Genomic DNA, 56,092 nt, shown 5'->3' with positions numbered 1-56,092 from the left:
GCGGTGCTGGGTGCCGGAGCCGAGGCTAACGCCGGAGCCGTCCGGAAACTCCAATCCATCGTTCCTGGTGCCCGTGTCTCAGGCTTCCCGGGCGAGGGCTGGAATGGGGAGCTCGAAGACAAGGCAGTGGCATGGCTTCACCTGCAGCAGCCGCAGCTGGTTCTCCTTGGGCTGGGCATGCCGCTGCAGGAAAAGGTCCTGGAGCGGCGCCTGGGCGACATGCCGCCGGCCATCTACTGCGCGGTGGGTGGAGCTATCGAGCAGTTGGCCGGCTTCCAGAAGCTCGCACCGCGTTGGCTGGGCCGAATGGGACTTGAGTGGGCCTGGCGCCTGCTGCTTCATCCACGGCGGGTTGCCTACCGGGTGCTCGGCGAGCCCTGGGTCCTGCTGTGGCTCCTGGCAGGCCGCGGGTTGAAGCGGCGGATGCTCAAGCGCCAAAGGTAGAAGCGCCGGAACAGGGAGCTGCAGCCTAGAACTTCTGGTCCTCCAGCGGCGCGAAGCCTTTGCCACGGAGGCCGGTGGTGAAGGACCTGGCCCAGCCCAGGAATCCAGGAAGGTCCCGACGCTGTGCGAAATAGCCCAGGTAGCCGCCGACGTCGGCCACGAAGGACCGGACGCGGAAATAGCGGCGGATCAGGTAGCCGCGGTTCCGGTAGTAGTAGTACCTCTTGAAGGCGGACTCCGGAACAATGACGTGCCAGCGGGCCCCGAATACGTGCTGCGTCTCGGTAAATGCGTGTGGATGCGTGATTGCGGTTGTGGTCACCGTGCCGAAGCGGACGCCTGCCTTGCGGAGTCGGATGGTGAAATCCACCTCATCGCCGCGAATGAACAGGCGCATGTCCGGCAGGCCCACCTTGAAGAAGACGTCAGAACGGATCAGGGCGCCGTTGAAAAAGTGTCCGTCGTTCGGAAGGAAGCCGATCTTCTCCACCTCGGCACGGCTGTGCGTGACTTTGCCGTCCAGGCGGAAGAAGAAGGAAAGCCGGTCCGGCTGGCCGGGCGCTGTCACCAAGGGAACCACCGCCTCCAGGTCGCGCGCCTCAGCCTCCCGGAGCAGCGTGGCGAGGCATTCCGGATCGGCCGGTTCGGCGTCGTCGTCCATCATCCAGATCCATCTGGCGCCGCTGGCGACCGCCTTGAGCGCGGCCAGGGAGAAGCCGCCCGCGCCGCCGAGGTTTGCTTCGGAACGGACGTAGTCAACGTTCGGGTGCTTCGCGGCCACGTCCAGTGCCGGCGTTTTGCCACTGTCAACCAGGCAGATCGTGTCCACCGGTGCCGTCTGGTTGTTGATCGAATCCAGCAGGACAGCAAGTTCTTTCGGCCGGTCGAATGTCACGGCGGCAACTGCTACGCGGGGGGTCATGGGGGTCCTTTCAGCATGGCTGACAGGGATTTCCCCGCTCGCAATGCGCCAGTGTGGCGCGAAGCCATGGTGCTGTTGGCGCTAGTATCTTTGACTAGAGTCCACTGTAATACAGCCCTGTAAGGCACCGCGTACAAGAAAAAACGCACTGCCTGCTGCGCGCTCGGCGACGGAGAAGTTTCATTTATCGAAGAACAGATTCCCGGCCAGTGAGCCCACCGACCTCGGACCATCCACCAATACGGTTGTCCGGCTTAAGTAACACCTTTGAATCGGCCATCGCCCCATGATCATGTACCTGCTGATGGGGCTGACCGCTGCCGTGGTGTCCTATTTTGCCACCTGGGGTGCCCGGATCGTCGGCCACCGGCTGGAGCTGCACCTGCCCATCCGCAGCCGCGACATGCATTCCATTCCCGTGTCCCGGCTGGGCGGCGTGGCCATCTTCCTTGGAATCCTGGTGGCGCTCATCGTGGCCAGCCAGTCCTTCTTTGTTAAGGACATCTACCGGAACAACTTCTCGCCCTGGGGCGTGCTCGCCGGTGCAGCCGTCATCGTCCTGGTGGGCGTCGCGGATGACCTGCTGGACATCCGCTGGTGGGTGAAGCTGATTGGCCAAAGCGCCGCCGGCCTCACAGTGGCCATCTGGGGAGTCCAGATGACCATTGTCCCGTGGGTTCCTGAGCCCATCTACCTGGAAAACGAGACCCTCCGGGTAGTGCTGACCGCCGGTCTGATCGTGACCACCATGAATGCCTTCAACTTCATTGATGGCCTGGACGGGCTGGCGGCCGGAGTGGCGGTCATCGGCGGTACGGCCTTCTTCTTCACGGCGTATTGGGTCCACCGCAACGCGGTGCTGCTGGACTACTCGGATCTCGCCACCTTGATTACCGCTGTCCTGGTGGGCAGCTGCCTGGGCTTCCTGCCCCACAACTGGTTTCCGTCCAAGATCTTTATGGGTGACTCCGGGGCAATGCTGATCGGCCTGCTCATGGCCTCAGCCGGTGTGGTGTCCACAGGTCAAATCACCTCGGGCCTCTACGACCGGGCCAACGGTATCTCCACGGTGATACCCATCCTGCTTCCGTTCGCCGTCCTCTTCCTGCCGCTACTGGACCTTGGCTTAGCGGTGGTCCGGCGCACTGCCCGGGGCCGTTCGCCCTGGTCCGCAGACCGGGGCCACCTGCACCACAAGCTGCTGGACATCGGCTACTCGCACCGCACCGCTGTCATCCTGATGTACCTCTGGACCGGCATCCTGTCCTTCGGGGGACTGGCCTTCGCGATCTTCCCCTGGCAAATCGTGCTGTCCGTGGACATCTTCGCCACGCTGGTGATGGGCCTCATCACCGCCTGGCCGTACCTGGCCCGGCGGGGCGAGGAAACCCGGGCGTAACCCCTGTGCAGAAATATTTCTATCTCATGTAGAATTTAGGGGCAGCCAAAGCTGCCCCTCCAACCTGCCTCCTGGCTAACTGCCTTTTGGTGCCGACGATTGGGATCGAATGACCTCCAACGCCGAGTCCGGACCCGCGTCCGGCAGCTCACCCGTTGGTGCTTCTGGACCCACCAAATCACTCTGGCTCCACCTCTTGCGGGTCAGTGCCTTTGCCGGCGCGGCAGCGTTGGTTGTCTGCTCCGTGATCGCCCTTCCGCTTAACGGCGCTAATGGGGCTCTGTCCAGCGCCTTCGGGGGAGTGCTGGTGATGCTGTTCTTTGGCATCAGCCTCCTGGTAGGCCACTACGTAGGCCGGAACAATCCGTCCGGTGCAATCGGCGTGTTCGTCGCCACCTATTTCATCAAGGTCGTGGGTTTCGCGGCGGTCCTGTTTGTCATAGGCACCCCGGAGTGGCTGCACGAACGCTGGTTCCTGATCGGCGCGGTCAGCGCTGTTGTCCTGTGGCAGGCTGCTGAAATCTACGGTTTCAGCAAAGCCCGCCTCCAGATCTACAACGATCCAGAAACCAAGGAAACCCGCGATGCGTGATCCAGACAAGCCAAGCAAAGGCACCAACGGAACGGGCCAATCATCCGGCTCTGCCCCCGGTGTATCACGCGACGGAACCAGCGGCGGATACAACGCCGGCATGGCCGTATTCAGCTACATCATTGGCGGAATCATCGTCTGGAGTTTGATAGGGTGGGGACTGGATTACGTGTGGGGAACGCGCTGGATCGTGCTCGCAGGCGCTCTGCTTGGAGCCGTCGGAGGTTTCTACCTTTCCCACATGCATGGCCTTACCAGTTCTCGCAAAAATGCTGGGGAGCGCCATGCTGCCAGCGGGCCGTCCCAGGACGGCGACACTAATGCCAAATAATTTCACAGGGGGAACAGCAGGCCGTCAGGCTGCCGGTCCCCGCCCAACGCCCAATGATGGACACTGCAGAGAGGAAACGCGTTGATCGCGCTTGCGCTCCCGGCCCAAGATTCAGGAGAGTTTACTCCTCCTGGAATTAACGAAATGCATTTGCCGGCAATCCTGCCGTGGGGTGCCGCAGAAGGATTCTCCAAGCAGATGCTGCTGGTCCTCCTCTCTGTTGTCTTTATCGCCGTCTTCTTCGTGCTCGCCGCACGCAAGCAGCAGCTGGTACCCGGCAAGCTCCAGTTCGCCGGCGAAGCCGCCTACGGCTTCGTCCGCAACGGAATCGCCAAGGACATCATCGGCGGCAGGGACTTCATCAAGTACGTCCCGCTGTTGTTCAGCCTCTTCTTCTTCATCCTGGTGAACAACATCTACGGCGCCATCCCGTTCTTCCAGCTCCCCACGTTCTCGCACGTCGGCGGCGCGTATGTGCTGGCGGGCATCGTCTACTTCACTTGGATCGCCATCGGCGTCAAGAAGAACGGACTCCGTTACTTCAAGCTGGCCACCGTGCCCTCCGGTGTCCCCTGGTACATCCTCCCGATCGTTATCCCGATCGAGATCATTTCCAACTTCATCGTCCGTCCGGTCACGCACAGCCTCCGTCTGTTCGCGACCATGCTCGCAGGACACCTCATCGTGATGATCGCCGGCTATGGCATCGAGTTCCTTATCATGCAGGAGAACATCCTGCTCAAGGGAACCTCGCTCCTGGTCCTGGCAGGCGCCATCGCCATGTACATGCTTGAAGCCCTGATCATGGTCCTGCAGGCCTACGTCTTTACCCTGCTGACTGCGATCTACATCGAAGGCGCAATCCACGCCGACAGCCACTAGGCACCCTTAAGCTTCCCCTCGCGGGGATGATAGCAACCCAAACAACCTGCCACATGGGTGGCATCTTGAAAGGAAGAAAAATGGAAGGCACCATTAACGGCTCCCTCAACCTCATCGGCTATGGCCTCTCGGCCATCGGCGGTGGTATCGGTGTGGGTCTCGTGTTCGCTGCTTACATCAACGGCGTTGCCCGCCAGCCGGAAGCACAGCGCGTGCTGCAGCCGATCGCATTCCTCGGCCTTGCGCTGACCGAAGCCCTCGCCATCCTGGGTCTCGTCTTCGCCTTCGTTCTTAGCTAGTCCTTCGGAACTTAGCGAACATTCAGAACCGAGTAGATAAGGACGGGTGAAATATGAATCAGCTGATCATCTCAGCCGCCACTGAGGGCGAAGTCAACCCCCTGGTTCCCAATGTCTGGGAAATGGGCGTTGTCCTCGTGGGCTTTGCCATCCTCATGTTCATCGTGGTCAAGTTCGTTGTCCCGATGTTCGAAAAGACCTTCGCCGAGCGTGCCGAGGCTATCGAAGGCGGCATTGCAAAGGCTGAAAAGGCCCAGGCTGAGGCGTCTGCTGCACTCGAAGAGTACAAGCAGCAGCTGACCGACGCCCGCGCCGAAGCCAACCGCATCCGTGAGGAAGCCCGCGCCGAAGGTGCCCAGATCCTCGCGGATCTTAAGGAAAAGGCAGCTGCAGAGTCTGCCCGCATCACGGCCCAGGCCCATGCCCAGATCGAATCCGAGCGCCAGGCGGCCGTTGTGTCGCTGCGTTCGGAGGTCGGCACCCTGGCCACCACCCTCGCCGGCCGCATCGTCGGGGAATCATTGAACGATGACGAGCGTGCAGCACGGGTAGTGGACCGCTTCCTGGCAGATCTGGAGACCCAGAACGCAGGTGCAGCTAAGTAATGGCAGGCGTATCGAGCGAATCGCTGGCAACAGGGCTGGCCGAGCTGGAAGCGAAGCTTCCGACGGCGTCACTGCAGCTGGCAAAGGAACTCTTCGGAATTCTGGGAATGGTGGACAGCTCGGCTGGCTTGCGCCGCGCCCTGACTGACCCGTCCCGCAACGGTGACGAAAAGTCGGCGCTGGTCAGGCAGCTGGTAGGCGGAAAAGTCTCCGCTGATGCTGCAGAGATCGCGGGCGGACTGGCCAGCTCACGCTGGGCAACCGCACGGGATATCGGCGATGCACTCGAGACTCTTGCCGCAACGGTGGTCATTTCCGTTGCTGAAAACAAGTCGGCCGTTTCTGCCTCCGGAATCTCTGGCCTGGAGGAGCTGGAGAACGATCTGTTCTCCTTCAACCAGGCCGTTGCCTCCAACCACGAGGTACAACGTGCTCTGTCCGAACCACAGGCCAGCGCTGCAGCCAAGGCAACCCTGGCCGAGAGGCTGGTGCCCGGCGTGAGCGAGGAAGCAAAGGTCCTCATCACGCAGGCGGTCACCCAGCCCCGCGGCATCAAGCCCACCCGGCTGGTGGAACGGTTCGCCGAACTGGCGGCCAAGCGGCAGCAGCGCTGGATTGCAACGGTCAGCGTGACCCGTCCCCTGACACCCACGCAGCTTGCACGCCTCCAGGCGGGCCTGAATGCAATGTACGGGCGGGAACTGAAGGTCAACGTCAATGTTGACCCGGCACTCATTGGCGGCATCCGCGTCCAGGTTGGTGACGAAGTGCTTGACGCTTCGGTCATCACCCGCCTGGGCGAGCTGCAGCGCCAGCTGGCCGGCTAGCCGGACAAGCACAACAAAACTGATAGAAACCCCGGTCATCGCAACGGTGATCACAAAACAGGAGAGCAGGGACTGCAGATGGCCGAATTGACCATCAACGCCGACGACGTCCGTAATGCGCTGAACGAGTTCGCGGCGTCCTACGAACCCGGAAACGCAGAACGCGTAGAGGTCGGCCGCGTAACCACCGCTAGTGACGGCATCGCCCGTGTTGAGGGCCTTCCCTCGGTCATGGCGAACGAGCTGCTGCGTTTCGAGGACGGCACCCTGGGCCTGGCCCAGAACCTCGACGTCCGCGAAATCGGCGTCATCATCCTCGGCGACTTCACCGGCATCGAAGAAGGCCAGGAAGTCCACCGCACCGGACAGGTTCTGTCCGTTCCCGTGGGCGACGCCTTCCTCGGCCGCGTTGTTGACCCGCTGGGCGTGCCCATCGACGACCTCGGCGAGATCAAGGCCGAGACCACCCGCGCACTGGAGCTCCAGGCTCCCGGCGTGACCCAGCGCAAGTCGGTGCACGAGCCGATGCAGACCGGACTCAAGGCTATCGACGCCATGATCCCGATCGGCCGCGGCCAGCGCCAGCTCATCATTGGCGACCGCCAGACCGGCAAGTCCGCCATTGCGATCGACACCATCATCAACCAGAAGGCCAACTGGGCTTCGGGCGATGTGACCAAGCAGGTCCGCTGCATCTACGTGGCGATCGGCCAGAAGGCGTCAACCATTGCCGCCATCCGCCAGACCCTCGAGGACAACGGCGCACTGGAGTACACCACCATCGTGGCGTCTCCCGCTTCCGACCCCGCAGGCTTCAAGTACTTGGCACCGTACGCCGGCTCGGCCATTGGCCAGCACTGGATGTACGGGGGCAAGCACGTCCTCATCGTGTTTGATGACCTGTCCAAGCAGGCTGAGGCCTACCGTGCAGTGTCGCTGCTGCTCCGCCGTCCGCCGGGACGCGAAGCCTACCCGGGCGACGTGTTCTACTTGCACTCCCGCCTGCTGGAGCGTTGTGCAAAGCTCTCCGACGAGCTGGGCGCAGGTTCCATGACCGGCCTGCCGCTGATCGAGACCAAGGCCAACGACGTGTCGGCCTACATCCCGACCAACGTGATCTCCATCACCGATGGCCAGATCTTCCTCCAGTCGGACCTCTTCAACGCCAACCAGCGCCCCGCTGTTGACGTTGGTGTGTCGGTGTCCCGCGTGGGCGGCGCCGCCCAGGTGAAGTCCATGAAGAAGGTCTCCGGTACCTTGAAGCTGGACCTCGCCCAGTACCGCGACATGCAGGCATTCGCCATGTTCGCCTCGGACCTGGACGCCGCTTCCCGCCAGCAGCTGACCCGCGGCGCACGCCTGATGGAACTGCTCAAGCAGGGCCAGTACTCCCCGTTCCCGGTGGAGAACCAGGTTGTGTCCATCTGGGCAGGCACCAACGGCTACCTCGACGACGTGCCGGTTGAGGATATCAGCCGCTTCGAGTCGGAGTTCCTGGAGCACCTCACGCACAAGTCCTCGATCCTCACCACGCTGGCGCAGACCAACGTACTGGACGATGACACCGCAGCAGCGCTGAAGTCCGCCATCGTGGACTTCAAAAAGGGCTTCTTCGGTGAGGGTGACAACCACTTGGTAGGCGCCGGCCACGAGGAGCACAGCGCTATCTCCGAGGGCGACGTCGACCAGGAAAAAATCGTTAAGCAGAAGCGCTAGTTCCACTGACCGGGTGTGCCGGGCCCACAGGGTCCGGCACACCCGGTCTACGGAATGTTAGGAAAGGATAAGTATGGGAGCCCAGATTCGGGTCTACCGCCAGAAGATCAGCTCGACCACGTCGATGCGCAAGATCTTCAAGGCGATGGAACTGATCGCTACCTCGCGCATCGGCAAGGCCCGTGCGCGCGTAGCAGCTTCACTGCCTTACGCGAACGCGATCACGCGCGCCGTTTCTGCTGTCGCCAGCCAAAGCGAAATCGACCACCCGCTGACCACTGAGCCGGAGCAGATCCGCCGCGCCGCCGTCCTGGTAATCACCTCGGACCGTGGCCTGGCCGGATCCTACTCGGCAAGCGTGCTCAAGCAGGTGGAGGGTCTCAACGAGCTGCTCCACGCTGAAGGCAAGGAAGTCAAGACGTACCTCGTCGGACGCAAGGCGCAGGCCTACTTCGAGTTCCGGAACCGTGAGTATTCACGGGTCTGGACTGGTGGGACCGACGCACCCGAGTTCACAACCGCGCGCGAGGTCGGCGAAGCACTGCTGGCCGATTTCGCAACCGACTTTGAAGAGGGCGGCGTGGACGAAATCCACGTGGTGTACACCCGCTTCAAGTCCATGGTCACCCAGGAGCCCACGGTCATCCGCTTGCTTCCGCTGGAAGTAGTGGAAGAGCAGGCTGCTTCTGAGTCGGACCTGTTGCCGCTGTACGAGTTCGAGCCGGAAACTGAGCGGGTACTTGACGCTCTGCTGCCGCGCTACATCGAGTCACGCATCTTCGCGGCCATGCTGCAGGCAGCGGCTTCCGAGCTTGCTGCGCGCCAGCGTGCCATGAAGTCCGCAGGCGACAATGCCACGGACCTCATCAAGAAGTACACGCGTCTGCGCAACACGGCCCGCCAGGCTGAAATTACGCAGGAGCTTTCCGAGATTGTTGCCGGCGCCGACGCCCTTGCGTCGTAGCCTGCACCGCCTTCGGATTCCGCTGGACCTGCACCACCACAGATAAACTTAAACCCACGCCATCTACTGAGTGAAGTGAGAGAGATGACTGCCACTGCTACCGAACACGTAGCCGCAACGTCCGGTGCTACCGGCCGCATTGCGCGCGTAATCGGCCCGGTTGTCGACGTCGAATTCCCGGCTGACGCAATTCCGTCCATCTACAACGCCCTGACTACCGAGATCACCCTCAACGGAGTCACCAAGACCATCACGTTCGAGACCTCCCAGCACCTGGGCGACAACCTCGTGCGCGCCATCTCCCTCCAGGCTACCGACGGACTTGTCCGCGGAACGTCCGTAGTGGACAGCGGTGCCCCCATTTCCGTACCCGTTGGCGACGGCGTCAAGGGCCACATCTTCAACGTCCTGGGCCAGCCCCTGGACGTTACCGAGGCCGAGCTGCAGATCAGCGAACGCTGGCCTATCCACCGCAAGGCCCCGAGCTTCGCGTCCCTTGAAGGCTCCACCGAGATGCTGGAAACCGGCATCAAGGTCATCGACCTCCTCACCCCGTACATCAAGGGTGGAAAGATCGGCCTGTTCGGCGGCGCCGGCGTGGGCAAGACCGTTCTGATCCAGGAAATGATCACCCGTGTTGCCCGCAACTTCGGTGGCACTTCCGTGTTCGCCGGTGTGGGCGAGCGTACCCGTGAAGGTAACGACCTCTGGGTTGAAATGGAAGAGGCAGGCGTCCTCAAGGACACCGCCCTTGTGTTCGGCCAGATGGACGAGCCGCCGGGAACGCGCCTGCGCGTGGCGCTGTCCGCACTGACCATGGCGGAGTACTTCCGCGATGTGCAGAACCAGGACGTGCTGCTCTTCATCGACAACATCTTCCGCTTCACGCAGGCAGGTTCCGAGGTTTCCACCCTCCTCGGTCGCATGCCTTCGGCTGTGGGCTACCAGCCCAACCTTGCTGATGAGATGGGTCTCCTGCAGGAGCGCATTACCTCCACCAAGGGCCACTCCATCACCTCGATGCAGGCCATCTACGTTCCCGCAGATGACTACACCGACCCGGCACCGGCAACCACCTTCGCGCACCTCGACGCGACCACGGAACTGTCCCGTGAAATCGCCTCCCGTGGTCTGTACCCGGCTGTTGACCCGCTGACGTCGACCTCGCGCATCCTGGATCCCCAGTACATCGGCAAGGACCACTACAACACGGCTGTCCGTGTGAAGCAGATCCTGCAGAAGAACAAGGAACTCCAGGACATCATCGCCATCCTCGGTGTTGACGAACTGTCTGAAGAGGACAAGATTGTTGTGTCGCGTGCGCGCCGCATCCAGCAGTTCCTCTCGCAGAACACCTACACCGCCAAGCAGTTCACGGGCGTCGAGGGCTCCACGGTTTCCATCAAGGACACCGTCGAAGGCTTCACCGCCATCTGCGACGGCGACCTTGACCACATCGCGGAGCAGGCGTTCTTCAACGTCGGTGGCCTCGATGACGTTGAGCGCCAGTGGGCCAAGATCCAGGAACAGACCAAGTAATATGGCTGAGCTTGAGGTTGAGATTGTCGCAGCGGACCGGTTCATCTGGTCCGGAGCGGCCAAGATGGTCAAGGCCCGCACCAGTGATGGTGAAATCGGAATCCTGCCCGGCCACTCGCCCCTGCTGGCGATCCTGGCCGAGGGTGAACTGGCCATCCAGCCGGTGTCCGGTGACCGTATTGCCGTAGATGTTGACGGCGGATTCTTCTCCGTCGACAACAACCGCGTGGTTATTGTTGCTGACAACGCCCACCTGGGCGGCTCGGCTACCGCTGGGATCCGCTAGCACCAAGTTGATGGACGCACCGAGTCTTCCGTTCATCGCCATAGCAATCGCTTTTGGATTGCTGATTTTTGCACTGTGCCTTTCGGGGGTGCGCCGCTTCAATCTGCGGCGTGCCCTCGGCACGGTGGACGCCTCCATTTGCATGGCTGGAAACAGCTGGCAGATGGGGGTTTGTCGTTATCAGGACAACGACCTTGAGTGGTTCCGGCTGCTCTCGCTGAGTGTCCGGCCCAAGCACAAGTTCAAGCGGCACTCGCTCGAACTGCTGGGCCGTCGCAAGCCCACCGAAGCCGAGGCAGTTAAGGTGCAGCCCGACGTCGTGATTGTCGAATTGCGGTATGAGGGGCAGGACCTTCGCCTTGCCATGAAATTTGACGCCTACGCCGGCCTCTCGTCCTGGCTTGAGGCCGGGCCGGTCATCGGCGTGGGTACCTGGCGCTAGCCAACGTGGACTGGCTCTACGACCTCCGGATCACCGACGGCCCGGTGTACTGGCTTTCCTTTGCCCTGGGCGTTGCCGGTGCCGTGTATCTCCTGGCCCCGCCCCCTCATATTCCCGCCCGCCGCTGGATCTTCCGCGCTATCGCCGCTGCCGCCGTGGCCTACGCGCTGGTGGCCACCGTCCACTGGGCACTCATCAACGTCTTTTCCGTATTCCCGGAGAACATTCCGGATCCGGTCCTGCTGTGGGTGGTACCCGGCGTCGCCGCCGTGATCCTGCTCCTGTTCAGGCTGCCCCGGAGCAGTTGGAACCGCCGCGCAGCCGGCCTGGTGGCCGTGCTTCTGGTGGCAGCCCTTTCATCCGTCCAGATCAATGCCTACTTCGGGCTCAACCGCACAGTAAGCGACTTGTTGGGCACGGCGCTGGCCCGGATCCCGGCCCTCGAGGCGGACCTCAAGCGGCAGCCGGGGGAGGCCGACGGCGTTCCCCTCCCTGGGTGGGCACCGCAAGGTGATATGCCGGATGGGGGAGTGCTCCGAAAGGCTGTCATTCCCGCCGTCCTTTCCGGAATGGACACCCGCGAAGCATATATCTATCTTCCGCCCGCCTACTTCGCGGAAAACCGCCCCGCCCTTCCCGTGCTGGTCCTGGTGGCCGGCCAGCCGGGCGGGCCTGCGGACTGGCTCACCGGGGGCACCCTGCAAGCCCACATGGAGGCCTTCGCCGCTTCCCATGGCGGCATTGCCCCGGTGGTGGTGGTGCCGGACCCGAACGGCTCCCAGTCCGCGAACACGATGTGCATGGACAGCCGGATAGCGAAGGCCGATACCTACCTGTCGCGCGATGTGCCCCAGTGGATCAGCTCCACCCTTGCCGTTGACACGAACCACAACCAATGGGCGATCGGCGGATTTTCCTTCGGCGGCACCTGCGCCCTGCAAATGGGAACCCGGCACCCCGGCCTGTTCCCCTCCGTTCTCTCCTTTTCCGGGGAAGCCGAGCCGGCCATCGCCAAGGAGAGGCAGAAGACCATCGACGCCGCCTTCCCGGGGGACCCGGACGCGTTTGAGCGGCAAACGCCCCTTGCCATTATGAAAGAGCACCGCTTCGAGTCCAGCGCGGTGTACCTGACAGCAGGACAGGACGACCCGGAATTCGTGGCGTACCTGCACACCCTGGCCGCAGCCGCCCGGGAGGCCGGCTTCACCGTGCGGGCGCACGAGGTGGAACACACCGGACACTCATGGGACACGTCCTCGAAGCGGATCGCCGACGCGCTGCAGTTCCTTGCCGACAGGTGGGGACTTCAACAGTGACCTCCGTAAAGCCGGTCCGCACAACATCCCTGGCCTGGACAACAGTTGGACGACCGGCACGGGACCGGATCATCGCCGCCCTGAAATCGATGCCGTTCTCCGTGGCTGTGCTTGCGCTGTTCCTGGCAACCGGGGCAATCACCGGCAGCTACCTCGCCGGACCGCCAGAGCAGTTGCTGCACGTGGCAGGAGTGAGCGGACCGGGGCTGCGCGCCGGCAACTGGTGGTCCTTGTTCACCAGCCTCTTCTTCGCCACCAACCCGTTGGCCTACCTTGCCGCGTCCCTGATGATCCTCCTGCTCCTGGGCCTTGCCGAGCGCAGGATGGGAACACCAGCAGCGGTGGGGTTCTTCCTCGGCGGCCAGTTTGCCGCCGTCACGCTTTTCCTGCTGCTGACCCAGCTCGCAGACTACGCGGGTGACGGATGGCTGGACCGCATGGCCGACGACATCCTGATCGGTCCCTATCCCGCAATCCTGACGGCGGCACTCGCGGCCAGCGGCAGGTTGCCTGTCCTGTGGCAGCGACGGTTGCGGACAGGGGTGCTGTCCATCTCGCTCCTGCTGGTTCTCTACGTTGGGCATGCGGAGACGGTGATCGGACTGCTCGGTGCCGTCCTGGGACTCCTGGCGGGCTGGTGGATCCAGGGTGACCACGGCCACCTGCACCGGCACCGGTCCACCGGCCGGGAGGCCCGGAACCTCCTCGCACTCACCGTCGCCGTCTTCGCGGTGGGTCCGATCCTCACGGGAATAGCGCGGGCGCCCACCGGCCCGCTGGCCCTTCTGCGCGACGTTGTCCTGAACCCCATGCCCACGCTCAGCCAACTGGCTTTCAACTGCGGCGCCACGGTGGAAGCATCCTGCCTCGAAGCCGGCAGGGCAGGGTTTGCCGGGCCATTCGGACTTGCGCTTGCTGTGGTTCCGGTGGTCCTGCTGCTGATCTGTGCCGACGGAATGCGCCGCGGCCGGCGGCTTGCGCTGAACATCGCGCTCGCCATCCAGCTCGCCGTCACGGCGCTGGCCGCCGTCTACCTGGCACTGTTCGCCCTGGTGCCGTCCCGGCTGCAGGGCCCGTCCGCCCCGCCGATGGGAACTGCTTTTGCCCACGTGCTTCCGCTGGTTGGCGTACCCCTGCTGCTGGCAGCGCTCCTGTGGTTCAACCGGCGGCAGTTCCGCGTGCAGACGCTACCTTCAGCGCGGCGGACGCTGGCTCTGGTGGTGGGAGGAACCTGGCTTGTCCTTGCCGGAACGTACGCGGCCGCCTGGTTCTGGTCGGGCGGATTAACGCGCGACGGCGGCCTGCTGGGCCTGTTCGCGGAGCTGGCCCGGCAGTACGTACCGGTTCCCATCCCGCAGCACTACCACCGCGTCTTCGCTGACAGAAACAGTGTGGAGGCTGTCCTTTTTGCCTACTCAGGACCGGTGTTCTGGGTGGTTGCGCTGGCGGCCGTATGGTGGGCGCTGCTGGGCGGACACCATGGCAACGATTCCGGACGGCAGGACAGGATCCAGGCACGCAACCTGCTTCACCAGGGCGGCGGACCGCTGTCCTGGATGGCGCTCTGGGAACCCAATAGCTACTGGTTCAGTCCAGACGGCAAGGGTGCGGTGGCTTTCCAGCGGCACGGCAGCGTGGCGCTGACACTTGGTGGAGCCTTCGGTCCAATGCAGGGCCAGAAGGACGTTACCGCCGGGTTTTTGGCCCACTGCAGCCGCCAGGCAATGATTCCAGCCCTCTACTCCTGCGACGACACGCTCTGGCCTGTGCTCGAGGAGCGCGGATTTTCCCGCGTGGCGGTGGCGCAGGAGACACGGCTGGCAATTCGCGAACTCGAATTCAAGGGCAAGGAATGGCAGAACGTGCGCACGGCGTTGAACCGTGCTGCAAAGCTGGGCGTCAGGGCCGTCTGGGGATCTTACGAGTCGCTGCCCGCGGCGCTGCGCTCCCGGCTGAGTGAAGTTTCCGAGGAATGGGCGGCAGGAAAAACGGTCCCCGAAATGGGCTTCACCCTCGGCGGCATCGATGAACTCGATGACCCGGAGGTCCTGTGCTGCCTCGCCGTTGACGAACACGGCACCGTCCATGGAGTGACCAGCTGGCTGCCCGTGTACGACGGCGGGACCCTGGTCAGCCGGACCCTTGACGTCATGCGCCGGGGTGCCGAGGGATTCCCGGGGGTGATGGAGTTCCTCATCGCCTCTGCGGTACTCGAGCTGCGTACGTCCGTGGAGGTCATCTCCCTCTCCGGCTCTCCGCTGGCAAGCGTACCCGGAACCGGAGATGATTCCAGCGGGGAGGCCCGGGCGGATAACCTGGTCCGCATCCTCGACCTCGTGGGGCATGCCCTGGAACCGGTGTATGGATTCCGGTCCCTGGCGGCATTCAAGTCGCGCTTCAAGCCGGAGTATCGTGCCCTTTACCTGTATTACCAGGACCCCCTGCACTTGCCAGCTATCGGTCGGGCATTAACACGTGCCTACCTGCCCGGGCTTTCCCTTCCGCAAGGCGCGCGCCTGGTACGCAAATTGGTGAAGTGAACTCTTCCAATTAGCCCCAACAATGTGGGCCCCGGCCGAACAAGGCGGCGTGGTGATGCCCAGGGACGGAAGCTGGAATTCAACAAAAATGATCCCCGGCATAATTGCCGGGGATCATTGTTTCGCTGCCGGCGGCCGCATTTTATGCGGCCGGGCGGCGGGGACTAGACCAGCGTGACGCCGGTTGCCTGCGGGCCCTTGGCGCCCTGACCGATTTCGAACTGAACACGCTGGTTCTCGTCGAGGGTCTTGAAGCCACCGGTCTGGATCTCCGAGTAGTGCACGAAGACATCACCATCGGAGTCATCCGGGGTAATGAAGCCGAAGCCCTTTTCAGCGTTGAACCACTTGACGGTTCCCTGTGCCATTTATTTCTCCTCATTGTGGAACTTGTTTAAGATCGACACACCTCGTGCCGGCCTTGGTCACTCCGCGAGAAGAATCCTGGATTGCCCGTCCCGAAAGGGACCAGCGCTGCAGGAGCTTCGCGCTCGCAACATGTCTTGCGAGCATGAAAAACACCTACACAAAGACTGAGATAAGAATTTCACGCTGCCCCGCGGAGGTCAACGGTTTGCGTGGAGAAACGGTTAAAATTTGGGTAAAAAGAAGGTTAAATGCCTTGTCAGAGGCTAATTGGGGCATATTCAAGGCTCAGTGGCACGGTTCGGGAGCGGCCGGGACAGCCTCCGTTAGAAGAGCCGGGACTCGCTGTCGTCCACGCCGCGCATCGCGTCGTAGTCAAGGGTGACGCAATCGATCCCGCGGTCGTTCGCCAGGACCTTGGCCTGCGGCTTGATCTGCTGCGCGGCGAAGATGCCCCGGACGGGGGCCAGCAGTGGATCGCGGTTCAGCAGTTCAAGGTACCGGGTGAGCTGCTCCACGCCGTCGATGTCGCCACGGCGCTTTAGCTCAATGGCCACGGTGGCGCCGCCCGCGTCGCGGGCCAGGATGTCCACCGGTCCGATGGCGGTGAAGTACTCGCGGCGGATGAGGGAGTAGCCCTCACCGAGCGTTTCAATCTGCTCCGCGAGGAGCCGCTGGAGGTCCGCCTCAACACCGTCCTTAATCAGGCCAGGATCCACGCCGAGGTCATGGGAGGACTCACTGAGCTTCTCGTGAATGTTGATGATGAGCCGGTCGTCCGTCTTGGCCGATTGCACTGTCCACTGCTCGATGACGCCGAGTTCCAGGTCCACGTCCTCGGGGGAGGAGACCCGCAGCGTTGCCGGCGGGCTCATCCAGTTGAGCGGTTTGTAGGAGCCGCCGTCGGAGTGGACCAGGACAGAGCCGTCCGCCTTGACCAGGAGGAGCCTGGTGGCAAGGGGAAGATGGGCTTTGAGCCGGCCAACGTAATCAACAGAGCATCGGGCTATGACAAGTCGCACGCCGTACAGACTACCGCCTGGTGCCGCACGCCTCTGCCCCGGGCAGGGCCGCAAGGCGGAGATGTTCCCGTCCGGCAGCACCGGCGGAGGCTGGTGCTGGGGCAGAATGGATGCATGCCGCGTTCCAACCGTCCCCGCCGTCCCGTGTCCGGAAAAGCCGGGGCCGGTTCGGGCAGGGCGGCCGGAAAGAAGGGAAGCGGCGAGGTCCCTGAGCTTGACCTGGAACGTGCACGGGCGGGCATCGCCCGGCGGGAAAGCGCTCCCGACGGCGAGTGGATGGTCCGCACCATGACGGCCAGGAACGCCGAAAAGACCTACATCTGCCCGGAGTGTTCCACTGCGGTGCTGCCAGGGGTTGCGCACCTGGTGGTCTGGAAGGACGACCACCTCTTCGGCGCTGCTGCGGCGCTGGCGGAACGGCGCCACTGGCACACCAATTGCTGGATGACCCGCAGTTACCGCTACCGGTAGGGGGCCGGCCGCAGCTGTCGCTAAGCTGGCAGGCATGACTTTTGATCCGGCGTCGTACGAATTCAGCCAGTCCACCGGTCCCGCTCCCATCCGTGCCGCCACTGTCCTGCCGGCCCGGCGCGAAAACGTGGAGCTGCAGACGGAGGACGGCCATACCCTGGTGGGCGAACTGGCACTGCCGGAGTCCGGGCCGGTGAAGGCCACGCTGATCACCCTTCATCCGCTGCCCACCCACGGCGGCTTTATGGATTCGCACGTCTACCGCAAGGCCTCCTACAGGCTGCCCGCGCTCGCCGGCATCGCGGTGCTCCGGTTCAACACCCGCGGTACCGAGTCGCCGCGGGGTACCAGTACGGGGGCCTTCGAGGAAGGTGTTGGTGAGCGGCACGACGTGGAGGCGGCGGTCCGCTTCGCCGTCGAACGCGGCCTGCCCAACCGGTGGCTGGTGGGCTGGTCCTTCGGCACCGAACTGGCCCTGATGTACGGGGCAACGGAGCCCGTCGCCTCGCAGATCGAGGGCGCCGTGCTGCTGTCCCCGCCGCTGCACCGGGCCAAGGATGCACACCTGCTGCAGTGGGCGCAGTCCGGAAAACCGCTGAAGGTGCTGGTGCCGGAGCACGATGACTATCTGCAGCCGGACGCCGCCGCAGGGCGTTTCAGCCTGGTGCCCCAGGCCCGCGTGGTGGGCGTCAAGGGCGCGAAGCACCTGTGGGTGGGGGAGAAGTACGCCGGGCGCGTGCTGAACGAGATTGTGGAAGAGGTCACTGGTGCAGACGCCGGGGGTACCGGCCTGCCGCAGGAATGGGACGGGCCGGTGGCCACGGCCCCGGCTTAGGCCGGAATGACCAGGTAAGGAACAACAGGCCCTCGGGTCAGTGCTTGTCCTGCCGCACGATGTAGATTTCCCGGATCAGCAGCAGGACAGCGGCCGCCGTGGGAATGGCGATCAGCGCGCCGAGGACACCCAGCAGGCTGCCGCCGGCGATGACTGAAATGACTGCCACCGCTCCCGGCACCGCCACGGCCTTCTGCATAATGCGCGGGGAGATGAAGTAGGCCTCGAACTGCAGGTACGCGAAGTAGCACACGGCGTACACAGCGGCGGTCTGCCAGCCTTCGGTCAGCGCGATGAGGACAACCAGCACTCCGGCAATCAGACCGCCGACCAGGGGTATAAAGGCGAGCAGCGCCACCACAAACGCCAGCAAAAGGGCGAAGGGGATCCCCACGATGGACATCACGATAAAGGCAAAGGTGGCATTAAGCAGGGCCACGCAGGCCTGCCCAATCACATAATTGCCCACGGAACGGGTGATCTCGTCGGACAAAGCCTCCACCCGGGCCCGGCGGGAACGCGGCGCCAGCCGGTAGCCCCACTTTTTCATTGCCGGCAGGGCGGCCAGGAAGTACAGGCTCAGCACCAGGACAATCAGTGTGCCGAACAGGCCGTTGGCCACTGTTGACCCGAAGCTCACCACGCCGCCGAAGATTCCGCCCACAGCAGCGGGATCATTGACGAACTTGTCCAGTTCCTCGGTGAGCCGGTCACGGACGCCGAACTGGTCATCAAGGCTGCGAAAGAACTCGGAATCAATGAAGTCCCGCACCCAGATGGGCGCCTGCTGGACAATCTCCGTTACCTGCTCAACGATCGTGGGGATCAGGGTGGCGAAAAATCCGACGACGGCACTTACCAGCACGGTAACGGACACCAGGATTCCTGCCGGGCGGGGGATCTTCCGGCTCTCGAGCCAGCCCACAACAGGCTCGAGCCCAAGGGCAATGAACAATGCCGCAACAATCCACAACAGCAGTTGCGTGGTGTTGGATCCGATCCAGTAGACGAGCAGGGCAAGCCCCACGCCGACGGTGCCCATGAAACCCATATAGAGGGGATGCTGCGGTGACATCCTGGGCCCGGGATCACCGAACTGGGGCTCTACCTCCCCGGGCTCGCGGCCAACCTGGTTGTCCTGGTGCGAGTACTCCGGCGGCATTTCGAAGCGGAGCCTCGGCTGGGCCCCTGGCAGCGGCTGGCGTAGGCGGCGGACCACCATACCGAGGGCTGCCGCCGCGGCCCCCTTTCGGCGCACCGGGACAGGCTCCGGCGAAGCGTGTGCCGAAGGCTCAGCACCCGCCGGATTCTCGTGTGCCGCGGAGGACTCGTCCGTCTTGTCAGTCACTGGAATTTAGGGCCTGTTCGATGCGTGGCGCCGCTGGTGCGGGCCGGTGTGATGATCATCGCAAACACTATCAGCAGCCTTGTCAACACCCGCTGAGGGGACGCTCGCGGAGGCGGCGGAAGATGTGTTACCGGCGGCGGAACCAAGGCTCCGGTAACCAAACCGTTACTATTGAAGGTAAACCCCCGCTGATGATAGGTGTTCCCTTGCGTTTAAAGACTGCAGTCGCACTCGTGCTGCTCGGCCTCCTGACACTGCTGGCCGGCATAGGCCAGAGAACCATCTGGGCCCCGTCCGAGACTTTCACCGCCTCTGCGCCCGCCGATTTGGAGGCTGCGCCGCTGACCGTCATAGACGGGAACCTGCGCACCCTGCACGGCGGAACCGTCAAGATCAACATTGAAGGCGACGGCAACTTCATCCTTGCAGCGGGGCGTCCCGACGATGTGGATGCCTGGGTTGGCCAGACGGCCCACAACACCGTCACGGGGGTATCGGAGGACGGTAAGGCGCTTCAGGTGGAACACGCCGACGGCGAAGCCACTACGCCCAGCCCCGCCGGCTCCGATCTTTGGGTTTCCACGGAGAACGCCAGCGGCCAGCTGGAATATTCCTGGACACCGCCCGCCGATGGCGACTGGACGCTCCTGCTGGCCTCAGACGGGACCCAGCCCGCTCCGGCCTCCATCTCCATGACGTTCCCGAACGATACCTCCACCCCGTGGGCCATCCCGCTGATGGTGCTGGGCTCGCTCCTGATCCTCGTTGGGATCGTCCTGGCCCTGCTTTCCCCCCGCAAGCGCAACGGTGACGGCGACGCCCAGGGCAGCGGCTTTGCCCAGCGCGCCCGCGCCAGGACTGAGACGCGGTCATCCTCGCGGGTGACGATGGTCGCCGCGGGCGTGGTGGCTGCAGCCGTCGTGGCCGGAACCGGCGCCGCCGCCAACGCCACTTCGCCGGCGCCTGAGCCTTCCCCGGGTTCGTCATCGACGGCTTCGGCTGCCGCGCAGGAACCGTCCGGTTCGCCGGTTCTGCTGGACGCCCAGTTCCGCCGCATCCTGGAGCAGGTCTCCAGCGCTGCTGACGCCGGTGACGCAGCAAAGGATGCCTCCAAGCTGGCCGACCGCGTGGGCGGGACAGAACTTGAAGTCCGGACCCAGAACTACAAAATCCGCTCGCAGGTGGGATCCTATGAGGCACGCATGCCCGTGCGTTCCACAAAGCTCCTTACCACCGTGGTCACCAGCAATCGCGAGTGGCCCCGCTCCGTCCTTGCCGTGACCCAGGGCGAGGGCAACGTTGTGCCGCAGCTGCTGACGCTCGTCCAGGCTTCTCCGCGCGAGAATTACAAGCTGGTGGAAACGAATCCGCTGCAGCCGGGCACCACCTTCCCCACCATCAACCGTGACGGTACGGAAACGCTTGCTGCCGCTGACAAGACCGGGCTGCTGTACAGCGCCGAAGAAGCCATGTCCGGCCTCGCCGACCGCCTCACCTCCGCCGAATCGGCTTTCAAGGACAAACTGGTGGAGGGTGAGTCCTCGCCGTACATCGCGGACACGCTGTCCTACCAGGCCGAGGTGGTCAAGGCAGGCGAGAACGGAAACTTCTCCTTCACCCACAAGGTGGTTCCCGAAAGCACCGTGGTGTTCCGGACTGCAGACGGCGGTGCGCTGGTCCTGGGCCGGATCAACTTCGGCTTCGAGGGAACGCCGAAGGCTGCCGGTGATAAGCTCACCATCGGTGACGACGCTGCGGCTCTCGCCGGCGGCAAGGAAACCACCACCGGCATGGTCCTGAACTTCGCCGAGTCCGTCGCGGTATACGTTCCGCCGGCAGGCTCCACCGACCCCATGAAGCTTGTGGCTGCCACCCGCGGCCTGGTGGGCGCCAGCTTCAAGTAGACGCCATACCTGCATTACCCCCGGCAGCGGCCGGAGTGGCTAGAGTGGAAAGCATGAGTTCGCCAGCTTCCCGCCCAGTCCCTCCTGCCGCTGCCAACCTGCTTAACTTGCGCGGCGCCGTCGACCTTTCCTCCCTGAAGCAGCGCCCGGCCGCCCCGGCCCCGTCCGCGCCGCCGTCGGGACCGGAAGCACCCGGTGGAGCGCAGCCCGGCGCTCCCGAGCTGGTAGTCAACGTGACCGAAGGCAACTTCCAGCAACTGGTGGAGTTGTCCGCGCAGGTGCCTGTGGTTTTCGCCCTCTGGGCTTCCTACTCACCCGAGTCATCAACCATGCTGGACGTCCTGGAACGCGTGGTGAACAGCTATGGCGGCCGGCTGGTTCTCGGCGCCGCCGACATCGAAGCGTTCCCGCAGCTGGCCCAGGCCTTCCAGGTGCAGGCCGTGCCTACTGCCGTTGCGGTACTCAAGGGCCAGCCGGTGCCGCTGTTCCAGGGCGGTGCGGACGAACAGCAGGTCCGGAGCCTTTTTGACGAACTGCTGAAGGTAGCGGCGGCAAACGGCGTGACCGGAAGCCTTGGCGGCGGCGCTGCGCAGGAAGGGGAGCCGGCACCGCTGCCGCCTCTGCACCAGGCCGCTTTTGACGCCATCGAAGCCGGCGATTATGCGGCAGCGGCAGAAGCGTACCGGCAGGCGCTGAACGAGATGCCCGCCGACCACGAAGCGAAGGCGGGGCTGGCCCAGGTGGAGCTGATGGCGCGCCTCCAGCCGCTCTCGGCCCAGGACAGCGAAGCACTGCGCGCGCAGGCGGCCAATGAGCCGGACAACCTGGAGGCACAGTTTGCCGTCGCCGACCTGGACGTTGCCGGCGGTCATGTGGAGGATGCTCTGAACCGCCTGGTCAGCTTCATTGGCAGGAACTTCGGACCGGAGCGCGAGACCGCCCGGATCCGCCTGCTCGAGCTCTTCGATGTGGTGGGCGCCGCTGATGAGCGGGTGGCCAAGGCCCGCCAGGCACTCGCGAGGGTGCTCTTCTAGTGTCTGCGTTGTTCGAGCCGCTGAAGCTCCGCTCACTGGAGCTTCAGCACCGGGGCTGGGTATCGCCCATGTGCCAGTACAGTTGCGAGGCCGACGCCGCGCCCGGCGTTCCGAACGACTGGCACCTGATGCACCTGGGTTCCTTCGCCGCCGGCGGCGCGGCATTGATCCTCACCGAGGCTGCCGCCGTCAACCACGAAGGCATGATCAGCCCCCGTGACGCCGGCCTCTACAACGACGCCCAGGCCGAAGCCTGGCAGCGGATTACGTCCTTCGTGCACCGGCACGGGGCGGCGGAGGCAAAAATCGGCGTCCAGTTGGCCCATGCGGGCCGGAAGGCCTCCACCTACTGGCCCTTCTCCGGCAAGCACGGCAGTGTCCCGGAGTCCGACGGCGGGTGGACCACTGTGGGGCCCTCGCCGGCAGCGTTTGACGGCTACGCCGAACCCGCCGTGATGAGCGGAAAGCAGATCGACGGAGTGGTCAGCGACTTCGCGGCCGCGGCTGTCCGCGCCGTTGATGCAGGTTTCGACACGGTGGAAATCCACGGGGCGCACGGCTACCTCCTGCACCAGTTCCAGAGCCCGCTGATCAACACGCGGACTGACGCCTGGGGCGGGGATGAGGCCGGACGGAACCGCCTGATGCTTGCCGTGGTTGACGCCGTGCGGGCTGTCATTCCGGACTCAATGCCCCTGCTCCTGAGGATCTCCGCCAGTGACTGGGCCGACGGCGGAGTGGACCTCGCGGCTTCAGTGCGGCTGGCACGCGAGGCAGCGCAGCATGGCGTGGACCTCGTGGATGTTTCCAGCGGGGGAGCCGTTGCCCATCAGCAGATCAAGGCGGGTCCCGGTTACCAGACGGGCTTCTCTGCTGCCATCCGAAGGGACGCAGGGGTGCCCACCGGAACGGTAGGCCTCCTGACCTCCGCAGGCCAGGCCGAACATGCCATTGCCACCGGGCAGGCCGACGGCGTCTTTATCGCCAGGGCGGCCCTGCGGGATCCGCACTGGTGGCTGCGGGCGGCCTTCGAGCTGGGCCATGACATTAGATGGGCGCCGCAGTACGAGCGTGCCGTGCCCCGGCGGACTTTCTGAAAGCCGTGCACAGGATGATTCAGAGGCGGCGCGAAAGAGGGCAGGACGCTGGTGACGGGGTGGACCGGCAGCTGGAAGCGACCATCCTGGAACTTTTGGCTGCCAGGGCCGCTACTTCCACCATTTGCCCGTCGGATGCTGCCCGTGCTGTGGGCGATGAGAAGTGGCGCGACCTAATGGAGCCTGCCCGCAGGGCTGCCCGGCGGCTGGTTGATGCCGGCGAGGTGGAGATCACCCAGGGCGGTTCGGTGGTTGATCCCGCCACGGCGAAAGGGCCCATCCGGATCCGGAAGGTGCGGTAGCAACCGGAATCCGCTCCGCCGGTTCCGGCAGTTGCTTCTGCCGGTCCTGCCGCGCCGGCAGAACGCCTCCCTACTCCTTTGACGCTACTCCTGCAGGAGGACCCCGCTGCCGCATCCCGAGGGCTAGTCTGGCTTCATGACTGCTCAGCAACCAGATCCGGCGCGGCCCGCCGGTCCCGTAGCCGCACTGTCCATCCGGGGACTCGCCAAGCGCTTCGGCGAAAAGATTGCGGTGGACGGCATCAGCCTGGACGTCCCCGCGGGCTCCTTCTTTGGGATTGTGGGCCCCAACGGCGCCGGCAAGACCACCACGCTGTCGATGGCTACCGGGCTGCTGCGCCCGGACTTCGGCACCGCCCTCGTCCACGGCGTGGATGTATGGGCCCGGCCGCTGGAGGCCAAGCGGCTGATGGGGATCCTGCCGGACGGCGTACGGCTGTTTGACCGGCTGACCGGCGAACAGCTCATCACCTACGCCGGGTTGCTGCGGGGAATGGACAAGGACGTGGTGGCCAGCCGCGTGGGCGAGCTGCTGGCAGCCCTGGACCTGTCGCAGGACGCCGGCACGCTGGTGGTTGACTACTCGGCAGGCATGACCAAGAAGATCGCCCTGGCGTCTGCCCTGATCCACGCGCCCAGGCTGCTGGTGCTGGACGAGCCCTTCGAGGCCGTCGACCCTGTCTCCGCATCCAACATCCGCTCCATCCTGGACAGCTACGTGGCGTCCGGCGGAACGGTGATCGTCTCCAGCCATGTGATGGACCTGGTGCAGCGCATGTGTGACCACGTGGCAGTCGTGGCCGGCGGCAGGCTGCTGGCCGCAGGAACCGTCGACGAGGTGCGCGGCGGAGTTTCCCTGGAAGACCGGTTCGTCCAGCTGGTGGGCGGCCGCAGCCACACGGAAGGGCTGGAATGGTTGCGCACCTTCTAAGGCTCAAACTGACCCTGCTGCGCAACGGCCTCCGCCGCAGCCCATGGCAACTGGTGGGCATGGCCTTTGCAGGGCTTTATGCGCTCAGTGTCGTTGCCACGCTGGTGGTTGTACTCGTCCTGCTTCGCCAGGCGGAACACGAGCTGGTGTACACAGCCGTGGTGCTCGGCGGCTCCGCGGCCGTCCTGGGCTGGGGAATCATTCCGGTGGTGGCCGCTGCCACGGACATGACCCTTGATCCAGCCCGCTTCATCACCTTCGCCGTCCCCATGAAGCAGATGCTGGCTGGGCTGGCGCTGGGCGGGCTGATCGGTATTCCGGGTTTGGCCACGGCACTGGTGGCACTGTCCACGGTGGTGACGTGGTCCCGGGGCGTCCTGCCCGCGCTTGCAGCTCTGGTGGGCGCAGCGTTGGGAGTCCTGATCTGCATTGTGCTCTCCAAAGTGGTGACCACGGCAACGGTGAGCCTCGCGTCGTCCCGCCGCTTCAAGGATGTCAGTGCCGTCGCGTTTATGGTGCCCCTTGTCCTCCTGGGCCCAATCGTGGCAGGGGTGGGGCGGGGAATCACCGCCTCCACCGGCTTCCTGCCGGATTTCGCCCGGACGTTGTCGTGGACTCCCCTTGGTGCTCCCTGGTCCCTGGCCGGTGACATTGCCGCCGCCCGGCCCGGCGAGGCGGCGGTGAAGCTGGTCCTATCCGTTGCAGTGCTGGCCGGCCTGACCTGGTGCTGGAAGCTGCTTTTGGAACGTGCACTGGTCACCCCGCCCTATTCAGGCAGCGGGAAGCGCAAGGGTGGCAAGCTGGGGCTGCTCGGGTTGTTGCCCGCTGTTCCGGCCGGCGCCGTGATGGCGAGGGCGCTCACGTACTGGTTCCGTGACCCCCGGTACTCCGGTTCGCTCATCGTGATACCGCTCCTTCCGGTGGTGCTTGTCTTCCAGGGCAGCCAGGCCGGTGACTTCAGCACCCTGGCATTCCTGGCGCCGCTGTCGGCTTTCATCCTTGCCTGGTCCATTTCTGCCGATGTGTCCTATGACAACACCGCCTTCGCGCTGCACCTGGCCAGCGGGGTCCGGGGTGTTGACGACAGGCTGGGCCGCGCCCTGGCCTGCCTGGCCTTCGCACTGCCGGTGGTACTCGTGTTTGCCGCAGGGTCAGCCGCCTTCACCGGCGACTGGGACCCGTTGCCCGGCCAGTTGGGACTGAGCCTGGGGATCCTCTTCACGGGACTCGGGTTGTCCTCCGTGGTCTCTGCCCGGTACACGGTGGCGGTTCCCTTGCCGGGTGACAGCCCGTTAAAAAAACCCCCGGGAAACGTGGGCCAGACCCTCGCAGTCCAGTTCGCCGGGCTGGGAGTCCTGCTGGTCCTGGTTTTGCCGGAGGCCGCCCTCCTGATCGCACAGCTGGTGACCGGAAACCCCCTGTTCGGCTGGCTGAACCTTGCCGTCGGGCTCTTGTTGGGAGTGGGCCTGTTTGTGGCCGGTGTCAGGCTGGGCGGAAAATGGCTGGACGGCCGCGGCCCTGAACTGCTGGCCCAGGTCACGGTGAACCGCTGACGCGTGAACCGCCGGCTTCTAGCCACCCGTAACCGCCTGAACGGCCCCGGAAGGAACAGCATGGAAGTAGTCATCCTCAACGGCAGCAAGCAGATCGGAAAACTTGCCGCGGACGCCATCGAGGAACTCCTCCGGCGCAAGCCGAATGCCGTCCTGGGGCTTGCCACCGGATCGTCGCCGCTGCCGGTCTACGATGAACTCGCTGCCCGCCACGAGCGGGACGGCCTGGACTTCAGCCGTGCCTCCGGTTTTGCCCTCGACGAGTACGTGGGCCTGCCGGCGGGCCACCCCGAGTCCTACCGGGAAGTGATCCGGCGGGAGTTCACGAACAGGGTCAACATCGCTCCGGAGAACGTCCACGGACCGGACGGTACGGCAACGGACATCCTTGCGGCCTGCCGCGCCTACGAGGAATCAATCACGGCAGCGGGCGGCATCGACCTGCAACTCCTTGGCGTGGGCACCGACGGCCACATCGGGTTCAACGAGCCCGGCTCTTCGTTCGCCTCCCGCACCCGGATCAAGAGCCTCATCGAACAGACACGCCGGGACAACGCCCGGTTTTTTGGCAGCCTGGCCGAGGTCCCGCACCACGTACTGACCCAGGGGTTGGGGACCATTATGGATGCCCGGCATGTGATCCTCGTGGCAACCGGCGCGCAGAAGGCACAGGCTGTCCGCGAGTTCGTTGAAGGTCCGGTGTCCGCGATTTGCCCAGCGTCCGTGCTGCAGTTCCATCCCCATGCCACCGTCCTGCTGGATGAAGCTGCCGCCTCGGCATTGAAACTGGCTGATTTCTACCGGCACACCTATGACAACAAACCCGCCTGGCAAGGCCTCTAGCCGAAGGGTTTCCGGCGGGTCCGGCAGCGGAAAAGTACGACGCCGGCAGGCGGCGGGCGGCTGTTTCCCACCTCCGGAGGACGCGCCGCCGTCGAACGCCGCACGGCCGGAACGGCTAAGATGGATCGCATGACTAGCATGACGGACCCTCTCGACAACGACCCGATGCGTGAGCTTTCCGGGGCTGGATCGTCCACGGCCACCATTGAGCGCGAGGAACTGCGCCAGGAGGTGGAGCCCGGAGACCGGGAACGCTTTTCGCACTACGTGCGCAAGGAAAAGATCATGGAGTCGGCGCTGACCGGGGACCCGGTCATCGCCCTGTGCGGCAAAGTCTGGACGCCCGGCCGGGACCCTCAGAAGTTCCCGGTGTGCCCGATGTGCAAAGAGGTCTATGACGGCCTCCGCCCGGGCAACGACGGCGGCAAGGGTCCCGGAGGGGACTCAGGCAACAACAAGTAGTGACGGAGACGCTTTTTGGCGGCCCCACCCTGCCTCCGGCTTATCCGGAACGTGCAGCCTGGGGAACCGCCCCGAAACTCCGTGCCTGGCAGCAGGAAGCCCTGGACCTCTACCTGAGGACAAGTCCCCGGGACTTCCTGGCCGTGGCTACGCCCGGCGCCGGTAAAACCACCTTCGCGCTCCGCGTGGCGTCCATGCTCATCGAGTCCGGCACCGTCAACCGCGTGACCATCGTGGCGCCCACGGACCACCTGAAGCGCCAGTGGGCTGATGCGGCGGCCAGGGTGGGTATTGCCATCGACCCCAACTTCAAGAACTCCGACGGCCAGCACGGCCGCGGCTTCATCGGAGTCGCCGTCACGTACGCGCAGGTGGCCAGCAAACCCATGCTGCACCGGGCCAAAACAGAGGCCGCGCGGACGTTGGTGATCCTGGATGAGATCCACCACGGCGGCGAGGCGCTCTCCTGGGGAGACGGACTGCGTGAAGCCTTTGACCCCGCTGCACGCCGGCTTTCCCTGACCGGTACCCCCTTCCGTTCGGACACCTCGCCCATTCCGTTCGTGGAGTATGCCGAGGACCGGGACGGGATCCGGCGGTCCAAGGCGGACTACACCTATGGCTACGGCAACGCCCTGCGGGACCACGTGGTCCGGCCGGTGATGTTTATGGCCTATTCGGGGCAGATGCGCTGGCGGACCAGCGCGGGCGAGGAAATGGCCGCTTCACTCGGTGAAGCCGCGGTGACCAAGGACATTACCTCGCACGCGTGGCGCACGGCTCTGAACCCGGCGGGCGAATGGATTCCCGCCGTGCTGGCCGGGGCGGACAAGCGGCTGAGCGAGGTGCGCCGGACGGTCCCCGACGCCGGCGGACTGGTGATCGCCACAGACCATGAGGACGCCCGCGCGTACGCCGGGCAGCTGAAGCGGATCACGGGGGAGTCGCCCACCGTCATCCTTTCCGATGACGCCAAGGCGTCCAGCAAGATCGAAGAGTTTACCGCCAGCGATAAACGGTGGATGGTGGCGGTCCGGATGGTATCCGAAGGCGTGGACGTACCCCGGCTTTCCGTCGGCGTGTACGCCACGTCAACCTCAACCCCGCTGTTTTTCGCCCAGGCGGTTGGGCGCTTCGTCCGTGCCCGTAAGCGGGGGGAAACGGCGTCGGTCTTCCTGCCGTCCGTTCCCCAGCTGATGGCCCTGGCCAACTCCATGGAGGCCGAACGGGACCACGCCCTGGACCGGCCGGAGAAGGAGGACGGGGACGGGCTCTTCAACCCCGAAGACTCGCTGATGGCCGAAGCCAACCGTGAGGACAAGGCCTCGGACAGCCTGACGAAGGGCAAGTTTGAGGCCCTGGACTCCCAGGCGTCCTTTGACCGGGTCCTCTTCGACGGCGGCGAGTTCGGCACCGGCGGCGAGGTGGGCTCCGACGATGAGATGGACTTCCTGGGTATCCCCGGATTGCTGGACGCCGAACAGGTGGGCACACTGCTTCGCCAGCGCCAGCACGAGCAGCTCAACCGGAAGAACCGGAAGTCGTCCGCGTCAGCGGTCGGAACGGAACCCGCGGCTCCGGCCGTCCCGGACCACCGCCTGCTCATGGATCTACGGAACGAGCTGGCCAAAAACGTGGCTGCCTGGTCGGCGCGGACCGGAACGCCCCACGGCGTGGTCCATACCAAGCTGCGGACTGTCTGCGGCGGTCCGCCGGTGGCCCAGGCCAACGAGGAACAGCTGCAGTCCCGCCTGCGGAAGCTTCAGGACTGGTTCATCGGCAGGAAATAGCAGTGATGTGCAAAAGCGGCCCGGTGCAGTGCACCGGGCCGCTTTCGCAGTTACCCGCAATCAGGCGACGTCGACCCCGCCGAGCTCCATTTCGGTGACCGCTTCCTCGAGGTCCTCCGCGATCCCCGCCGTGAGGGACCGGATGACCGTCACGGAGTAACCGGCCTGCACTGCGTCCAGGGACGTAGCCTTGACGCAGTAATCGGTGGCGATGCCCACTACCACCACGTCCTCGACGTCGTTGCTCTGCAGCCAGTCGTCCAGCCCGATGGCATCGTCAGCGGCGGCATACCTGTCCGCGTCGCCGGCGCCGGGCAGCGCGCCGGGTTGCCGTTCGCCGGTGGGCACGGCGTCTTCCGGCGCCTGCAGTCCCTCGAAGCCGGAGTAGGCGGCAGCGAACTGCCCCTTCTGGAAGTAGGCGTCGATGTACTCGGTGTCGAGGTCCGGGTGCAGCTCGGCACCGCGGGTTCCCGCCACGCAGTGCGGAGGCCAGCTGTCTATGAAATCCGGTGTTTCGGAGAAGTGGTCACCGGGGTTGATGTGCCAGTCCTGCGTGGCAACAATGTGGTCGAACTCGCTGTGGTGGGCATCCACGTATTCGCTGATGGCACCGGCCACCGCTGCGCCGCCGGCCACGGCGAGCGAACCGCCTTCGCAAAAATCGTTTTGGACGTCAACGATGATCAGGGCCCGGGACATCAGTTCTCCTCAGTTTTCTTCATAGAGAGTAGGGATGGCTGCTTCGCCGCGCTGGAGGCGGTTCACCACAGCGGGAAGCTCAGCCATGGACTCTGCGTGGCGCCGGCGCGCGCGGAGCACACCTTCATTGCCCGTCCAGCCCGGCATCAATTCGCCGTTCTTCATGAACTGCTGCAGCAGCGGACGGTCATTGCCGTCGTCCTCCGGCCGGTGCCCCACACCCACAACCTCGGCAGTGGCAATGCCGCGTTCGTTCAGCTTCCGCAGCGCGTACTTGCGCCCGCCCACGCTGCCCTTGTTCTTGGCGGCTTTGGCGACGGAGACGAAGTCCCCGTCGTCGTCCGTGCGGCTCACCAGCTTGTAGACCATGCTGGCAGTCGGGGCGCCGGACCCGGTGACCAGGGACGTGCCCACGCCATAGGAATCAACGGGGGCAGACTGCAGGGCGGCGATGGCGAACTCGTCCAGGTCCGATGTGACCACGATCTTGGTATTTTCGTTGCCGAGGTTGTCCAGGAGCTGGCGGACCCATTGGGCCTGGGCCACGAGATCGCCGGAATCCAGCCGGACCGCCCCAAGCCGCGGGCCCGCAAGGTCCACAGCCGTGCGCACGGCCGTTTCGACGTCGTACGTGTCCACGAGCAGGGACGTGCCCTCGCCCAGGGATGCAATCTGGGCCTCGAAGGCATCCCGCTCAGTGTCATGCAGGAGGGTGAAGGAGTGGGCGGCGGTGCCCACTGTCTTGATTCCGTAGCGGATGCCCGCCTCCAGGTTTGACGTGCTGTCGAACCCGGCAATGATGGCTGCTCTGGCGGAGGCGGTCGCCGCTTCCTCATGGGTGCGCCGGGAGCCCATTTCAATGCAGGGGCGGCCGCCCGCGGCGCTGACCATCCGGGACGCGGCGGAGGCGATGGCACTGTCGTGGTTCAGCACGGACAGCAGGTACGTCTCCAGCATGCACGCTTCGGCGAAGGTGGCCTCGACGATCAGGATGGGGGAGTTCGGGAAATACGCTTCACCCTCCGGGTAGCCCCAGATGTCACCGGAGAAACGGTAGGACGCGAGGTACTCGAGCGTTTGTTCATTGACCACCTTCGTGCGGGCCAGGAAGTCGAGCTCGGCGTCTCCGAAGCGGAAGTTCGCGATGCCTTCCAGCAGCCGGCCCGTGCCTGCCACAATGCCGTAACGCCGGCCGTCCGGCAGCCGCCGGGCGAAGGCCTCGAAGACGGACTTGCGGTGCGCGGCGCCTGAATGAAGGGACGCCTGCAGCATGGTCAGCTCATAGTGGTCAGTGTAAAAGGACGTGCGGGGATGGTCCCAGCCGGCTGAGGTGCTCACGAAAGTCACTCTAGTCCCCACCGGCTCCCACGTCTCGCTTCGCTTCGCCGCGGGTCCCTCGCCCGTGTTGGCCCATCCACCGGCTCCCACGTCTCGCTTCGCTTCGCCGCGGGTCCCTCGCCGGTGTGGGCCCATCCGGTGTGGGCCCATCCTCCCCATAGAATGGACAGATGACCTTAAGCGTTGCGCTCGGCCCTGATACGCAAGAGGGCACCCGGACCGGCACTGCGGAGTCAACCGACTTCCTCGCCGCACCGGACATCCCCTGGAACCTTGTGATCTGGAATGACCCCGTTAATCTGATGAGCTATGTCAGCTACGTGTTCCAGAGCTACTTTGGCTATCCGGAAAGCAAAGCGAACAAGCTCATGATGGAGGTCCACAAAAAGGGCCGTTCCATTGTCGCCTCGGGCAGCAAGGAACAGGTGGAGCGCCATGCCGTCGCCATGCACGGCTTTGGGCTGTGGGCCACGGTGGAGAAGGCCAGCGGCGGATCAGGCGGCAATTCAGGCAAGTCCAATGGGCCGGGCCAGGGTAAGGGAAAACGTGGCTAAGGCTTTCAAGTACGGACTCAAAGGCATCACCGGCTACTTGGAGCCGGCCGAACGGGAACTGCTGCGCAGCCTCATCGACGACGTCATTTCCATGCTCCAGCCGGAGGAACGCAAGGGCCAGGATCCGCTGGCTGCATTGATCGGCCTGGACATGGACGTTGCCGAGCCTTCGGACCGGGCGGTGAAGCGGCTGCTGCCGAACGTGGTGAAGGACGACGGCGCCGCGTCCCTTGAGTTCCGCCAGCTCACCGAGCGTTCGCTGCGGGAAACAAAGATCGGCGCGCTTCGTGCGGCGGCTCTGGACCTGGACAAGGACGAGATCGTGCTCAGCCCTGACGGGGCGCGGCACTGGTCCATGGCCCTGAACGACGTCAGGCTTGTGCTGGCCGAACGGCTGGACATCCAGGACGAGGAGGACGCCGAGCACGTCCACCTGATGCAGGACTGGTCCCAGGCCGAGGACGTGGAAAGCTACCTGGCCCTGGTTTACAATTTCGCCACCTGGCTGCAGGAGTCGCTGGTCCAGGCCATGCTGCAGTCCCTGGACACGCGGCGTTGACAGGCGGGGTGTTCCCGTCGCGGCCCTGTGACAAATTAGACATGAGTCACAGGCCACAAGATGGTGCCTGACGCTGCGGGGAAGACCTATCCTCGAATAATCATGACAACAGCCTCGAGCATGGATCCGTCAGCAGGCGCTGCAGCGGAATCCGAAGCCAGCGACCTCCCGGCCGCCGCCGTGGAATCACGGCCCATTGGAGTCTTCGATTCCGGCGTAGGCGGTTTGACGGTGGCACGCTCCATCATCGACCAGCTTCCCAACGAGTCCATCCTTTACGTAGGGGACACCGCACACGGACCCTACGGCCCCCTGCCCATCGCGGAAGTCCGGGCCAACGCCCTGGGCGTGATGGACGAACTGGTGGACTCCGGCGTCAAGCTGCTCACCATAGCCTGCAACTCGGCGTCGGCCGCTGTGCTGCGCGATGCAAGGGAACGGTACACCGCCAGGTACGGCATCCCGGTCATCGAGGTCATCCAGCCCGCTGTGCGCCGTGCCGTTGCTGCCACCCGCAGCGGCAGGGTGGGTGTGATTGGCACCTCCGCCACGGTGGGTTCCCGGGCCTACGAGGACACCTTCGCCGCCGCCCCGGACCTGCGCATCACCTCGGTGGCGTGCCCCGAGTTCGTTAGCTATGTGGAAGCCGGGATCACTACCGGCCCGGCCCTGCTGGCTGTCGCGGAGGAGTACCTCGCCCCGCTGAGGGCTGCCGGCGTTGACACCGTGGTCCTGGGCTGCACGCACTACCCGCTGCTCACCGGCGTCATCTCCTACGTGATGGGAGCCGACGTAACCCTGGTGTCCAGTGCGGAGGAAACCGCCAAGGATGTGTACCGTGCCCTGGCCACCCACAACCTGCAGCGCACCGACGCTACGCCGCCGGAACACCACTTCGTGGCAACCGGGGACGCGGGCCAGTTCGAGGCACTGGCGCGCAGGTTCCTGGGACCCGAAGTACTCTCTGTCCGGCACGTTGACCACGTCTCCGCCCAGTACCCCACCGGCAGCCTGGCCCGCATCACCCCCGAGATGATTGCGGCCGCGCAGGATGCCCGCAGCCGCCCCCGGATATCCAACTTCGTGGGCAGCTCAGTAACCGGAGGCACCGGCCAGTGAAGCTCACCATCGTAGGCTGTACCGGATCCTTCCCCGGCCCCGGCTCCCCGGCGTCGTGCTACCTCCTGACGGCGAACGACGGCGAGCGGACCTGGAAAGTGGTGATGGACCTGGGCAGCGGTGCACTGGGTGCCATCCAGCGCTACACCGACCTTGAGGACATCGACGCGATCTTCCTCACCCACCTCCACCCGGACCACTGCATGGACCTGTGCGGCCTGCACGTGGCTGTCCGGTGGAAGCCGGGCGGCTGGGGCCGCGGGCGGATTCCGGTCTGGGGACCAGCCGCCACGGCAGACCGGATGGCCACCGCCTACGGCCTGGAGCTGGACCCGGGGATGCATGAGGAGTTCGACTTCACCAACTGGGCCGAACGTGAAGCGGTGACCGTTGGCCCGTTTACCGTGACTCCCTTCGCCGTCAACCACCCCATCGAGGAGTGCTACGCCCTCCGGGTGGAAGTGGTGGAGCCGGACCAGGAAGGCAACAACGTCTCCCGGACCCTGACCTACTCCGGTGACACCGACTCCTGCGCCGGGCTGGAGGAGGCCGCCAAGGACGCCGATCTGTTCCTCTGCGAGGCGGCGTTCGAGGAAGGCCGTGACGACGGCATCAAGGATGTCCACCTGACGGGCAAGCGTGCGGGGGAGGCCGCGGCCGCTGCCGGCGCGCGCCGGCTCCTGCTGACGCACATTCCGGTATGGACCTCGCAGACCACCGTGATGGCCGAGGCCCGTCCGGTCTTCGGCGGCGACGTCGCCGTGGCAGTGGCCGGCGTCCACTACACAATCTAGGCGCACTGGTTCAGCGGCGCCTGGAATCCGGCAGCGGCCCGCAGTGGATAAGCTAAAGGCATGACTTCTGAAGCAACTGCAGTGCCCATTGTGCGCGCCGACGGCCGCGCCCCGGACCAGCTCCGGCCCATCAGCATCACGCGCGGATGGTCCAACCAGGCTGAAGGATCGGCCCTGATCGAGTTCGGCAACACCAGGGTCCTGTGCACCGCTTCCCTCACCCCGGGAGTCCCGCGCTGGCTGAAGGGTGAGGGCCGCGGCTGGGTGACGGCCGAGTACGCCATGCTTCCCAGGGCCACGAACACCCGTTCCGACCGCGAATCGGTCAAGGGCAAGATCGGTGGCCGCACCCACGAGATCTCCCGGCTCATCGGCCGTTCCCTGCGTTCCATCATCGACACCAAGGCCCTGGGCGAAAACACCATCGTGCTGGACTGCGACGTCCTTCAGGCAGACGGCGGAACCCGGACCGCAGCGATCACGGGGGCCTATGTTGCGCTCGCTGACTCCATCAGGTTTGCCCGTGACAACAAGCTGATCGCGAAGAACGCCCAGCCCCTCATCGACACCATTGCTGCGGTGTCGGTGGGCATCATCGACGGCGTTCCCATGCTGGATCTGCCCTACGTTGAGGACGTCCGGGCTGAGACCGACATGAACGTGGTGGTCACGGGCTCCGGCAAGTTCGTCGAAGTGCAGGGTACCGCCGAAGGTGCCCCCTTCGACCGCGCCGAACTGGACCAGCTCCTGGACCTTGCCCTGCTGGGCACCACCCAGCTCGCCGCAATCCAGCGCGAAACCCTGGCAGATACCCTGTGAGCGGGGCGTCCGCCGCCCCGCGCCTGGTGCTCGCCACCCATAACAAGGGCAAACTCCGGGAGCTGCGCGAACTGCTGCGGGGGCAGGTGCCGGGGCTCGACGTCGACACGCAGGTCGTGGATGCTGCGGCGGCAGGAGCCCCCGACGTCGTCGAAACCGGAGTTACTTTCGCCGAAAATTCGCTGCTGAAGGCGCGCGCTGTCGCCGAAGCAACGGGCCTGGTGGCCATCGCCGATGACTCCGGCCTCGCCGTGGACGTGATGGGCGGGGCGCCGGGAATCTTCTCGGCGCGGTGGGCCGGCAGCCACGGCGACGACGAAGCAAACCTGCGGCTCCTGCTCAACCAGCTTTCCGACGTGCCGGATGCCCACCGGGGCGCGGCTTTCGTCTGTGCGGCCGCGCTGGCAGTACCCGGATCCGACAGCGGACCCGGGCGCGAAGTGGTTGAATACGGCCAGCTGGAGGGCGTCCTGCTGCGTGAACCCCGCGGCGACGGCGGTTTCGGCTACGACCCCGTCCTGCAGCCGGCGGGGGAAAAGCGGAGCTGTGCGGAGCTGACCGCCGACGAGAAGAATGCCATCAGCCACCGCGGCAAGGCCTTTCGCGCGCTCCTGCCGGCAGTCGTTGAGGCCCTGCGGGACCGCTAACCGCCCTCGCCGTTTTAAAACAGTTGTGCTCCCCGCCGGAACGGGGAGCACAGCTGTTTGACGTTTAGGGGTCTTGCCGGCCGCACGGACAGCGCCGGCGACCTAGTCTGAGCGGGTTCCCTCAGGGATATCGCGCGTTGCCTTGTCCTCGTTCTGGGGGGCATGTTCCTCGACGCGGACGCCCTCATGGATATCGCGCGGCGTCTTGTGCTCGTTTTCGGGGGCATGTTCCTCGATGAACTCATCCACCGGATCGGTGCCGTAGGCCTTCGCCTGGCGCTTTGCCGACACGCCGCGGAGGACTTCGACGCCGATGGGCAGGACCGATACCAGGACGATGGCAATGAAGATGATGTCCAGGTTTTCACGGACCCAGGGGACACGGTCACCCAGCAGGTAACCCAGGAGCGTCACGCCGCCGCCCCAGAGCACAGCGCCGATCACGTTGAAGAGGAAGAACTTCTTTTTGTTCATCTGGGCGACGCCGACGATGACCGGGACGAAGGTCCTGATGATCGGGACGAAGCGGGCCAGGATCAGCGCCTTGCCGCCATGCTTTTCGAAGAACGCGTGCGCGTTCTCAACGTTTTCACGCTTGAAGAGGCGGGAGTTGGGCTTGTTGAAAATGGCCGGACCGGCTTTGGAACCAATCAGGTAACCGGTCTGGTTGCCGATAATGGCCGAAACCATGATCAACAGCGCAAAAAGCCACACGTTGAACTTGATGGTGCCCGTGGCAACCAGCAGGCCTGCGGTGAAAAGCATGGAGTCTCCCGGCAGGAAGAAGCCCACCAGCAGCCCGGTTTCCGCGAAGACGATGCCGCACACCAACAGGACCACCCAGGGTGCCAGGGCAGGATCGGCCAGGAAGACCTGGGGGTTCAGCCAGTCGGGCAGGAAGGATGCCAGCTGTGGCTGCACCGGTCCCGCACCACCCAGCATGGACACAGCGAAGTCGTTCATCACAGGAAAGTTCACCACTCAAGGGTACTTGACGCACCTCAGGCCCCGGCCGCAGCGGGGTTTCCCGCCACCATCCGGACGGGTGATATCCACGACAGGGCCGCACGGCTGACGCGGGAAGGAAGGTCCCCGGAGGTAAGGTTGGCCCGTGGGTTTGGACTTTACGGCGATCGACTTCGAAACAGCGAACGGATTCCGGGGCTCGCCCTGCGCCGTAGGACTGACGAAGGTCCGGGGCGGAAGGGTTGTCGAGGAAGCTTCGTGGCTCATGCGACCGCCGGCCAACCATGACCACTTTGATTACCACAACGTGCGTATTCACGGCATCACTGCCCGGGATGTTGCCGGAAGGCCGCGCTTCGGGGAGCTTTTCCCCGAGATTGGCGCCTTCATCGGCGACGACATCCTCGCCGCGCACAATGCCGCCTTCGACCTGGGCGTCATCCGCTCCGGACTCGAAGTCTCAGGACTGGCCGGCCCGGCCTACGACTACGTCTGCACCGTGATGCTCTCCCGCCGGTGCTATTCGCTGGTGTCGAACTCCCTGCCGTTTGCTGCCGAGGAAGCCGGCGTGCCCCTGGTCAAGCACCACGACGCCGCCGAAGATGCGCGTGCCTGCGCAGGCATCCTGATCGACATCGCCGGCCGCAACGGAGCCAACAGCATCGCTGAGCTATATCTTTCCCTGGGGCTCGTGATGCCGCGCCAGGAGGCTTTTGATCCGGCGCGGGACGGGTTGTCGAAGCCGAGCCTGGCTGCGGTGTCCAGCTCCACGGGCGGAGCGGCGCTGGTCAGGCCGTTCCAGTCGGGCTGGCCGGAGGAGGGGGTTAATCCGGACCCCAACCCCGATGCCCACCCCGGCCACCCGCTGTATGGCCAGACGGTTGTTTTTACGGGACAGCTCTCCATGGCCCGGCCGGAAGCGAAGCTGCGGTCGGCGGAGGTCGGTGCCCGGCCCGAAAGCAGGGTCACCGGACGCACCACCGTCCTGGTGGTGGGAGACGGCTTTGTGGCCTCCGACCTCCGCTCCGGCAGGCTCACGGGCAAAGCCCGGCGCGTTCTGGAGCTCCATGAGCGCGGCCAGGCCATCGAGGTCCTGTCCGAGGGGGAGTTCTTGCAGATGGTGGGCAGCTTCGCCGCTGCCGCTGTCAGCGCCTGAGGCCTGCGCGCCGTCCAGGTTCACGCGGCGCAATAATGCTGCCTCCGGCGTCGCCTACCCCTAGCCTTGGCTCATGCGCGCGCTGTTTGCCTTCCCCAACCCCGTCAACGAGTATGCCGCCCGGGTGACGGCAGGGCTCGTTGTGCTGCTGGCCCTGGTTACCGCAGCCACCGGGTCGGGACGGGGACTGCTGGCCATCGCCGTCGGGTTTTGGCTTCGGCTGCTCTTCGGCCCCCGGATCTCGCCGCTGGCCCTGCTCTCCGTCAAGGTCATCACGCCCCGGCTGGGCCGGGTCAGGCTGGTTCCGGGGCCGCCCAAACGCTTCGCGCAGGGCATGGGAGCTGTGGTTTCCACCGTGGCGCTCATCCTGTTCGTTGCCGGCGCGGCTCCGGCCGCCTGGACCGTGCTGGGAATCCTCATCGTTGCGGCGTCACTGGAGGCGTTCGCCGGCTTTTGCCTTGGCTGTGTGATCTTCGGCTTCCTGCAGCGGCGCGGCCTGATACCGGAAGATGTCTGCGAGGCCTGCAACAACGTCAGCCTTCGGCGGACGTAACCGCCACGAGCTGGTCGGCCATGCCGCGGATGACTTCCGGCGCCTCCAGGGCCGCAAGCCATTCGCCGGGCAGGCAGTCCTCGCCGTAGAAGGCCCCGAGGATGTTCCCTGTCAGTGAGCCAGTGGAATCACTGTCGCCGCTGTGGTTGACGGCCAGGGCCACGGCTTGGCGGAAGTGTTGCGCCGGGTCGGGAACGGTTGCGCCGGCGTCGGGAAGGGTAGCCAGGGCAGCGTAAAGCGCGACGGCGAGAGCTTCCTCAGCCACCCATCCCTCGCCAAGTGCCTGGACCAGTTCCTCCGGCGTCACGATGCCCTTGCCGGCCAGCCGGAGTGCGCCCTCCAGCCGCTCGGGCAGTTCGGGAGCCACCCCCTCGAAGCCGGTGGCGTGGGCGAGGGCTTCAGCGGCCGCTTCGCGCAACCCGTCCCCGGCCACGAGCCGATGGATCAGGAGGCTGAAGGTTCCGGCGCTCTGGCGTGCTGACGGATGGCCGTGCGTCAGGGAGGCGGCGTCGGAACTCAACTTGTAGACGGCGTCGGGCGTAATGTGCGGGATCAGCCCGAACGGGGCGGACCGCATCACCGTCCCGCACCCCTTCGACTCAGGGTTCACCGGCCGGACCGAGGTGCCCATTTCGCCTGTCGCGAGGCCGGAGATGCAGGCCTTGCCGGGATGCCGCCGCTGATGCAGGACCGGCTGCCCATCGATCCAGCGGGGCTGGGGCGTCGGGGCCGATGCCGGGGCCGCTTCGCCCTGCGTCGCGAGCCAGCGCAGGTACGCAAGCCATAGGCAGGCGTTGACGTCGGCGCCCACCCCCGAGTTCGCCCATTCCAGCGCCTCCACGAGGCCGTCCACGGTGTAGAGCGTCATTTGGGTGTCGTCGGAGAAGTGGCTCGCTCCTGCCAAAGCCTCGAAACCGGTCACACCGGATGCACCGAAGCGGGTGCGGATCCGCTCGATCGAGTCGAACTCCACTGCGTAGCCCAGGGAGTCGCCAAGTGCGCCACCCAGGAGGCAGCCATGGATGCGGGACTTGAGGGAGGGTATGGAAGTGTCCGGCTCGATGCTCATGCAGTAAATTTACCGTGGTGTGCCGGGGCCCTTTGACGCGTGCCGGCGTGGGCCGCCACCCTCCGAACTTCCTGTCCGGCGAACGCACAGCCTCCACTGGAATAATGCCCGGGTTGCCTGCGAGCAATCCCCGTCCGCCTATCTGAAGGTCGCCACCATGAGTACGCCTGCCCCGGCCCGTCACGATGCACTGCAGCAGTCCGGATTTGAAGCAGCCCGGCCAGGGCTTCTGCCCCGGTTGACCGGCGAGGCGTTCGGCAGCTTCTTCCTGGCAGTGGCCGGTCTCGGTGTGCCGCTGTTCAGCCTTCCGCAGTCCAGCCCCTTGCCTGCTGCCCTTGCTGCAGGCCTTGCGGTTACCGCTGCCATGCTTGCTTTTGGACACGTTTCGGGCGGTCACTTCAACCCTGCCATCACTGCCGGCCATCTCCTCGCCGGCAGGATCCGTCCCGGCGCGGCTGCCGCCTATGCCGCAGCCCAGCTGGCTGGCGGCCTGGTGGGGGCACTGGCCCTCTACGGGATCCTGCGCACGCTGCCGGGGATTGCGGACAGCCGGACAGCGTTCGATACGGTAACGGCCGGCTTTGGCGAACACTCCATCATCCAGGCGCCGCTGGCGGCAGTGCTCCTCCTGGAAATGCTGGGAGCCGCAATCATTGTGGCCGTTTTCCTGGGCACGGCCGGCAGAAACAACACCAGCCGCACGGCTGCCGCAGCCGCGGTGGGTCTGTCCTTCGCCGTTCTCCTGCAGCTTGGCCAGTCCGTTGGGAACCTGCCCTTCAACCCTGCCCGGGCCGTTGCCTCTGCAGTATTCAGCTCGGGGTGGGCGCTTGAACAGGTCTGGGTGTTTGTGGCCGCTCCGCTGGTGGGCGCTGCCGTGGCCGGGCTTGTTTTCCGGACTTTTGGCAATGGTTCCCCCTCCCCGGGGTCGGGAGAATCCGCGATGACCGCCGCGGAAGGAACCGGCAGCGTATCCCATGGGCTTGAAGCCGGAGAGGACGCAGTTACAGGAAGGGACACGGCGGTCCAAGCCAGCGAAGCGCAGGAGTTCTTCGAGGGCAAGCGTGGTTGATCGCCGCACCTGCGGGCGTTGCCGGAAGTGTCAGTGGCAGCCGCTAGCGTAGAAACATGAGGTTACTTCACACATCGGACTGGCATTTGGGGCGGTCCTTCCACGGCGTCGGCATGCTGGATGCGCAGCGGGCTTTTGTCGACCAGCTGGTGGAGGCCGTCACCCGGCATGCGGTGGACGTTGTGCTGATTGCCGGGGACGTCTACGACCGCGCCTTGCCCGGTGTGGATGTGGTCCACCTGCTTGATGACGCCCTGGTCCGGCTGACGTCGGCGGGAGCCCAGGTGGTGCTCACCAGCGGCAACCATGATTCCGCCATCCGCCTGGGCTTCGCCTCGCGCTTGCTGGAGCGCGGCGGAGTGCATCTGCGGACCAGGCTGGAGAGCCTTGACCAGCCCCTGCTGCTGCCGGCGGGCACAGCGTCTGCCGGGGGAGCATCCGCAGGTGAAGCGGTAGTGGCCATCTACGGCGTACCCTGGCTCGAACCACGGCTCGTGGCCGAACAGTTGGGCGTCCAGGCCGCCAGCCACTTCGAGGTAACCCGCGCGGCCACAGAACGCATCCGCCAGGACATCGAGCGCCGCTCAGAGTCGCAAACAGTCCATTCCGTAGTGCTCGCCCATACCTTTGCCAGCGGGGGCATCAGCTCAGACAGCGAACGCGACCTCAGCATCGGCGGCGTGGGCGCCGTCCCGCTGGACCTCTTTGACGGCTTCAGCTACACCGCCCTGGGCCACCTGCACGGGCGGCAGTCCCTGTCGCCCCACGTCAGGTACTCCGGATCCCCGCTTGCATACTCCTTCTCGGAAGCCTCCCACCAGAAGGGGGCATGGCTCATAGACATCGATGCCGACGGCGTGGCCGGTGTCCAGGAAGTCCTGTGGGATGCCCCGCGAACGCTTGCAGTGTTGCGTGGTCCCTTGGCCGAACTGCTCGAGTCGCCCGAACACTCGTGGGCCGAAACCGCCTACTGCCAGGTGACCCTGACCGACGCCCAGCGTCCTGCCCGCGCCATGGAACGTCTTCGTTCACGGTTCCCCGACACCCTGGTGCTGGGGTTTGATCCTGAGGGTGGACCTGGCGCCGCCCCCGCAACGTACAGCAGCAGGCTCGCGGAAGCGCCCGATGACCTCGGTGTCTGCTGCGGCTTTCTGGAGCATGTGCGCGGACGCGTCCCGGACGACGCCGAAAAGGCGGCGCTCGCGGGCGCCCTGGAGAACGTCCGGCTCCAGGAGGTTTCGCGATGAGGATCCACAGCCTCCGCATCTCCGGCTTCGGTCCCTTTGCCGGCACCGAGGAGGTCGATTTCGACAGGCTGAGCGCGCACGGCCTTTTCCTGCTCAATGGCCCCACCGGTGCGGGAAAAACGAGTGTGCTGGACGCCATCTGCTTCGCCTTGTACGGGTCCGTGCCGGGAGCACGCCAGGACGGCAAACGCCTTCGCAGCGACCACGCCGAGCCCGGCCAGGAACCCGCCGTCAGCTGCGAATTCTCCGCACAGGGCCGCCGCTTCGAGGTAACGCGTTCGCCTGCCTGGGAAAAGCCGAGCGCCAGGGGCAGGAATGGGTTCACCACGCAGCAGGCCAAGACCCTCCTGCGGGAACGCGTGGACGGCACGTGGATCGAAAAATCGGCACGGAATGACGAGGCAGGGGCGGAGATACTCGCCCTGCTGGGAATGGACCGTGAGCAATTTACCCGGGTGGTGATGTTGCCGCAGGGTGATTTTGCTGCTTTCCTTCGGTCTAAAGCCACTGACCGGCTCGAGCTTTTGCAGAAGCTTTTTGGCACTGAACGGTTCGAAGCGGTTGAACAGGAGTTGTCCCGCCAGGCGCAGGCTGCAAAGGAGGAAGTGTCCGTCCTTGCCGGCCGGCTGGAGCTACTGGCGGCCCGGGCAGAGTCGGAAGCGGCAACCTTGCAGCTTGACGAGGCCGATGGCCAGGCCACGGACAACCCTGCTGCAAGGCTTGACTGGCTGAAGGATACCGCCGCGCAACGGTTGCACGAACTGGTTGACCAGGCAAAAACCGCGGAGTCGGCAAGCCAGGAACGTGCAAGGAAGGTCGCCGCCGAGACCGCACGCAGGGACCGGCACCGCAGGCTGGAGGAAGCGACGTCACGGCAGTTAGCCGTGCAGGACGCCGTGCCGCGGCTGGAGAGCCTGAAACTCCGGCTTGGCCGGCACCGGCAGGCAGAAGTACTCGCCGGACAACTGCGCAGCGTGGACGCGGGAGCGGTCAAAGTCCGGCGCGCAGCCGATGCCATGGAGTCGGCTTTTACGTTGCTTCGCCTGGCCGCGGACGAAGACCCTGAACTCGCCCAGCTGGATCTCGGCTTCCCGGCAGACGACGCACTGGACCTCTCCGGGCCCGCGGCGGTTCCCGGCGCAGCTGACGAACTGAACCGGATCCGGTCCCTGCTGGCGGTGGTCGAAGCAAGGCTTCCGGACGAAGACCGGTTCAAGGCGCTCCGGTCCAAACACCAGCAGCTGGTGGACAAACAGCAGGACCTTACCGAAGCCGGGGCCGCACTCGCCAGACGTGTGGAGAGCCTTGCCGAGGAACGGTCCCGCCTCGCCGACGGGCTGGGGCTATTGGAGGTGCGGGCCGGAGTGGCGGCCCTGCGCGCGAAGGAAGCAACGGCGGCCGAGGAGTTGCTGGACGTGGTCCGGCGCTACGCTGCGGCCTCGACCGTCCGCGATGCGGCGAAGCTGGAACACGACGCCGCCCGGGAGAACCAGCTGGAAACCAAACGGCGCTGGCTTGACGTGAGGGAGCAGCGGCTGGCCAATGCCGCAGCCGAGCTCGCTGCCACGCTGGTGGAGGGAGAACAGTGCCCGGTATGCGGAAGCCCCGAGCACCCCTTGCCGGCGGCGGCTGAGGAGGGCGGCGCAGGACTTGTCCAGGAGGAGGAAACAGCCCACCAGCTCCACGAAGCCGCCGAAACCGAATATGCAGCGGCCGGCCACAGGCTGGCCGAGGCCAACCAGCTGGTCGCCGTCCTCGCCGGCCAAGGTGGAGAAACAGCCAAGGAGGAGGCCGCCGGCGCGGCCCGGGAAGCGCGCCGCGCCGCAGCCGACGCTGAACAGGCAGTTAAGGATCTCGCGGCGGCACGGTCGCGGCTTGAAGCACTTGAAGCCGACATTGCGGCGGCACAGGCGTCCCGCTCCGGCACCGAGGCAGAGTTGGCCCTGGCCGCGTCCTCCCTTGCGGACATGGCTGAGCAGTCGTCCTCCCTGGACCACGCATTGGCAGGGTTGCGGGCAGGCCACCGCAGTTTGGCCCACCGGTTGCGTGCCCTGGAGAACGCTGCAGCGATGCTGGGCAAAGCCGTTGATGCCCAGGCCGAGCTTGGCTCTGCCAAAGCCCAGGCCGCGGAGGCACTGGAACAACTCGAGCAGGCGTTGCCGGAGGCCGGGTTCACCACTGCTGAGGAGGTCCGGAAACACTTGCTGGCCGCCAGTGAAGCTGCTGCTCTGGAAGCCGACATCCGGTCCGCCCAGGACGAAGCCGCCAGGGTGGCGGAGCTGTTTGCATCAGAGGACATTGTGCTTGCCCTTGAGGAGGCGGCTGCCGGGCTTGCGCCGGATGAGCAGCAGTTCGCCGCCCTGCAGGCGGAGGCTGCAGCTGCCCTAAAGGAAGCCCGTGATGCGGACTTGGCAGCAGGCCTGGCCAGGCGCTGCCTGGAGTCGCTGACCTCCATCCATACCGGCTACGAGGAGTTGGCCGGGTCCGCCCGCGGGCCTGCCGAGCGTTCCCGCATGCTTTCCGGCCTGGCGGACGCGGCGGCCGGCAGGGGAGACAACACGTACCGCATGAGCCTGAACAGCTACGTACTGGCAGCGCGGCTGGAGCAGGTGGCCCTGGCGGCATCAGAACGCCTGGTGGCCATGAGTGACGGCCGGTACCTCCTGCAGCACACGGACGCGAAGGCGGCCCGCGGTGCGAAGTCCGGGCTGGGGCTTGAAGTGGTGGATCAATGGACCGGGCACCGCCGGGACACGTCCACCTTGTCCGGCGGCGAATCCTTTATGGCGTCGCTCTCCCTGGCTCTCGGATTGGCAGACGTTGTCCAGCAGGAGTCGGGCGGGGTCGAGATCGAAACGCTCTTTGTGGACGAAGGCTTTGGGAGCCTTGACGAGCAGTCCCTCGAACAGGTGATGGACGCTTTGGAAGGCCTGCGGGACGGTGGCAGGGTAGTGGGACTGGTCAGCCACGTAGGGGAGATGAAGCAGCGGATTGGAACGCAGCTTCAGGTGCTGAAGACACGAAACGGTTCAACCCTGCGGATAGCCGAAGCCCTGGACGTCCAAAGCTGAGGGAGCGGGATAAGCCGGATATACTTGGACGGTTACCGGGTTCGGCGCATCGGGAGGAGGGACGATGCGCATAACTGAACGAGCCCGAATTGAAATCCTCCACTTCCCTTTCACCTGGCCAGCCCTCCACTTCGGGGCAGTCCGCCCCTCCCGCCTCCCAGGCTCCTGCCAAACCGCAGCCTGCCTCCGGTGGCCGGTTCGCCAGGCTTCCACAACTTGCCGGCCGCGGCTTCCTTCCCCTGGGTCTTCTTGCCCGGCTGCCCCTGGCCATGCTCACGGTAGGCACCTTGACCCTCGTCACATCCAACAGCGGTTCCTATGCACTGGGCGGAACCGCCGCTGGTGCGGTGGGCATCGGGTCGGCACTGGGAGCTCCGGTCCTGGGGTCCCTCGCCGACAGGCGGGGCCAACGTCCTGTCCTGTTGCTGGCTGCAGCCCTTAATACTCTGGCCGTCGTGGGTTTGATCCTTGCAGCCTCTGCCATGGGGGCGGCGGCGGGCTTCCCGGCTGCCGTGCTGGCCGCTGCGTTCCTCGCGGGGGCCAGCTGCCCGCAGGTGGGCCCGCTGGCCCGCGTGCGGTGGATGGCGCTGACGTCCCAGGGCAATGCACCGGACAACCGGCGGGACCTGGACACGGCACTCTCCTACGAAAGCACAGCGGACGAAGTCACCTTTGTGCTGGGACCGGCACTCGTGGGCATCCTGGCCAGCCTCCTGGCACCCTGGCTTCCGCTCGCGCTGGCCGCAGCGATGACCATCACGCTCGTTCCCGCGTTCGCTGCCCACCGGACGCATCGGGCAGTACCGGCGGCACGCCGCAGACCTCCGGCAGCGGGACGCCGCGGGCGGGGCGGGATGCCGGCAGCCGTCCTTTTGCCAGTGGTCGCCATGGTGTGCATGGGCACGTTCTTCGGCTCAACGCAGGCGGCGTTGAGCTCCTTCTCCGCCAGCTATGCCACCTCGGAACTCGCCGGACTGCTGTATGCAGTGATGGGGCTCAGTTCCGCCGCTGCCGCCCTCTCGGTTGCCTATTGGCCGCAGCGTTTCAGCCTTTCCTTGCGCTGGCTGGTGTCTGCCGCGCTGATGGCAGGACTGGCCGTCCTCCTGCTGGTGCCGTCATCACTGGGCGCGATGGTGGCCGTGCTGCTGATCCTGGGTGTCCCGGTGGGCCCGGTTATGGTTACCGTCTTCGCCGTCGGCGGAGTGGTGGCACCGGAGGGACGGCTGGGCACCGTTATGACCGCCCTGGCCAGCGGCATCGTCGCCGGCACCGCGATCGGCTCGTCCCTGGGCGGCGGGCTGGCACAGGATCACGGCTACGCGGCGGCCTTCCTCGTTCCCGCCTGCGCGGCCTCGGCGCTGGCACTCCTCGGGGCAGCGGCCGTCGTCGTGCTTCGCCGCCGGTCCGCCCGCTGACAGCGGCCTCAGGCCAGCTGACGTTCGATTCTCGCCGCGCTCTCGGCCAGCGCCGCGCCCACCGCCGCGGGTTCGTGCGCGGAGCGGATATAGACGACGGCGAGTGCCGCCGGGCGGCCGCCCGGCACCCGGACGGGCGCGGCAAGTGAGGAAACCCCGGCGATGACCTCGTCGTGGCTGGCCGAGTACCCGGCGCGACGGGCTTCGGCGGCTTCGGGACGGTACGGGACGCCGGTCTCCAGCCGGTCCCACTCAGCTTCAGTCAGCGCGGACTGGATGGCGATGCCTGGCGCACCCGCGTTGATGGGGTGCCTGGTGCCGGGATGCTGGGCTACCGTCGCGCCCGAATGCCGGGGCTCTACAGTCACCAGGGTGATGCAGTCGTGGTGGTCCCACAACGCCACAAAAGCCGTCATGTCCAGCGTGTTGGCCAGATGCGTCAGTTCGGGAAGTGCAGCACTCTGGAGGTTCCGGGAAACGCTTCGGGCCAGGACGGCAAGGCCGGGTCCGGGCTGTACCCGTCCGCCGTCGTCCCGCACCAGCAGCGAGTGGTCCTCGAGCGTGCGCAGGATGCGGTACGCCACGGAGCGGTGGACGCCCATGGCATCGGCGAGCTCGGCGATGGTCATCGGTTCCGGCGCAGCCGCCAGGATCTCAAGGGCGCGGATGCCGCGGGAAAGCGTCTGGGAGGGGGAAGCCTGCGCCGGCGCTGCTCCGGCCGGGGCTGCGGCGGTGGGAGTCATGCTGTCCATCCTAGGTTGCTCTCGGCACAGTACTGCGGTTCTGATGTTGCCTGCCGTCCGGGCTGGCATTCCGCAATGAGAAAGGGAAGTTCAAATATAGAACTTCCCGCCCCCGCAGTCCATCGGTTGGCAGGCTTTGAAGGGTGGATAAGAGCCTTCCGCAGGCAAATTCAGCCAAGGCGTGTCCTGCCTCACAGTTTCGTAGTACTCTTTCAACTAACTGACCGTTCTGTCGGTAATCCTGAAGGCGCCCGGCAGCCAGCCTGCCGAATAAACAATGGAGTTTCAATGACCACACCTTCGAAGGTGGATACACTCGCCGGTCCGAGCACCCGGCGTGAGGAGCGCAAAGTCCTTGCCGGCACCCTGGTCGGCACCACCATCGAGTGGTACGACTTCTTCATTTTTGCCCAGTTGACCGCAACGCTGCTGTCGCCCCTGTTCCTGGCGCCGCTGAACGAGTCCAACCCGGGCCTGGCGCAAATCCTCTCCTTTGCCCTGATCGGCATCAGTTTCCTGTTCCGCCCATTGGGCGCAGTGGTCGCCGGACACCTCGGCGACCGGCTGGGACGCAAGGCAATGCTGGTCTTCACCCTGGTGATGATGGGTGCCGCCACCGCACTCATCGGGATGCTGCCCACCTACGCGCAGATCGGTGCCTGGGCGCCCATCCTCCTGATCACCCTGCGCATCGTCCAGGGCTTCTCGGCCGGCGGCGAGTGGGGCGGCGCAGCGCTGATGGCAGTGGAGCACGCACCCCTGAACAAGCGCGGCCTGTTCGGTGCCTACCCCCAGATCGGCGTGCCGATCGGCATGATCCTTGCCACCGGCCTCCTCTTCTTCCTGAACACCAGCATGTCCAGGGAGGACTTTGCGGCCTGGGGCTGGCGGGTTCCGTTCCTGCTCTCCATCGTCCTTATCGTGGTGGGTTACCTGATCCGCCGAGCTGTCGCTGAAAGTCCGGTCTTCCAGGAGATGGCCGCGCGGAAGCAGGAAAGCAAGGCGCCCCTGGGTGTACTTGTCCGGAGCCACAAGAAACCCGTCCTGTACTCCACCATGATTTTCATCGGCAACAACGCGGCCGGTTACCTGCTGATCGCCTTCTTCATCGCCTATGCCACCAGAACCCTGCAGATGCCTACGCCGCAGGTCCTCCTGGCCACCACCCTGGCCTCCTTCGGCTGGCTGATCTTCACCCTGGCGGGCGGCTGGCTGTCAGACCGCATCGGGCGGGTCAAGACGTTCCTCACCGGCTACGCGATCATCTTCTTGTGGATGATTCCCATGTTCGCCCTGATCGACACCAGGAACATTTGGCTGTACGGCGTTGCATTGTTCGTCCTCACCGTCGGCCTCGGCCTGTCCTACGGGCCCATGTCCGCGATGTACGCCGAAATGTTCCCGGCCAATGTCCGGTACTCCGGCATCTCCATCGGGTACGCTTTCGGCGCCATCCTCGGCGGAGCCTTCGCTGCGACCATCGCCGAATTCCTGCTGCAGACCACCAAGTGGGCCGGTTCCATCGGCATCTACATCATGGTCCTTTGTGTCATCTCGGCCATCGGCGTGCTGCTGGCCAAGGAGACCAAGGGCCGGCCGCTGGGCGTCAGCCACCACTAATCCCCGCCGTTTCCCTAACCTCGCTCCGCTTCGGCCAGGGAACCCTGACGGCGTGGGCCCAATACCGTTTCCAAACCGGGACCGGGCCCGGACCATATTGGTCCGGGCCCGTCCTGGTATCCGGCGGCGTTGCACCGGCCTGAAGGCGGCTACTGCTTCAGGAAGCTGATGGCGTCACCGTCCGTGAGCTGTTCGAAATGCCGGTAGAAGCTGCCCACGGCGCGGAACTTGCCCGGAAGATGCAGGCACAGCACGGCGTCGCACACCCGCTCCACGGATGACGCCGCTTCTATCGAGGCCACCGGGGCGGCGGCCACCACGGTTTTCGCCCCACCTCCGCGGACGGCTTCGATAGCGGCGCGCATGGTGGCGCCGGTGGCAAGGCCGTCGTCGATCAGCAGGACCGTTTTGCCGGAAATGTCCTGGCCTGTTCCCGGATAGAGGTCCACCCGGCGCAACAGTTCGGCGCGTTCGCGCTGCTCCACCTCGTCCAGCAGTTCCTGGCGCACTCCATGCTCAAGTACCCTGTCCACCAGTGGCTTGTTGAGCAGGCGGACCGTCCGGCCACGCGCCCACGCGAGGGCTCCATACGCCGTTTCCTGGTGTCCCGGGATGCCGAGTTTGCGCACCAGGACAGTTCCCAGCGGGAGGTAGAGGGCTTTGGCGGCCGAAGCCGCTACGGGAATACCGCCCCGGGCAAGGCCAAGGACAACGGTGCCGGGCTGCCCGCGGAACTGTCCGAGTACTGCGGCCAGCCTCTCGCCGGCCTCCGTGCGGTCTTCAAAGCGCGTCACCATGGTTCCCTCCCGGCTATTTCCGGCCCTCACTTCAGCCTACCGCCGGGGGCGGGGCAGCAGGAGGCAGCCGGCAGGCGCGGGGATTATTTAGACGGCGAGGAACGTGATGGCTGCCTGCTTGAAGGCCCGGCTGGTGACCGCATTGGTGTGGTTCCGGCCCGGCAATATGACCTCTTCGACCAACGCCCCGGCGTTGCGTGCGAGCCCGGCGAGTTGCGGCAGGCTGGCGGCGCGTTCATCCTTGTCGCCGGCCACCAGGAGCATGGGTACGTGGGGTACCGCCTCGGCAGGGTCGTAGGGTTCGGCCTTGATGGCTTCCACCAGGGAGAGCAGTGCAAAGATGTTGTTGCTGGGCAGCAGGAGGGCCATCTTGAGCAGCCGGGCGGTGGACTCGTCAGCGATCGGGGTCCCGTCCGCGAGGTAATCCTGCGCTGCAACGAGATCGAAGGCCGCGAGCGGATCCGCGACGTTCGGCCCGCCCAGCACCAGCCGGTGCACGATCTCGGACTGGGTGGCGCCGAACTCCCAGGCGAGCCGGGAACCAAGGGAATACCCCACTATGTCCAGGCCGCTGGAAGGGTCTCCGTCCTGTAAAGGGCGCACACCGGCGTCGAACGCTACCTGGAGCAGGTCCGCCCGGATCCTGCTGGGGGAGTAGGAGTCCATGTCCTCCGGCGCCCCGCTGCGGCCGTGCCCGGGGAGGTCCACAGTGATAACGCGGCGGCCGGCGTCAAGCAACGCAGCCACCCAGCCGGTGTCCTCCCAATTCAGCTTGCTGGAGGACGAGAAGCCGTGCAACAGCAGAACGGGCCGGAGCCCGGCGTCCACCGCAGGATCATGCACCCCCACATGTAACTGGGGATCTGTTCCCTCTACAGTGTGCGAATGCTGCTCGCCGGTGTGCCTGCCGCTCATGGTGCCAGTCCTCATCAACTACGGCGCACAGGCGGACCCGGCGCGTGGAACCTCGTCCTTCGGGACTACTCTACCTGCCGGAAGTGCCGGTAATTCCACCCCGGATCCTGCCTTGCCGCCACGCCCAACCGGGTGGCACCAAGAGCGGTCTTCGGCGGTCAGAGCGGCAATTAACGCCCCTATGTGGACCGGTTCGTCCTGGCGTTGTACCTACCGGCCAGGGCGCAGGCCACCGCGATCCCGGCAATCAGTCCGATGGTGCTGAAGAGCTGGATGCGGCTGCTTTCGGCGCTGAAGCCCACTGCGAAAATCAGGCCCAGCAGGACGAGCCCCACGATGGTCAGGGCCGGGAAGCCCTTCATCCGCAGGGGCAGCGGCGTGCCCTCCCGGTCTGCCCGGCGCCGCAGGATCAGCTGCGAGACCAGCGCGCTGCCCCACACCACCAGACACGTGGATCCCACCAGCTGGAACAGGGCAGGAAGGATCCGCTCGGGAAACAGCAGCTCCAGCACCGTGGCCACGAAGCCGAAGGCCACTGACACCCCAACAGCCAGCATGGGCACGCTGGCACCGCTCAGCCGGGTGAGGAACCGAGGTGCTTCGGCCCGCTCGGCGAGGGAATAGACCATGCGGGAGGCCCCGTAGAGGTTGGCGTTCAACGCCGAAAGGAGCGCGACGACGGCCACCAGGGTGATGGCCGTTGCCGCGCCGGGGATGCTGGCGGCATCCAGAACGCCGGCGAACGGGGAGGCCAGGCTTTCCGATGTAGCCGGAAGGACGGCTGCGATCACGAAAACAGAGCCGATGTAGAAAACCAGGATGCGCCACACAACCGTCCTGATGGCTTTGCCCACGCTGTGTTCCGGATCCTCCGTCTCCGCCGCCGCCACGGAGACGATCTCGGTGCCGCCAAAGGCGAAAATCACCACAAAAAGGGCGGAAGCGATCCCGCCAAGGCCTGCGGGGGCAAAGTCCGACGTCAGATTGGCCAAGCCGGGGGATGCCACATCCGGCAGCAGGCCCAGCAGCAGGGCAGCCCCCACCACCAGGAACAGGACGATCGCGGCAACCTTCAGAATGGCGAACCAGAATTCGAACTCACCGAAGTTGCGGACCCCTGCGAGGTTGATGGCGGTGAAGACAACCATAAAAATAAGTGCCAGCGCCCAGACCGGAATGACCGGCCAGATCGTAAAGAGAAGCCCGGCGGCTCCCAGCGCCTCTGCGGCGATCACCACTACCAGCTGCAGCCACCACAGCCAGCCGATGGTGGCACCGGCCGTCCTTCCAAGCGCACGTTCGGCATACACAGAGAAGGCGCCGCTGTTCGGGTTGGCGGCAGCCATCTCGCCCAGCGCCCACATCACCAGGATGATCAGGGTGCCGGCCACCAGGTAGGAGATGAGCACTGCCGGGCCGGCAGCCTGGACCCCGGCCCCGGATCCCAGGAACAGCCCGGCGCCGATGGCGCTGCCCAGGCCCATCATGGTGAGCTGGCGGGGTTTCATGCTGTGGCCCAGGTGGCCCTGCGGACGCAGTTGGATGGACTTCATCGTCATTTTGCTACTGAACCTTCTTGGGGTTGTGAGTGGTGGCTCCTCGTGGGACCTCTCGAATTTACCGTCTGCAAAGCAGCTGCCGGTAGTCGGCGCCATGATCCCCGCGGGATGAGCCCGGGAAGCGTGGGCTGAAATATTTGGCAATTCAGAGGGTGCGGCCCGTAGAATTAGTTTTGGTCACGATGACCATAACTAATCGGGGCGCCAGCAAAGAGGTCCCGCAGGCCGGAAGGCGGTGGATCATGTACTCGAGCTCGGCAAACGTCTCGGAGCGCCAGGCGGCCCCGCCTTCGCTGGCTATTTCCACTGTCATCTTTGCGCTGCGCCCCAGCGAAAGCTCCGGCCGGCCAACACTGTGGCTGCCCCTGGTGCGCCGGATCCGGGAGCCGTACAAGGGCCTCTGGGCGCTGCCCGGAGGCCCCCTCAGCCCCGCCGAATCCCTGCAGGACGCGGCGGCGCGAAACCTGGGGGAGACCACCGGTCTCGCTCCCAGCTACCTTGAGCAGCTGTATGCCTTCGGCGGTCTCCACCGCTCACCCACCCAGCGGGTGGTCTCGATCGTGTACTGGGCGCTGGTCCAGCCCACTGAAGCCGCGCTCGCGGACGAGTCGGAAAACGTCCGGTGGTTCCGGGCGGACCGGCTGGGGGACCTGGCCTTCGACCACAACGCGATCGTGGACTACGCACTCTGGCGGTTGCGCAACAAGCTGGCCTACGGCTCCGTGGCCTACCACCTGCTGGGCGAATACTTCACCCTCGCCCAGGTCCGGGAGGTCTACGAGGCAGTGCTGGACAGGCAACTGGACCCCGCCAACTTCCGCCGACAACTCAAATCCACCCCGGACATCGAGGAAACCGGCGAATACCTCCAGGGCGGCAAGCACCGCCCTCCCCGCCTCTACCGCTTCACCGGCCGGCCCGGCCTTGACCCAGACAACAGGAGCACACCATGAGCAGCGTCAACACAGCAATCCAGCTGATCACGCGCGAACAGGCCGAAAAAGGCGCAACCGCGAAGGGCAGCACCTGCAGCCCTGCGCTGGCCAAGGGTCCGTGGGACTACGACCTTGCAGAGGCGCTCGCCGGCATCCCGGCATACGGCCCGGGCGCTTCCAGCGCGGATGTCGCACCTCCGGCCACCCCCCGGCAGGGTCAGTTGCCGGAAGAGTACAAGCTGGCCAGCGACGCCGAGCTGGGCGAGAGGATCCTGGCCGCGAAGGCTGCCCTGGGGGACAGGGCCGTCATCCTGGGGCACTTCTACCAGCGCGATGAAGTCATCCAGTACGCCGACTTCGTCGGTGACTCCTTCCAGCTGGCCAACGCCGCGCTGACCCGGCCGGATGCTGAGGCCATCGTATTCTGCGGCGTCCACTTCATGGCCGAAACCGCTGACATCCTTTCCGCGCCCGACCAGGCCGTTATCCTGCCGAACCTGGCGGCCGGTTGCTCTATGGCGGACATGGCTGACGCCGACTCCGTGGCCGAGTGCTGGGAGCAGCTCGAGGAGATTTACGGCACCGAGCCCGACGCCGACGGGCGGGTTCCGGTCATTCCTGTCACCTACATGAATTCCTCCGCAGCGCTGAAGGCTTTCTGCGGTGAGCACGGCGGCATCGTCTGCACCTCCTCAAACGCCAAAACTGTCCTCGAATGGGCGTTCCAGCGGGCCCAGCGGGTGCTGTTCTTCCCGGACCAGCACCTCGGCCGCAACACCGCAAAGGCGCTGGGCGTGCCACTGGAGCAGATGCCCATGTGGAACCCGCGGAAGGACCTGGGCGGCAATGACGAACAGGCACTGCTGGATTCCAGGGTCATCCTGTGGCACGGGTTCTGCTCGGTGCACAAGCGGTTTAATGTAGCCCAGATCGAAGAGGCCCGGGCCGATTTTCCCGGCGTCCAGGTGATCGTCCACCCGGAGTGCCCCATGGAAGTGGTGGACGCCGCTGATTCTGCCGGCTCAACGGACTTCATCAAGAAAGCGATCGAGGCTGCCACCGAGCCCACCACGTTCGCGATCGGCACCGAAATCAACATGGTGAACCGCCTCGCGGCAGAGTACCCGCAGCACACCATCTTCTGCCTTGATCCCGTCATCTGCCCGTGCTCCACCATGTACCGCATCCACCCCGGCTACCTTGCATGGGTCCTCGAAGAACTGGTGGCCGGGCGCGTGGTCAACCGGATCACGGTCGCGGATTCAGTGCAGGACCACGCCCGGACAGCACTCGAGCGCATGCTCGCGGCCAGGCCGTAATGACAGGGCCCGCTTTTATGCCTCCTGTTGAGGGTGGCGGTACGCCAGGGCCCGGCGGTGTACCCCACGGCCGCAGCGTTGCAGGCCGCTCACGGCTGATCGTGGTCGGCAGTGGGATCGCCGGGCTGTACGCTGCCCTGCTGGCCACGGATGCCGGTGCCGACGTGGTGCTCCTGAGCAAAGGAAAGCTTCGCCACAGCAACACCTGGTACGCCCAGGGCGGGATTTCTGCGGTACTGGACCAGCCTGCTCCCGGTGACACGGTGGCCGCCCATATCGCGGATACGCTCCAGGCTGGAGCGGGGCATTGCGACGAAGCTGCCGTCCGGCTGATGTGCGCGGAGGCGGGCCGCGACATTTCAGGGCTGCAACGGTTTGGTGTGCACTTCGATTGCGGCGCCGACGGCGGCCCTGCGCTGGGGTTGGAAGCGGCCCACACTTCCCCTCGCATCCTCCATGCCGGGGGCGACGCCACCGGGGCCAAGGTGGCCGGGGCCCTGATCCGGGCAGTGCTCGCGCGGCAGGCGGAGGGGACACTGACGGTCCGGACCTCAGCCCACGCAACATCTTTGCTGCAGCAGGACGGGAAAGTTATTGGAGTGGAATTCCTCCAGGACAGCATCAGGGCTGCCGTGCACGGGGATGCCGTCCTGCTGGCAACCGGAGGGGCGGGCCAGCTGTTTGCCCGAACCACCAATCCGGCAGTGGCAACCGCCGACGGCCTTGCGCTCGCAGTCCGCGCCGGAGCTGCAGTAGCCGACCTGGAGTTCTTCCAGTTCCACCCCACCTGCCTGGTTTCCGGCGCCGGAGACCAGGCCGCGGCGCCCGGCCTGGACATGGATCCGCTGCTCATTTCCGAAGCAGTCCGCGGCGAAGGGGCGCTCCTCGTCGACGGCAACGGAAAACGTTTCATGCGGGCCTACCACCCGGACGCTGAACTGGCGCCACGCGACGTCGTGTCGCGCAGCATCGCCCTGCACCTGGCCAAGCTCGGCGACCCCAACGGCCACGTCTGCCTCGACGCCCGCGCCATTGAGGCGGCCCAGGGGAGAGGTTTCCTGGCGAAGCGTTTCCCCACGCTCACGGAAAGGACGCTTGCGGCGGGCATCGACTGGACCCGCCAATTGGTCCCCGTTGCTCCCGCTGCCCACTACTGGATGGGCGGAGTGCACACCGACCTGCACGCCAGGACCACGATTCCCGGGCTGTATGCAGCCGGGGAAGTGGCCTGCACAGGGGTCCAGGGCGCAAACCGGCTGGCCAGCAACTCCCTGCTCGAAGGACTCGTCTTCGGCCGCCGCGCTGTTGAGGACTTCCTCTCCGGGGGCGTTGGTTGGGCGTCGTCCGACGCTGTTCCTCCGCTCGCTGTCTCGGCCGCGGGCAGCCTCCCCTTGACGCTCGCTTCCGGAACACCCTTGGCCGACCCTGCGCATGTCACCTTCACTGCTGCTGTAGAAGGCGAGCCGGCCGAATCGGGTGCCTTGTCCGGGAGCCGACTGGCCAGCGGCTGTGAGGGTGAGGGGCTGGAAACTCAGTTCTCACGGGAAGCCCTTCGGCGGTTGATGACCGCCAAGGCCGGGGTGCTTCGCAATGGGGTGTTGCTTGGGGAAGCGGCGGAGACTCTTGGCCGGTGGTCCGCCGTCGTACGTCCTGGTGCTGTTCTCGTTGGCGGGGACACCCGGGACCACGAGGACCGAAACCTGCTGCTGGCTGCCCAGCTGCTGGTGGCTGCGGCGCTTGCCCGCCGCGACTCCCTAGGAGCGCATTACCGCAGCGACGATCCTGAAGAACCCGATACGAATTCCCTTCGACCGAAAGCGAGCCTCCTCAATGACTGAAACCTCCCTGATGGAACACGCCACCCCCAAACAGGCGGCGCCCGCACTCACCCTGCCGTCGGCGCCGGTGCGGGAGATCCTGGAGCGGGCCTTCGCGGAGGATGCTCCGGCCGGGGATATCACCTCCCAGCTGCTGATTCCCGCTGACGCACGTGCCACGGCCGTACTGAACGCACGGGTGCCCGGAGTCTTCAGCGGCGCCACGGTGTTCCGGGACGCCATGCTGCTG

At 65.5% G+C, this 56,092-nt stretch carries 55 protein-coding genes (2 of these 55 only partly in view); 43 read left to right on the top strand and 12 right to left on the bottom strand.

The window, feature by feature from the left end; all coding sequences use genetic code 11:
• On the top strand, positions 1-444 hold the 3' portion of the coding sequence (locus AC5RUQ_RS06430; protein WP_493946547.1) for a WecB/TagA/CpsF family glycosyltransferase. 330 nt of this gene lie to the left of the window's left edge; 444 of the gene's 774 nt are visible here — the last part of the coding sequence; its start codon lies off the left edge, out of view; the stop codon is at positions 442-444.
• 25 nt (positions 445-469) lie between these two features.
• Here AC5RUQ_RS06430 and AC5RUQ_RS06425 read toward each other — a convergent pair whose 3' ends face one another.
• On the bottom strand, positions 470-1,366 hold the full coding sequence (locus AC5RUQ_RS06425) for a glycosyltransferase (protein ID WP_493946546.1): 897 nt from the start codon (positions 1,364-1,366) through the stop codon (positions 470-472).
• A gap of 286 nt (positions 1,367-1,652) precedes the next feature.
• On the opposite strand from AC5RUQ_RS06425, the gene AC5RUQ_RS06420 reads away from it, so the two are divergent.
• The 14 genes from AC5RUQ_RS06420 to AC5RUQ_RS06355 all read left to right on the top strand — a co-directional run bounded on the left by AC5RUQ_RS06420 (position 1,653) and on the right by AC5RUQ_RS06355 (position 15,104).
• The gene (locus tag AC5RUQ_RS06420) at positions 1,653-2,765 is read left to right on the top strand and encodes an MraY family glycosyltransferase (RefSeq protein WP_493946545.1); all 1,113 of its coding nucleotides are present in this window, start codon (positions 1,653-1,655) and stop codon (positions 2,763-2,765) included.
• A 109-nt stretch (positions 2,766-2,874) separates the two neighbouring features.
• Complete coding sequence (locus tag AC5RUQ_RS06415) at positions 2,875-3,357, top strand: Cg1360 family ATP-synthase-associated protein (protein ID WP_493946544.1); 483 nt, start codon at positions 2,875-2,877, stop codon at positions 3,355-3,357.
• Positions 3,350-3,688 (top strand): AtpZ/AtpI family protein, encoded by a 339-nt coding sequence (locus tag AC5RUQ_RS06410; RefSeq protein ID WP_493946542.1) that lies wholly within the window; start codon positions 3,350-3,352, stop codon positions 3,686-3,688. Before AC5RUQ_RS06415 ends, AC5RUQ_RS06410 begins: the two co-directional genes overlap by 8 nt.
• 81 nt (positions 3,689-3,769) lie before the next feature.
• A complete protein-coding gene (gene atpB / locus AC5RUQ_RS06405; protein ID WP_493946541.1) occupies positions 3,770-4,570 on the top strand; it encodes a F0F1 ATP synthase subunit A in 801 nt (266 codons plus the stop codon).
• An 80-nt stretch (positions 4,571-4,650) separates the two neighbouring features.
• Entirely contained in the window at positions 4,651-4,869 is a 219-nt protein-coding gene (atpE, locus tag AC5RUQ_RS06400) for an ATP synthase F0 subunit C (protein ID WP_011775261.1), read from the top strand.
• Between the two features lie 53 nt (positions 4,870-4,922).
• Positions 4,923-5,474: a F0F1 ATP synthase subunit B gene (locus tag AC5RUQ_RS06395; RefSeq protein WP_050054630.1), complete on the top strand. Its 552-nt coding sequence runs from the start codon at positions 4,923-4,925 to the stop codon at positions 5,472-5,474.
• Entirely contained in the window at positions 5,474-6,301 is an 828-nt protein-coding gene (locus tag AC5RUQ_RS06390) for a F0F1 ATP synthase subunit delta (protein WP_493946539.1), read from the top strand. Before AC5RUQ_RS06395 ends, AC5RUQ_RS06390 begins: the two co-directional genes overlap by 1 nt.
• 78 nt (positions 6,302-6,379) lie before the next feature.
• Entirely contained in the window at positions 6,380-8,017 is a 1,638-nt protein-coding gene (atpA, locus tag AC5RUQ_RS06385) for a F0F1 ATP synthase subunit alpha (protein ID WP_163162911.1), read from the top strand.
• 73 nt (positions 8,018-8,090) lie between these two features.
• Positions 8,091-8,981 (top strand): F0F1 ATP synthase subunit gamma, encoded by an 891-nt coding sequence (locus tag AC5RUQ_RS06380; RefSeq protein WP_307094618.1) that lies wholly within the window; start codon positions 8,091-8,093, stop codon positions 8,979-8,981.
• An 84-nt stretch (positions 8,982-9,065) separates the two neighbouring features.
• Entirely contained in the window at positions 9,066-10,520 is a 1,455-nt protein-coding gene (gene atpD, locus AC5RUQ_RS06375) for a F0F1 ATP synthase subunit beta (protein WP_163162500.1), read from the top strand.
• A gap of 1 nt (position 10,521) precedes the next feature.
• The gene (locus tag AC5RUQ_RS06370) at positions 10,522-10,806 is read left to right on the top strand and encodes a F0F1 ATP synthase subunit epsilon (RefSeq protein WP_256248588.1); all 285 of its coding nucleotides are present in this window, start codon (positions 10,522-10,524) and stop codon (positions 10,804-10,806) included.
• A 10-nt stretch (positions 10,807-10,816) separates the two neighbouring features.
• Complete coding sequence (locus tag AC5RUQ_RS06365) at positions 10,817-11,248, top strand: DUF2550 domain-containing protein (protein ID WP_493946537.1); 432 nt, start codon at positions 10,817-10,819, stop codon at positions 11,246-11,248.
• A 5-nt stretch (positions 11,249-11,253) separates the two neighbouring features.
• Positions 11,254-12,564: an alpha/beta hydrolase gene (locus AC5RUQ_RS06360; RefSeq protein ID WP_493946535.1), complete on the top strand. Its 1,311-nt coding sequence runs from the start codon at positions 11,254-11,256 to the stop codon at positions 12,562-12,564.
• Entirely contained in the window at positions 12,492-15,104 is a 2,613-nt protein-coding gene (locus AC5RUQ_RS06355) for a bifunctional lysylphosphatidylglycerol flippase/synthetase MprF (protein ID WP_493946533.1), read from the top strand. The genes AC5RUQ_RS06360 and AC5RUQ_RS06355 overlap by 73 nt, the downstream gene beginning before the upstream one ends.
• Before the next feature lie 164 nt (positions 15,105-15,268).
• On the opposite strand, the gene AC5RUQ_RS06350 is transcribed toward AC5RUQ_RS06355, so the two are convergent.
• Together AC5RUQ_RS06350 and nucS are read right to left on the bottom strand one after the other, a co-directional pair.
• Entirely contained in the window at positions 15,269-15,472 is a 204-nt protein-coding gene (locus tag AC5RUQ_RS06350) for a cold-shock protein (RefSeq protein ID WP_011692441.1), read from the bottom strand.
• 324 nt (positions 15,473-15,796) lie between these two features.
• Entirely contained in the window at positions 15,797-16,492 is a 696-nt protein-coding gene (gene nucS, locus AC5RUQ_RS06345; RefSeq protein WP_256248592.1) for an endonuclease NucS, read from the bottom strand.
• A 114-nt stretch (positions 16,493-16,606) separates the two neighbouring features.
• Here nucS and AC5RUQ_RS06340 point away from each other — a divergent pair, with 114 nt between their 5' ends.
• Together AC5RUQ_RS06340 and AC5RUQ_RS06335 are read left to right on the top strand one after the other, a co-directional pair.
• On the top strand, positions 16,607-16,963 hold the full coding sequence (locus AC5RUQ_RS06340; RefSeq protein ID WP_493946531.1) for an Rv1322 family protein: 357 nt from the start codon (positions 16,607-16,609) through the stop codon (positions 16,961-16,963).
• A 34-nt stretch (positions 16,964-16,997) separates the two neighbouring features.
• The gene (locus AC5RUQ_RS06335; protein ID WP_493946530.1) at positions 16,998-17,798 is read left to right on the top strand and encodes an alpha/beta hydrolase; all 801 of its coding nucleotides are present in this window, start codon (positions 16,998-17,000) and stop codon (positions 17,796-17,798) included.
• Positions 17,799-17,835: 37 nt separating this feature from the next.
• Here AC5RUQ_RS06335 and AC5RUQ_RS06330 read toward each other — a convergent pair whose 3' ends face one another.
• Complete coding sequence (locus AC5RUQ_RS06330; protein WP_493946529.1) at positions 17,836-19,146, bottom strand: AI-2E family transporter; 1,311 nt, start codon at positions 19,144-19,146, stop codon at positions 17,836-17,838.
• A gap of 191 nt (positions 19,147-19,337) precedes the next feature.
• Here AC5RUQ_RS06330 and AC5RUQ_RS06325 point away from each other — a divergent pair, with 191 nt between their 5' ends.
• The 9 genes from AC5RUQ_RS06325 (at position 19,338) to AC5RUQ_RS06285 (ending at position 29,062) form a co-directional block, all read left to right on the top strand.
• The gene (locus AC5RUQ_RS06325) at positions 19,338-21,050 is read left to right on the top strand and encodes a DUF8094 domain-containing protein (RefSeq protein ID WP_493946528.1); all 1,713 of its coding nucleotides are present in this window, start codon (positions 19,338-19,340) and stop codon (positions 21,048-21,050) included.
• Positions 21,051-21,103: 53 nt separating this feature from the next.
• On the top strand, positions 21,104-22,084 hold the full coding sequence (locus AC5RUQ_RS06320) for a co-chaperone YbbN (RefSeq protein ID WP_493946527.1): 981 nt from the start codon (positions 21,104-21,106) through the stop codon (positions 22,082-22,084).
• Positions 22,084-23,181 (top strand): NADH:flavin oxidoreductase/NADH oxidase, encoded by a 1,098-nt coding sequence (locus AC5RUQ_RS06315; RefSeq protein WP_493946525.1) that lies wholly within the window; start codon positions 22,084-22,086, stop codon positions 23,179-23,181. Before AC5RUQ_RS06320 ends, AC5RUQ_RS06315 begins: the two co-directional genes overlap by 1 nt.
• A gap of 59 nt (positions 23,182-23,240) precedes the next feature.
• Positions 23,241-23,483, top strand: coding sequence for a DUF3253 domain-containing protein (locus tag AC5RUQ_RS06310; RefSeq protein WP_493946524.1), 243 nt, complete (start codon positions 23,241-23,243; stop codon positions 23,481-23,483).
• A gap of 136 nt (positions 23,484-23,619) precedes the next feature.
• Complete coding sequence (locus tag AC5RUQ_RS06305; protein WP_493946522.1) at positions 23,620-24,414, top strand: ABC transporter ATP-binding protein; 795 nt, start codon at positions 23,620-23,622, stop codon at positions 24,412-24,414.
• Entirely contained in the window at positions 24,396-25,967 is a 1,572-nt protein-coding gene (locus AC5RUQ_RS06300; protein WP_493946521.1) for a transporter, read from the top strand. The genes AC5RUQ_RS06305 and AC5RUQ_RS06300 overlap by 19 nt, the downstream gene beginning before the upstream one ends.
• 60 nt (positions 25,968-26,027) lie before the next feature.
• The gene (gene nagB, locus AC5RUQ_RS06295; RefSeq protein WP_493946520.1) at positions 26,028-26,810 is read left to right on the top strand and encodes a glucosamine-6-phosphate deaminase; all 783 of its coding nucleotides are present in this window, start codon (positions 26,028-26,030) and stop codon (positions 26,808-26,810) included.
• A 129-nt stretch (positions 26,811-26,939) separates the two neighbouring features.
• Positions 26,940-27,272 (top strand): DUF3039 domain-containing protein, encoded by a 333-nt coding sequence (locus tag AC5RUQ_RS06290; protein ID WP_374114851.1) that lies wholly within the window; start codon positions 26,940-26,942, stop codon positions 27,270-27,272.
• Positions 27,272-29,062, top strand: coding sequence for a DEAD/DEAH box helicase (locus AC5RUQ_RS06285; protein WP_493946519.1), 1,791 nt, complete (start codon positions 27,272-27,274; stop codon positions 29,060-29,062). The genes AC5RUQ_RS06290 and AC5RUQ_RS06285 overlap by 1 nt, the downstream gene beginning before the upstream one ends.
• A 60-nt stretch (positions 29,063-29,122) precedes the next feature.
• Here AC5RUQ_RS06285 and AC5RUQ_RS06280 read toward each other — a convergent pair whose 3' ends face one another.
• Both AC5RUQ_RS06280 and AC5RUQ_RS06275 read right to left on the bottom strand, forming a co-directional pair.
• Positions 29,123-29,761, bottom strand: a complete 639-nt coding sequence (locus AC5RUQ_RS06280; protein WP_493946518.1) for an isochorismatase family protein — start codon at positions 29,759-29,761, stop codon at positions 29,123-29,125.
• 9 nt (positions 29,762-29,770) lie between these two features.
• The gene (locus tag AC5RUQ_RS06275; protein ID WP_493946517.1) at positions 29,771-31,099 is read right to left on the bottom strand and encodes a nicotinate phosphoribosyltransferase; all 1,329 of its coding nucleotides are present in this window, start codon (positions 31,097-31,099) and stop codon (positions 29,771-29,773) included.
• A gap of 170 nt (positions 31,100-31,269) precedes the next feature.
• Here AC5RUQ_RS06275 and clpS point away from each other — a divergent pair, with 170 nt between their 5' ends.
• The 6 genes from clpS (at position 31,270) to rdgB (ending at position 35,591) form a co-directional block, all read left to right on the top strand.
• On the top strand, positions 31,270-31,653 hold the full coding sequence (clpS, locus tag AC5RUQ_RS06270; protein WP_493946516.1) for an ATP-dependent Clp protease adapter ClpS: 384 nt from the start codon (positions 31,270-31,272) through the stop codon (positions 31,651-31,653).
• Positions 31,646-32,212 (top strand): DUF2017 domain-containing protein, encoded by a 567-nt coding sequence (locus tag AC5RUQ_RS06265; RefSeq protein ID WP_493946515.1) that lies wholly within the window; start codon positions 31,646-31,648, stop codon positions 32,210-32,212. Before clpS ends, AC5RUQ_RS06265 begins: the two co-directional genes overlap by 8 nt.
• A gap of 102 nt (positions 32,213-32,314) precedes the next feature.
• Positions 32,315-33,331, top strand: a complete 1,017-nt coding sequence (murI, locus tag AC5RUQ_RS06260; RefSeq protein ID WP_493946514.1) for a glutamate racemase — start codon at positions 32,315-32,317, stop codon at positions 33,329-33,331.
• On the top strand, positions 33,328-34,125 hold the full coding sequence (locus AC5RUQ_RS06255) for an MBL fold metallo-hydrolase (RefSeq protein WP_493946513.1): 798 nt from the start codon (positions 33,328-33,330) through the stop codon (positions 34,123-34,125). Before murI ends, AC5RUQ_RS06255 begins: the two co-directional genes overlap by 4 nt.
• Before the next feature lie 60 nt (positions 34,126-34,185).
• Complete coding sequence (gene rph / locus AC5RUQ_RS06250; RefSeq protein ID WP_163162542.1) at positions 34,186-34,944, top strand: ribonuclease PH; 759 nt, start codon at positions 34,186-34,188, stop codon at positions 34,942-34,944.
• Complete coding sequence (gene rdgB, locus AC5RUQ_RS06245; RefSeq protein ID WP_493946512.1) at positions 34,941-35,591, top strand: RdgB/HAM1 family non-canonical purine NTP pyrophosphatase; 651 nt, start codon at positions 34,941-34,943, stop codon at positions 35,589-35,591. Before rph ends, rdgB begins: the two co-directional genes overlap by 4 nt.
• Positions 35,592-35,693: 102 nt before the next feature.
• On the opposite strand, the gene AC5RUQ_RS06240 is transcribed toward rdgB, so the two are convergent.
• On the bottom strand, positions 35,694-36,554 hold the full coding sequence (locus AC5RUQ_RS06240; protein WP_493947173.1) for a DedA family protein: 861 nt from the start codon (positions 36,552-36,554) through the stop codon (positions 35,694-35,696).
• 148 nt (positions 36,555-36,702) lie between these two features.
• Between AC5RUQ_RS06240 and AC5RUQ_RS06235 the strand changes: the two genes are divergently transcribed.
• Positions 36,703-37,713 carry a 3'-5' exonuclease gene (locus tag AC5RUQ_RS06235; protein ID WP_493946511.1) on the top strand — a complete coding sequence of 337 codons (1,011 nt, stop codon included), beginning with the start codon at positions 36,703-36,705 and terminating at the stop codon, positions 37,711-37,713.
• A 73-nt stretch (positions 37,714-37,786) separates the two neighbouring features.
• Positions 37,787-38,266 (top strand): DUF4395 domain-containing protein, encoded by a 480-nt coding sequence (locus AC5RUQ_RS06230; protein WP_493946510.1) that lies wholly within the window; start codon positions 37,787-37,789, stop codon positions 38,264-38,266.
• Here AC5RUQ_RS06230 and AC5RUQ_RS06225 read toward each other — a convergent pair.
• Positions 38,247-39,335 (bottom strand): ADP-ribosylglycohydrolase family protein, encoded by a 1,089-nt coding sequence (locus AC5RUQ_RS06225; RefSeq protein WP_493946508.1) that lies wholly within the window; start codon positions 39,333-39,335, stop codon positions 38,247-38,249. The genes AC5RUQ_RS06230 and AC5RUQ_RS06225 overlap by 20 nt on opposite strands.
• A 157-nt stretch (positions 39,336-39,492) precedes the next feature.
• On the opposite strand from AC5RUQ_RS06225, the gene AC5RUQ_RS06220 reads away from it, so the two are divergent.
• From AC5RUQ_RS06220 to AC5RUQ_RS06205, 4 genes are all read left to right on the top strand, one after another.
• The gene (locus AC5RUQ_RS06220; protein ID WP_493946507.1) at positions 39,493-40,404 is read left to right on the top strand and encodes an MIP/aquaporin family protein; all 912 of its coding nucleotides are present in this window, start codon (positions 39,493-39,495) and stop codon (positions 40,402-40,404) included.
• Between the two features lie 56 nt (positions 40,405-40,460).
• A complete protein-coding gene (locus AC5RUQ_RS06215; RefSeq protein ID WP_493946506.1) occupies positions 40,461-41,651 on the top strand; it encodes an exonuclease SbcCD subunit D in 1,191 nt (396 codons plus the stop codon).
• Positions 41,648-44,722: an AAA family ATPase gene (locus tag AC5RUQ_RS06210; RefSeq protein WP_493946505.1), complete on the top strand. Its 3,075-nt coding sequence runs from the start codon at positions 41,648-41,650 to the stop codon at positions 44,720-44,722. Before AC5RUQ_RS06215 ends, AC5RUQ_RS06210 begins: the two co-directional genes overlap by 4 nt.
• Before the next feature lie 89 nt (positions 44,723-44,811).
• The gene (locus AC5RUQ_RS06205; protein ID WP_493946504.1) at positions 44,812-46,137 is read left to right on the top strand and encodes an MFS transporter; all 1,326 of its coding nucleotides are present in this window, start codon (positions 44,812-44,814) and stop codon (positions 46,135-46,137) included.
• 8 nt (positions 46,138-46,145) lie between these two features.
• Here AC5RUQ_RS06205 and AC5RUQ_RS06200 read toward each other — a convergent pair whose 3' ends face one another.
• Positions 46,146-46,880: an IclR family transcriptional regulator gene (locus tag AC5RUQ_RS06200; RefSeq protein WP_493946503.1), complete on the bottom strand. Its 735-nt coding sequence runs from the start codon at positions 46,878-46,880 to the stop codon at positions 46,146-46,148.
• A 288-nt stretch (positions 46,881-47,168) separates the two neighbouring features.
• Here AC5RUQ_RS06200 and AC5RUQ_RS06195 point away from each other — a divergent pair, with 288 nt between their 5' ends.
• Positions 47,169-48,500 (top strand): MFS transporter, encoded by a 1,332-nt coding sequence (locus tag AC5RUQ_RS06195; protein WP_493946502.1) that lies wholly within the window; start codon positions 47,169-47,171, stop codon positions 48,498-48,500.
• Positions 48,501-48,649: 149 nt separating this feature from the next.
• Here AC5RUQ_RS06195 and AC5RUQ_RS06190 read toward each other — a convergent pair whose 3' ends face one another.
• The 3 genes from AC5RUQ_RS06190 to AC5RUQ_RS06180 form a co-directional block, all read right to left on the bottom strand.
• Positions 48,650-49,297, bottom strand: a complete 648-nt coding sequence (locus tag AC5RUQ_RS06190; RefSeq protein WP_493947172.1) for a phosphoribosyltransferase — start codon at positions 49,295-49,297, stop codon at positions 48,650-48,652.
• A gap of 87 nt (positions 49,298-49,384) precedes the next feature.
• Complete coding sequence (locus AC5RUQ_RS06185; RefSeq protein ID WP_493946500.1) at positions 49,385-50,212, bottom strand: alpha/beta fold hydrolase; 828 nt, start codon at positions 50,210-50,212, stop codon at positions 49,385-49,387.
• Positions 50,213-50,391: 179 nt separating this feature from the next.
• Entirely contained in the window at positions 50,392-51,771 is a 1,380-nt protein-coding gene (locus tag AC5RUQ_RS06180) for an amino acid permease (protein WP_493946499.1), read from the bottom strand.
• Between the two features lie 242 nt (positions 51,772-52,013).
• On the opposite strand from AC5RUQ_RS06180, the gene AC5RUQ_RS06175 reads away from it, so the two are divergent.
• The 4 genes in view from AC5RUQ_RS06175 to nadC are tightly spaced (at most 17 nt apart) and all read left to right on the top strand, a layout consistent with a single transcriptional unit that may run on beyond the window.
• Positions 52,014-52,724, top strand: coding sequence for an NUDIX hydrolase (locus AC5RUQ_RS06175; RefSeq protein WP_493947171.1), 711 nt, complete (start codon positions 52,014-52,016; stop codon positions 52,722-52,724).
• On the top strand, positions 52,721-54,025 hold the full coding sequence (nadA, locus tag AC5RUQ_RS06170; protein WP_493946498.1) for a quinolinate synthase NadA: 1,305 nt from the start codon (positions 52,721-52,723) through the stop codon (positions 54,023-54,025). Before AC5RUQ_RS06175 ends, nadA begins: the two co-directional genes overlap by 4 nt.
• A 17-nt stretch (positions 54,026-54,042) precedes the next feature.
• Entirely contained in the window at positions 54,043-55,863 is a 1,821-nt protein-coding gene (locus tag AC5RUQ_RS06165; RefSeq protein ID WP_493946496.1) for an L-aspartate oxidase, read from the top strand.
• Positions 55,856-56,092: the start of a carboxylating nicotinate-nucleotide diphosphorylase gene (gene nadC / locus AC5RUQ_RS06160; protein WP_493946495.1), read on the top strand. It continues 681 nt past the right edge of the window; the window shows 237 of its 918 coding nt (coding positions 1-237); the start codon lies at positions 55,856-55,858; the stop codon falls past the right edge of the window. Before AC5RUQ_RS06165 ends, nadC begins: the two co-directional genes overlap by 8 nt.

The organism is Arthrobacter sp. MDT2-3 (genome assembly GCF_059090465.1).
The sequence above is the reverse complement of the archived record's forward strand: the minus strand, read 5'-3'. Positions and strand labels throughout refer to the sequence as shown.

Coding starts and splice junctions, on each gene's coding strand:
- AC5RUQ_RS06425 (WP_493946546.1), bottom strand. CDS start 1,366: ATGACCCCCCGCGTAGCAGTTGCCGCCGTGACATTCGACCGGCCGAAA.
- AC5RUQ_RS06420 (WP_493946545.1), top strand. CDS start 1,653: ATGATCATGTACCTGCTGATGGGGCTGACCGCTGCCGTGGTGTCCTAT.
- AC5RUQ_RS06415 (WP_493946544.1), top strand. CDS start 2,875: ATGACCTCCAACGCCGAGTCCGGACCCGCGTCCGGCAGCTCACCCGTT.
- AC5RUQ_RS06410 (WP_493946542.1), top strand. CDS start 3,350: ATGCGTGATCCAGACAAGCCAAGCAAAGGCACCAACGGAACGGGCCAA.
- atpE (WP_011775261.1), top strand. CDS start 4,651: ATGGAAGGCACCATTAACGGCTCCCTCAACCTCATCGGCTATGGCCTC.
- AC5RUQ_RS06395 (WP_050054630.1), top strand. CDS start 4,923: ATGAATCAGCTGATCATCTCAGCCGCCACTGAGGGCGAAGTCAACCCC.
- AC5RUQ_RS06390 (WP_493946539.1), top strand. CDS start 5,474: ATGGCAGGCGTATCGAGCGAATCGCTGGCAACAGGGCTGGCCGAGCTG.
- atpA (WP_163162911.1), top strand. CDS start 6,380: ATGGCCGAATTGACCATCAACGCCGACGACGTCCGTAATGCGCTGAAC.
- AC5RUQ_RS06380 (WP_307094618.1), top strand. CDS start 8,091: ATGGGAGCCCAGATTCGGGTCTACCGCCAGAAGATCAGCTCGACCACG.
- atpD (WP_163162500.1), top strand. CDS start 9,066: ATGACTGCCACTGCTACCGAACACGTAGCCGCAACGTCCGGTGCTACC.
- AC5RUQ_RS06370 (WP_256248588.1), top strand. CDS start 10,522: ATGGCTGAGCTTGAGGTTGAGATTGTCGCAGCGGACCGGTTCATCTGG.
- AC5RUQ_RS06365 (WP_493946537.1), top strand. CDS start 10,817: ATGGACGCACCGAGTCTTCCGTTCATCGCCATAGCAATCGCTTTTGGA.
- AC5RUQ_RS06355 (WP_493946533.1), top strand. CDS start 12,492: ATGGGACACGTCCTCGAAGCGGATCGCCGACGCGCTGCAGTTCCTTGC.
- AC5RUQ_RS06350 (WP_011692441.1), bottom strand. CDS start 15,472: ATGGCACAGGGAACCGTCAAGTGGTTCAACGCTGAAAAGGGCTTCGGC.
- AC5RUQ_RS06340 (WP_493946531.1), top strand. CDS start 16,607: ATGCCGCGTTCCAACCGTCCCCGCCGTCCCGTGTCCGGAAAAGCCGGG.
- AC5RUQ_RS06335 (WP_493946530.1), top strand. CDS start 16,998: ATGACTTTTGATCCGGCGTCGTACGAATTCAGCCAGTCCACCGGTCCC.
- AC5RUQ_RS06325 (WP_493946528.1), top strand. CDS start 19,338: ATGATAGGTGTTCCCTTGCGTTTAAAGACTGCAGTCGCACTCGTGCTG.
- AC5RUQ_RS06320 (WP_493946527.1), top strand. CDS start 21,104: ATGAGTTCGCCAGCTTCCCGCCCAGTCCCTCCTGCCGCTGCCAACCTG.
- AC5RUQ_RS06305 (WP_493946522.1), top strand. CDS start 23,620: ATGACTGCTCAGCAACCAGATCCGGCGCGGCCCGCCGGTCCCGTAGCC.
- AC5RUQ_RS06300 (WP_493946521.1), top strand. CDS start 24,396: ATGGTTGCGCACCTTCTAAGGCTCAAACTGACCCTGCTGCGCAACGGC.
- nagB (WP_493946520.1), top strand. CDS start 26,028: ATGGAAGTAGTCATCCTCAACGGCAGCAAGCAGATCGGAAAACTTGCC.
- AC5RUQ_RS06290 (WP_374114851.1), top strand. CDS start 26,940: ATGACTAGCATGACGGACCCTCTCGACAACGACCCGATGCGTGAGCTT.
- AC5RUQ_RS06280 (WP_493946518.1), bottom strand. CDS start 29,761: ATGTCCCGGGCCCTGATCATCGTTGACGTCCAAAACGATTTTTGCGAA.
- clpS (WP_493946516.1), top strand. CDS start 31,270: ATGACCTTAAGCGTTGCGCTCGGCCCTGATACGCAAGAGGGCACCCGG.
- murI (WP_493946514.1), top strand. CDS start 32,315: ATGACAACAGCCTCGAGCATGGATCCGTCAGCAGGCGCTGCAGCGGAA.
- rph (WP_163162542.1), top strand. CDS start 34,186: ATGACTTCTGAAGCAACTGCAGTGCCCATTGTGCGCGCCGACGGCCGC.
- AC5RUQ_RS06240 (WP_493947173.1), bottom strand. CDS start 36,554: ATGAACGACTTCGCTGTGTCCATGCTGGGTGGTGCGGGACCGGTGCAG.
- AC5RUQ_RS06230 (WP_493946510.1), top strand. CDS start 37,787: ATGCGCGCGCTGTTTGCCTTCCCCAACCCCGTCAACGAGTATGCCGCC.
- AC5RUQ_RS06225 (WP_493946508.1), bottom strand. CDS start 39,335: ATGAGCATCGAGCCGGACACTTCCATACCCTCCCTCAAGTCCCGCATC.
- AC5RUQ_RS06220 (WP_493946507.1), top strand. CDS start 39,493: ATGAGTACGCCTGCCCCGGCCCGTCACGATGCACTGCAGCAGTCCGGA.
- AC5RUQ_RS06215 (WP_493946506.1), top strand. CDS start 40,461: ATGAGGTTACTTCACACATCGGACTGGCATTTGGGGCGGTCCTTCCAC.
- AC5RUQ_RS06210 (WP_493946505.1), top strand. CDS start 41,648: ATGAGGATCCACAGCCTCCGCATCTCCGGCTTCGGTCCCTTTGCCGGC.
- AC5RUQ_RS06200 (WP_493946503.1), bottom strand. CDS start 46,880: ATGACTCCCACCGCCGCAGCCCCGGCCGGAGCAGCGCCGGCGCAGGCT.
- AC5RUQ_RS06195 (WP_493946502.1), top strand. CDS start 47,169: ATGACCACACCTTCGAAGGTGGATACACTCGCCGGTCCGAGCACCCGG.
- AC5RUQ_RS06190 (WP_493947172.1), bottom strand. CDS start 49,297: ATGGTGACGCGCTTTGAAGACCGCACGGAGGCCGGCGAGAGGCTGGCC.
- AC5RUQ_RS06185 (WP_493946500.1), bottom strand. CDS start 50,212: ATGAGCGGCAGGCACACCGGCGAGCAGCATTCGCACACTGTAGAGGGA.
- AC5RUQ_RS06180 (WP_493946499.1), bottom strand. CDS start 51,771: ATGACGATGAAGTCCATCCAACTGCGTCCGCAGGGCCACCTGGGCCAC.
- AC5RUQ_RS06175 (WP_493947171.1), top strand. CDS start 52,014: ATGTACTCGAGCTCGGCAAACGTCTCGGAGCGCCAGGCGGCCCCGCCT.
- nadA (WP_493946498.1), top strand. CDS start 52,721: ATGAGCAGCGTCAACACAGCAATCCAGCTGATCACGCGCGAACAGGCC.
- AC5RUQ_RS06165 (WP_493946496.1), top strand. CDS start 54,043: ATGCCTCCTGTTGAGGGTGGCGGTACGCCAGGGCCCGGCGGTGTACCC.